Below are 55775 nucleotides of genomic sequence, written 5' to 3' on the forward strand. Positions count from 1 at the left end.
GAACGATCAGGTCGTTTCTCTCATGGATACTCCCGTCCGGAAAGGATACCGGCCAAGAGCTCCAGACAGACAACCGCCGTCCACATTTCTCTTTCTTCTCAATCTTCAATTGTCAAAGAACACGCCATTCAAAACGATTGGCGGCGGGCCGGTCTGGACGTTTCGTCCGGAGAGACCCTGGAGCAAGCCCGTTCGGGCCGAACTCGTGATATGGTGACGAAGGCAGGCAACACAAGAGCGAAGCGAAGGGCTCGCCGGCGGCGCCTGCGCCGTCGATGAGTGGCTTATAGGGCCTGGCCGGAACCCAAGTCAACAGCCCTTTTTGGAAATCATGCAGCGGTGCCGATTTTCTGCTCGTGGCGCAAACCCCTGCGTGACAGGCTTCCCCGACGTCACCGTATCGTCATGCGGCGCCGCATTCCCGGTGCTGCAAGGCTTTTCGACCCCTCGATCGAGCTGCGTTGGAGGGCGCTCCGGCCGGGTCCGGCCGCCGCTGCCTGGGGGTCGACGACTTTCCTGCTCCGGCCTTCCCGCGTGTCGACGCGTGGGAATCTGCCGATTGCGCCGCTCGCCCGCACGGCGTATCCGGCGAAAAAGGGTGCACCGGTGCCCGCCTTTCGGCAGGATGGCAGCCATGGACGACAGTAACGGGCACGCAGCCGGCAATTACGAAGCGATTCTTCGCGAAGCCGGCGTGCGGATCACGCGGCCCCGCCGCACCATCCTGGCGATTCTCGCCGACGGCGAGGATCATCCGGGTGCATTGGAGATCTTCCGGCGCGCCGCCGCGATCGATCCGGCGATCTCCCTCTCCACCGTCTACCGTACGATGAAGCTGCTCGAGGAGAAGGGCGCCATCCAGCGCCACGTCTTCGAGGGCGGTCCGTCGCGATTCGAACAGGCCGTGGGCCGCCATCACGACCATCTGATCGACGTCGACACCGGCGATGTCGTCGAATTCCGCTCCGACCGGATCGAGCGGCTGCAGGAGGAGATCGCCCGCGAGCTCGGCTACGAGCTTGTGTCGCACCGGCTGGAGCTCTATGCCCGCCGCCGCAAGGCCGACTGAGTCGGGCTCTCGCAGCGGCGGATCTTCGTCAGGTCATTAGACCAGCTTGGCGTCGAGGCTGACCTTGATCGCGCCGAGTGCCTTGGAGACCGGGCAGCCTTCCTTGGCCTTGTTGGCAAGGCCCTCGAAGGTCGCCGAATCGACGCCGGGTACCTTCGCCTCGAGGCTGAGCGCGCTCTCGGTGATGTCGAACCCGGCCTCGCCCGGCTCGACCGACACCACGGCCTGGACCTTCAGCTCGTCCGCGGGCGTGCCGTTCTCGGCGAGAAAATGCGACAGCTGCATCGCAAAGCACCCGGCATGGGCCGCGGCGAGCAGTTCCTCCGGGTTGGTGCCCGAGCGGCCGCTCTCGTCCTCGAATCGCGCCTTGAACGAATAGCCGTGATCCTGGAGCGCGCCGGACTGCGTGGTGAGCGCCCCGGTGCCGTCCTTGAGGGCACCCTTCCAGATTGCTGTCGCATGACGTTTCATGGGATTTGTCCTTTCGACATGGCGCGTCGGCGCCTTTCATCGGCCGCCCGTCTGATTCGCAGGCGGCCGGGCAGTGGTCGGGCAACCGTTTCGGGCGTGCCACGGTTCCGCCGATACGCCGAGTTTACCGGGACGGCCTAGGCTGTCCATCGACGCCGCGACGAGCGGCGATTCGGGGAGGGACCAAGCCATGGCAGAAGCGGTGCTGGTGCACGCCACCGCAGAGGTGCTCGGCGAGAAGGCCGCCTGGCTGGCGCAGCTGTCGAACGAGCGCCACGCCAGCGCCCACACGCTCGACGCCTATGAGCGCGATCTGCGGCAGTTCCTGGTCTTCCTCACCGGCTACCATGCGCGTCCCGCGGCGATGGAAGACCTCGTCGATCTCGGCACCACCGAATTGCGCGCCTTCCTCGCATCGCGCCGTCGTGACGGCGCCGGCGCCAAGACGCTCGGGCGGGGCCTTGCGGGCGTGCGCTCCTTCGTTCGTCATCTGGAACGCAAGGGTCTGGCGTCGGCGGCCGGGGCCAAGGCGATGCGCGCGCCGAAGCAGCCGAAATCCCTGCCGCGTCCCCTGAGCGTCGCCGACGCGCTGTCGGTGACCGAGGAAGCCGGCGCCTATGCCGCCGAGCCGTGGATCGCCGCGCGTGATACCGCGGTGCTGACGCTGCTCTATGGCTGCGGCCTGCGCATCTCGGAGGCCCTGTCGCTGCCGGGCGATGCGCTAGGCGATCCGGCGGCCCGCTCGATGCCGGTCGCCGGCAAGGGCGGCAAGACCCGGCTGGTGCCGCTGCTGCCGGCTGTGCTGGTGGCGGCGGCCGAATATCGCCGGCTGTGCCCCCACCCGCTCCCTGCCAACGGGCCCCTCTTTCGGGGCGCGCGGGGCGGGCCGCTGAGGCCGCAGATCGTCCAGCGGGCGATGGCGCTCTTGCGCGGCGCGCTGGGCCTGCCCGAATCGGCGACGCCGCATGCGCTGCGCCATTCCTTTGCGACGCATCTCCTTTCGGCGGGCGGCGATCTGCGCACCATCCAGGATCTGCTCGGCCACGCCAGCCTGTCGACGACGCAGAACTACACCGCCGTCGACGCCGCAAGGCTGCTGTCGGTCTATGACGACACCCACCCGCGGGCCCGCCGACGGCGCCCGGTACCGAGCCAAGCAGGGATTGCCTGATGACCGCGAGCCTCGCCCGTCCCCTCGCGGCATTGCGCCGTCTCCGCCATCTGTCGCCGGCTCTCGCCGCCGCAGGGCTGCTCTTCGTCACGCCCGCCGCCGCGACGGACTCAGAGAACGACTGCCGCGGCCGCAATCTCGTCGAGACGCTTCGCGCGGACGGCAGGCTCGCAGCGGTCGAGGCGGCAGCCGCGGCGACGCCCAACGGCGAGGGCAAGCTCTTCCGGATCGAGCGGGACGGGGTGGCCCCATCCTTCCTGTTCGGGACGATGCACCTCAGCGACCCCCGCGTCCTCGTCTTGCCACCGCCGGCCGAGGCGGCCTTCGCGGCGGCTGACCGGCTGGTGATCGAGACCATCGACATCGCCGATCCGGCCAAGGCCGCGGCGGCGTTCTTCGCGCATCCCGAATTCGTCAATCTGCCGCGCGGCGAGACGCTGGCAACGCTGCTCGATCCCGCGGATCTGGCGATGGTGGAGGCGGGTCTCACCGCCCGTGGCATCCCGCTGCAGTCGGTTCAGACCCTGCAGCCATGGTTCACCGCCGTCAGCCTGATGCTGCCGGCCTGCGAGACGGCGCGCAAGGATGAGGGCGAGGCCGTGCTCGACACCGCGCTTGCCGAGCGGGCGGCGGCGGCCGGCAAGCCGGTTGACGGCCTCGAGACCGCTGCCGAGCAGCTGGAGGCCCTCGCCTCGCTCTCCCTCGACCTGCAGCTGGAGAGCCTCGTCGCCACCGTCGCGCTGGCCGACCGGATGCCCGACATCCTGGAGACCATGCTGGCGCTCTACGTGGACGGGCGAATCGCGATGATCATGCCGGTGATCGAGGCGGCGGTGCCGAATGGCGGCCTGCTGGTCGGCGCCGGCGAGGGCTATGCGGAGTTCGAGCGCCGGGTCGTCACCGAACGCAACCAGCGGATGGTCGAACGCATGCAGCCGATGCTCGACGACGGCGGCGCCTTTGTCGCGGTCGGGGCGCTGCATCTGCCGGGCGACGCCGGACTGGTGGCGTTGCTGCGTCAAGAGGGATGGACTGTCACCCGAGCCGACGGGGATCGCTGAGATCCCCCGCTGCAACGCACCATAAAGTGAAGACACGGCGCCCCTTCAGCCTTTTCGACGGCGGCGAACGCCCATAGGCTACCCGGATCGCAACAGCCAAGGAGACATACCGCATGAAATCCTTTCTCGCTGTCACCCTGAGTGCAGGCCTTCTCGCCGCCGCGTCGAGCGGTGCCATGGCCGCCTGCGCCTCGCACGACACCACCGCCGAAGCCCCGGCCCCGGTCGTGACCGCCGATGCCGGCACGACGACCGCACCGATGACGCCGGTTCCCGACAAGAAGAGCTGACGGCACAAGCCTCCAGAGACCAAAGGCCCGGTCGCGCGAGCGGCCGGGCCTTTTCATTCGGGCTGACTCATGGGGGACGGCAGCGCTGCCGCGGTCCCGGGCTCAGATGTGGATCGGCTTGGCAAAGGCCGCGAAGGCCGCCTCGCGCATCACCTCGGACAGGGTCGGATGGGCGTGCGAAGTGCGCGCCAGATCTTCCGCCGAGCCACCGAACTCGATCAGCAGCGCGGCTTCCGCGATCAGGTCGCCGGCACCGGCGCCGAGAATATGGCAGCCGAGCACCTTGTCGGTGCGCGGATCGACCAGGAACTTCACGAAGCCGTCGGTCTTCAGCATCGCCCGGGCGCGGCCATTCGCCATGAACGGGAACTTGCCGACCTTGTACTCGATCCCGGCCTGCTTCAGCTCCTCCTCGGTGCGGCCGACGGAAGCCACTTCCGGCGAGGTGTAGACCACCGACGGAATCGCGTCGTAGTTCACGTGGCCCGCCTGGCCGGCGAGGATTTCGGCCAGCGCCACGCCCTCGTCCTCGGCCTTGTGGGCGAGCATCGCGCCCTTCACCACGTCGCCGATCGCATAGATCCCGTCGACACTGGTCTTGTAGTGGCCGTCGATCTCGATGCGGCCGCGATCGTCGAGCGCGACGCCGACCGCCTCCAGCCCGAGCCCGTCGGTGTAGGGCTTGCGCCCGGTGGCGACCAGCACGACGTCGGCGGCAAGCGTCTCCGCCTCGCCGCCCTTGGCCGGCTCGAACGTCACCGCAGCGCCGCCGCCCTCCTTGCGGGCGACGTCGGTCACCTTGGCGCCCAGCTTGAAGGTCAGGCCCTGCTTGACCAGGAGCTTCTGGAACGCCGCGGCGACCTCGCCGTCCATCCCGCCGAGGATCGTGCCCAGATATTCGACCACGGTGACTTTCGCCCCGAGCCGCGCCCAGACCGAGCCGAGCTCGAGCCCGATGACGCCGCCGCCGACGACGACCATCGTCTCCGGCACCTTCTGGAGCGCGATCGCGTCGTCGGAGGAGACGATCGTGTCGTGGTCGAACGCCACCTCGACGCCGGGAATGCCCGCAACGGACGAGCCGGTGGCAATGCAGATCGCCTTGGCGGACAGCGTCTCGGTGGCGCCGTCTTCCTTCGTGACCTCGACCTCGGACGCGGAAACGAGTTTCCCGGTGCCGATGATGCCGGTGATCTTGTTCTTCTTGAACAGGAAGGCGATGCCGTCGACATTCGACTTCACCGTCTTGTCCTTGTGCTCCAGCATCTTCGGCAGGTTCAGCCGCGGCTCGGCCTCGATGCCGAGTTCCCCGAAGGCATGGCCGGCCTCGGCGAACATCTCGGAGGCATGCAGCAGCGCCTTGGAGGGGATGCAGCCGACATTCAGGCAGGTGCCGCCATAGGTCTTGCGCTTCTCGACGACGGCGACCCTGAGGCCGAGCTGCGCCGCCTTGATGGCGCAGACATAGCCGCCGGGTCCCGATCCGATGACGACGAGGTCGAAGGGTTCAGCCATTTCCAGTCCTGTTCGAACAGTGCGGGCGCCAGCGGCCCGGATCAGGTGAGAAGATCGACGACCATCAGGACCAGCCCGACGATCGATGCGAGGAAGACGCCGGTCCGCAGCCACGGAATGCCGGCATAATAGAGCGGCGCATAGATCACCCGTGCGACGAGCCAGAGCTGCGCGCCGGCAAGGCCGAGACCGCCGGTCTGCCCCGACGCGACGAGGGCCAGCGTCAACCCGACGAACAGCGCGTAGGTCTCGGTGAAATTCGTCCACGCCCGCTTGGCGCGGCCCGCGAGGATGCCGGTCGGCTGCGGGTTGTCGTCGCGCGGCCTCACCGCCGTCGCGAGCCCCAGATCCGGCGTCGTGGTCAGGATGTGGATCACCAGCATGACGAGCGCCAGCACGACGGACCAGCCGAGCAGAACCAGTTCGGTCGGCATGGCCGTGACGGCCGCTGCGATTTCCGTTTCCATCTCGACGCTCCTTCTGGTGGCGGCATGGGCAAGCCGGCGGGTTGCCGTGCCGCTATGGCCAGATCGACCTTGCGCCCGATACGTCGAGAATGGCGCCGGTCGAATAGCTGGCCTCGTCGGAAGCGAGCCACAGGATCGCCTTCGCCACTTCCTCGGCCGTGCCCGCCCGCTTCATCGGCAGGCCGGGGCCGAGCTGGGCGACGCGGTCGGGCTGGCCGCCGGAGGCATGGATGTCGGTGTCGATGATGCCGGGCCGCACGGCAAAGACGCGGATGCCGTCGTCGATCACCTCCTTGGCGAGGCCGACCGTCAGCGTGTCGATCGCACCCTTCGAGGCGGCGTAGTCGAGATACTGGCCGGGCCCGCCGAGCTTGGCGGCGACCGAGGAGACGTTGACGATCGCCCCGCCATTGCCGCCGCGCCCGGTCGCCATGCGGCGGACCGCCTCGCGGGCGCAGAGGAAACTGCCGGTGATGTTGACGCGAAACATCCGCTCGAGCCGCTCCCCGCTCATCTCGGCGAGCGAAGCCGCTTCGTCGACGATGCCGGCATTGTTGATCAGCGCGCCGAGCGTGCCGAACCGGTCGGCGGCCCGGAACAGGTCGATGATGTCGGCCTCGCTGCCGACATCGGCCCGCACCGCCATCGCCCGACCGCCGGCCGTCTCGATCTCAGCGACGACGGCACCGGCGGCCGCTTCGTTGGTGGCGTAGTTGACGACGACCGCATAGCCCGCCCTGGCGCCGAGGCGGGCGGTCGCCGCGCCGATGCCGCGCGATCCGCCGGTCACGATCATCACCCGGTCAGTCATCGACGGTCTCCCGCGCTTCGTTTCCGTGCCGGCCGATGGCCTGCCTCGCCCTTAAAGGTCGAGGACCAGCCGCTCGGGATCCTCGAGACTGTCCTTTACGCGGACGAGGAAGGTCACCGCTTCCTTGCCGTCGACGATCCGGTGATCGTAGGAAAGCGCCAGGTACATCATCGGGCGGATCACCACCTGTCCGGCGATGGCCACCGGCCGGTCCTGGATCTTGTGCATGCCGAGAATGCCGGACTGCGGCGCATTGAGGATCGGCGTCGACATCAGCGAGCCGTAGACGCCGCCATTCGAGATGGTGAAGGTGCCGCCCTGCATGTCGGCCATGGCGAGCTTGCCGTCGCGCGCGGCGACGCCCAGCCGGCCGATCTCCTTCTCGATCTCGGCGATGGTCATCTGGTCGGCATCGCGCACCACCGGCACGACGAGGCCCTTGGGCGTGCCGACGGCGACGCCGATATGGGCATAGTTCTTGTAGATCAGGTCGGTGCCGTCGATCTCGGCGTTGACGGCCGGGATCTCCTTCAGCGCGTGGCAGACTGCCTTGGTGAAGAAGCCCATGAAGCCGAGCTTCACGCCGTGCTTCTTCTCGAACAGATCCTTGTACTTCTTGCGCAGCTCCATGACCGCCGTCATGTCCACCTCGTTGAAGGTGGTCAGCATGGCCGCCGTGTCCTGCGCCTCCTTGAGGCGCCGGGCGATGGTCTGGCGAAGCCGGGTCATCTTCACCCGCTCCTCGCGCGATTCCTCGTCCGGGCTGGAGGGCGCCCGCGCCGCCTTCGGCGTCTCCTGCGGCGAGGACGGGGCGCCGCGGCCGATGGCATCGAGCACGTCGCCCTTCAGCACCTGGCCGCGCCGGCCGGAGCCTTCCACGTCGCCGTCGGAAAGCCCCTTCTCGTCCATGATCTTCCTGGCCGAAGGCGCCGGGCTCATGCCGCCGCTCGCCGCCTCGTCGGACTTGCCGGCCGGTGCCGCGGCGTGACCGGCGGCCCCGCCGCCGTAATCGGCCTTGGTCTCCGGCGCCCTATCGGCCTTCGCCTCGGGGGCCTTCGGCTTCTCCGGCGCGGGGCTCGAGCCATCGCCGTCGCCGATCGAGCCGAGCACGGCGCCGACGCCGACCGTCTCGCCCGCCTGCACCGCCACGTCCTCGAGGATGCCGGCCGCCGGTGCCGGCACCTCGACCGTCACCTTGTCGGTCTCGAGCTCGGCGATCGTCTCGTCGAGTTCGACCCGGTCGCCGGGCTTCTTGAACCACTGGCCGATCGTGGCCTCGGTGACGGACTCGCCCAAAGTGGGGACTTTGATCTCGGTGCTCATGGGTGGGTCAGGTCTCTTCGGTCAGGTTTCGGTCGGACGCTCGACAGGCTCAGCCGAGGGCGTCTTCGAGGAAGGTTTCGAGCTGCTTCAGATGGGTGGACATCGTGCCCGCCGCCGGCGAGGCGGCGGCGAGGCGCCCGGTGTAGCGAACGCGCCGCTTCTCGGCGCCGATATGGTCGAGCACCCATTCCAGATACGGGTCGATGAAGGACCAGGCGCCCATGTTCTTGGGCTCCTCCTGGCACCAGACCATCTCCGCGCCCTTGAAGCGCGAGAGTTCGTTGATCAGTGCCTTGGCCGGGAACGGGTAGAGCTGTTCGAGCCGCAAGAGGTAGACGTCGTCGGTGCCGCGCTTCTCGCGCTCCTCCAGGAGGTCGTAATAGACCTTGCCGGTGCACATCACGACGCGCCGGATCTTGTCGTCCTTGACGAGCTTGATCGGCGAATCCTTCTGCATCTCCGCGTCGTCCCAGAGGAGACGGTGGAAGCTCGTGTCGCCCGACATCTCGGCAAGGGTCGAGGTCGCGCGCTTGTGGCGCAGCAGCGATTTCGGCGTCATCAGGATCAGCGGCTTGCGGAAGTCGCGCTTCATCTGCCGGCGCAGGATATGGAAATAGTTCGCCGGCGTCGTGACGTTGGCGACCTGCATGTTGTCCTCGGCGCACATCTGCAGGAAGCGCTCCAACCGGGCCGAGGAATGTTCCGGCCCCTGGCCCTCGTAGCCGTGCGGCAGGAGGCAGACGAGGCCGCTCATGCGCAGCCATTTGCGCTCGCCGGACGAGATGAACTGGTCGAACACCACCTGCGCGCCATTGGCGAAGTCACCGAACTGCGCTTCCCAGAGGGTGAGTGCGTTCGGCTCCGACAGCGAGTAGCCGTATTCGAAGCCGAGCACCGCCTCTTCCGAGAGCATCGAGTTGATGACCTCGTAGATCGCCTGGCCCTTGGCGACGTTCGCCAGCGGGATGAAGCGGTTCTCGTTCTCCTGATCGTAGAGGACCGAATGGCGCTGCGAGAAGGTGCCGCGCTCGGAATCCTGGCCCGACAGTCGGACAGGATGGCCGTCCGAGACCAGCGTGCCGAAGGCAAGCGCCTCGCCGGTCGCCCAGTCGAGGCCTTCGCCAGTCTCGATCATCTTGGCGCGGTTATCGAGGAAGCGCTGGATCGTCTTGTGGACGGTGAAGCCCTCCGGCACCTTGGTCAGCCGGTTGCCGATGTCCTTCAGCGTCTTCAGCGGCACGCCGGTAACGCCGCGCCGCGGCTCGTCGGCCTGCTCGGCCTTGCGCAGACCCGCCCAGGCGCCGTCCAGCCAGTCGGCCTTGTTCGGCAGATAGGCCTGGCCGGCCTCGAACTCTTCCTCGAGCGTCTTGCGCCATTCCGCCTTGCGGCTGTCGACCTCGTCGCTGGTGACGACGCCGGAATCGACCAGGCGCTGGGCGTAGAGCTCGAGCGTCGTCGGGTGGCTGCGAATGGTCCGGTACATGATCGGCTGGGTGAACGCCGGCTCATCGCCCTCGTTGTGCCCGAACCGCCGGTAGCAGAACATGTCGATGACCACCGGCTTGTGGAACTTCATCCGGAATTCGGTCGCCACCTTGGCGGCGTAGACCACCGCTTCCGGGTCATCGCCATTGACGTGGAAGATCGGTGCCTCGACCATCTTCGCAACGTCCGAGGGATAAGGCGAAGAGCGCGAGAAGCGCGGATTGGTGGTGAAGCCGATCTGGTTGTTGATGATGAAGTGGATCGAGCCGGCGACCCGGTGGCCGCGCAGGCTCGACAGGCCGAAGCATTCCGCGACGACGCCCTGGCCGGCGAAGGCCGCGTCGCCGTGGATCAGCAGCGGCAGGATCTTCGAGCGCGTTTCCAGCGGCACGATCTCGTTGCGGTTGCGCCCGGCCAGCGCGTCCTGCTTGGCGCGCGCCTTGCCCAGCACCACCGGGTTGACGATTTCCAGATGCGACGGATTGGCCGTCAGCGAAAGGTGGACGTTGTTCTGGTCGAACTCGCGATCCGACGAAGCGCCGAGATGGTACTTAACGTCACCCGACCCCTCGACATCCTCGGGCTTGAACGAACCGCCCTTGAACTCGTGGAAGATCGCCCGGTGCGGCTTGGCCATCACCTGGCTGAGCACGTTGAGCCGGCCGCGATGGGCCATGCCGAAGACGATCTCCTGCAGCCCCAGCTGGCCGCCGCGCTTGATGATCTGCTCCAGCGCCGGGATCAGCGCCTCGGCGCCGTCCAGGCCGAAGCGCTTGGTGCCCTTGTACTTGACGTCGATGAACTTCTCGAAGCCCTCGGCCTCGATGAGCTTGTTGAGGATGGCCTTCTTGCCCTGGTCGGTGAAGGCGATGCCCTTGTCGGGGCCCTCGATGCGCTCCTGCAGCCAGGCCTTTTCCTGCGGGTTGGAGATGTGCGTGAACTCGACGCCGATGGTCGAGCAGTAGGTGCGCTCCAGGACGTCGACGATCTGCCGGATCGTCGCGGTCTCGAGCCCAAGCACGTTGTAGATGAGGATCGGACGGTCGTAATCGGCTTCGGTGAAGCCGTAGGCCTCCGGCGACAGCTCGTTGTAGTCGTCGTCGGCCGCCTTGACGATGCCGAGCGGATCGAGCTTGGCATGGAGATGGCCGCGGACCCGGTAGGCGCGGATCAGCATCAGCGCCCGCACCGAGTCCTGCGTCGCCTGGCGGACCGCCGGACTGTCGAGATCGACGGTGCCGCTCTCCTGCGTCTTCGCCTTGACCTTGGTCTCGATCTGCTTCTCGACCGTCGCCCAGTCGCCATCGAGGGCGGAAATCAGGTCGCCATTGGCGGCGATCGGCCAGTTTGCGCGCTCCCAGGAGGGACCGCTGGCGCTCTTCAGCACCGCCGCCTTGTCGTCCTTCAGCTCCCTGAAGAAGTCGCGCCACTCGGCGGACACCGTATTCGGATCCTGCTCGTAGCTGGCGTACAGCTCCTCGATATAGCCGGCATTGCCGCCATAGAGGAAAGAGGTGAGTGCGAGGTTTTCGTTCGCCTGATTGCGTGCCATCGGTGCCGTCGCGGCGTCCGTTCGGAACGCCGTCTCCTTGTTTGCCTCTGCGAGGGTCGCAGCCCGGTTGGCCGCGACCTTCCTTCACCTCTAGTCCCTATTCCGGCAAAGCCATGGCGCCAGGGAGCAATTGCGCGTGTGATCCGCGGTAAAGGCGGATCTAGCCCTTCAGGACCTCGACGAGAGTCTTGCCAAGCTGCGCCGGCGACGGCGAGACACGGATGCCCGCGGCCTCCATCGCCGCGATCTTGTCCTCGGCGCCGCCCTTGCCGCCCGAGACGACGGCACCCGCATGGCCCATGGTGCGGCCGGCAGGCGCGGTGCGGCCGGCGATGAAGCCGACCATCGGCTTCTTGCGGCCCTTCTTCGCCTCGTCGGCGAGGAACTGCGCCGCCTCTTCCTCGGCCGAGCCGCCGATCTCGCCGATCATGATGATCGACTGCGTCGCGTCGTCGGCGAGGAACATCTCGAGAATGTCGATGAATTCGGTTCCCTTCACCGGGTCGCCGCCAATGCCGACGGCGGTCGTCTGGCCGAGGCCTTCGTTGGTGGTCTGGAAGACCGCCTCGTATGTAAGCGTTCCCGAGCGCGAAACGATCCCGACATTGCCCTTCTTGAAGATGTTGCCGGGCATGATGCCGATCTTGCATTCTTCCGGGGTCAGCACGCCGGGGCAGTTGGGCCCGAGCAGGCGCGACTTCGAGCGGTCGAGCCGCGCCTTGACCTTGACCATGTCCATCACCGGAATGCCCTCGGTGATGCAGACGATGAGGCCGATCTCCGCCTCGATCGCCTCGACGATCGCCGCGGCTGCGCCGGCCGGCGGCACGTAGATGACCGAGGCGTCGGCACCGGTGCTCTCACGCGCCTCGGCGACGGTGGCGAAGATCGGCAGCGACGTGCCGTCGGCACCCGATGTCCAGGTCTCGCCGCCCTTCTTGGGATGGACGCCGCCGACCATCTGCGTGCCGTAATAGCCCAGCGCCTGCTCGGTGTGGAACGTGCCGGTCTTGCCGGTCAGGCCCTGGACGATGACCTTGGTGTTCTTGTCGACGAGAATGGACATGGATCAGATGGCTCCGGGGCGCGGGAAGGCGCTGCTGGATGAAAGAGCCTCGACCGCGCTAGCGGGCGAGGAAGGGGTTGATGACGCGGACAACGCCGTAGAGCTGCCCGTGATTGAGGTCTTCGGTGTAGAGCGTCCCGGCTCCGAGACGGCCCGCCGCGACGATGAGTGCCGCGTCCCAGTAGGAAATCTGATAGCGCTGCGAGAGAGCAATTCCCTCAACGACGACGTCGGAGCCGACCTCGACGACCGGCATGAGGGCCAGCCGCCGGACCCATTCGAAAGCTTCCGAAGCCGGAAGCCCGTGCTTCTTCGTGGTGATGACGTAGAATTCCGCCAGCACCTGCCCGGATAGTCCGTTGCCGCCTGCGGCAAGGATGTCATGGGCGATCTCCCAATGACGGGGGTACTCATGTCTTCCCGTCGCTGCGTAGATCAGGACGTTCGTGTCGATGAAGAACTCGCTCTGCATAGGCGTCCTCCCGATCGAAACGATAGCCGGAACCAAGCCGCGCCGTAGTCGTCTCGCTCAGCGCGCGCAGCTCCCGCATGGCCTGATCGAGACGTTCCTCGTTCCGGCCCAGCTGCTCGAGATGCTGGCGCACCAAGGCATTGAGCGTCGTGCCACGCTTGGTCGCATAGGCGCGGGCTCGGTCCAGAGTGGCATCATCGATGGCGAGCGTGACGTTCTTCATGGCTCCATCTCCACATAATCACACAGGGCAATTTGTGTGATTATGTCTTTTGCTTCAACCGACCGCGGCGACGATCTTCTTGGCCGCGTCGTCGAGGTCGTCCGCTGCCGTGATGGCGAGGCCGCTCTCGTTGAGGATGGCCTTGCCCTTCTCGACATTGGTGCCCTCGAGGCGAACGACCAGCGGTACCTTGAGCCCGACTTCCTTCACCGCCGCGACGACGCCCTCGGCGATGATGTCGCATTTCATGATGCCGCCGAAGATGTTGACCAGGATGCCCTTCACCGCCGGATCGGCGGTGATGATCTTGAAGGCCGCCGTCACCTTCTCCTTGTTGGCGCCGCCGCCGACGTCGAGGAAGTTCGCCGGCTCCTTGCCGTAGAGCTTGATGATGTCCATCGTCGCCATGGCGAGGCCCGCGCCGTTGACCATGCAGCCGATGTCGCCGTCGAGCGCCACGTAGGCGAGGTCGTATTTCGACGCCTCGATCTCCTTGGCGTCCTCCTCGCTCTCGTCGCGCAGCGCCTTGACGTCGTCGTGGCGGAACAGCGCGTTGCCGTCGAACGACACCTTGGCGTCGAGGACGCGCAGGCGCCCGTCGGTCATGACGATCAGCGGGTTGATCTCGAGGAGGCTCATGTCCTTCTCGGTGAAGGCCTTGTAGAGGATCGGGAACAGCGTCTCGCCGTCGCTCGCCGCCTGGCCCGTGAGCTGCAGGGCCTCGTTCAGCTTGGCGACGTCGGCCGACGTGACGCCGGCCTCCGGATCGATGGCGACGTTGATGATCTTCTCCGGCGTCGCCTCGGCGACCGCCTCGATGTCCATGCCGCCCTCGGTGGAGACGACGAAGGCGACCCGCCCGACCGCCCGGTCGACGAGCAGCGACAGGTAGAGCTCGCGGTCGATGTCGGCGCCGTCCTCGATATAGAGGCGGTTGACCTGCTTGCCGGCGTCGCCGGTCTGCTTGGTCACCAGCGTGTTGCCGAGCATGTCGCGGACATTGGCGACGACCTCGTCGATCGTCTTGGCCAGCCGCACGCCGCCCTTGGCGTCCGGCCCGAGTTCGGTGAACTTGCCCTTGCCGCGGCCGCCGGCGTGGATCTGGCTCTTGACCACGTAGAGCGGGCCGGGCAGCTGCCGCGCCGCGGCCTCGGCCTGCGACACCTCGGTGATCGCCACGCCTTCGGCGACCGGGGCGCCAAAGCCCTTGAGCAGTTCCTTGGCCTGATATTCGTGGATGTTCATCTGGGTCTCCCGGCCTCTGGGCGGAGCATAAGGAAAAGGGGCCGGGATCAGCCGGCCCCTCGGGGATTATTTCAGGTTCGGCGCGATCGCCTGGCAGGCTTCCATCAGGCCGCGCACGGAGCCGACCGATTTCTCGAACTGCGCCTTCTCGTCGCCCTCGAGGTCGATCTCGATGATCCGCTCGACGCCGTCGGCGCCGATGACGCAGGGCACGCCGACATACATGTCGCGCTGGCCGTACTGGCCGGAAAGGTTCGCCGCGCAGGGCAGGACGCGCTTCTTGTCCTTCAGGTAGCTCTCGGCCATCTCGATCGCGGAGGCCGCCGGGGCGTAATAGGCCGAGCCGGTCTTCAGGAGGCCGACGATCTCGGCGCCGCCGTCGCGGGTGCGCTGGACGATCTCGTCGAGTCGCTCCTGAGAGCACCAGCCCATCTTGACGAGGTCGGTGAGCGGGATGCCGGCGACCGTCGAATAGCGCGTCAGCGGCACCATCGTGTCGCCGTGGCCGCCGAGCACGAAGGCGGTGACGTCCTCGACCGAGACCTTGAACTCGTCGGCGAGGAAGGTCCGGAAGCGGCCGGAGTCGAGCACGCCGGCCATGCCGACGACCTTCGCCTTGGGCAGGCCAGAGAATTTCTGCAGCGCCCAGACCATCGCGTCGAGCGGGTTGGTGATGCAGATCACGAAGGCGTCGGGGGCATATTTGGCGATGCCGGCGCCGACCTGTTCCATGACCTTCAGATTGATGCCGAGCAGATCGTCGCGGCTCATGCCGGGCTTGCGTGGCACACCGGCGGTGACGATGCAGACATCCGCGCCCTCGATGCCGGCATAGTCGTTGACGCCGGACAGATGTGCGTCGAAGCCCTCGACCGGGCCGGACTGGGCGATGTCGAGCGCCTTGCCCTGCGGCGTGCCCTCGGCGATGTCGAACAGGACGATGTCGCCCAGTTCCTTGAGGCTCGCCAGATGGGCGAGCGTGCCGCCGATCATGCCGGAACCGATGAGTGCGATCTTGTTACGTGCCAACGCCATTCCCTCCTGCTGCGCGCGATGGATGGCCGGCGCGCCGATGACTCCCGACGACGCGCTCGAAGCGTCGTCCCATGACGGTCTCGCGCCGATGGGTCCGTCTCTCGCGCGTCGAGCGCGGGATGAAGGAAAGCCGCAACGGTGCCGCCGTTGGGATCGAGGCAATAGACCGACTGGCGGGTTCGTGCAACTGCTGAAAGCAAGGCCAGCAATTTCAACCGGTTGTATTACTCGGGACTTACGTAAGAGTAAGTCGGAACTGGCATTTGTTTCAATGCGCAGCTCCGTCGCGCGGGTCAGACGGTTCCCGTGGCACCCGTCCGAGAGGCCAGATCGACCGCCGGTCCGGCGTTCGATCGCCCCAGGTAATCGTCCGAGCGCATCTCGATCAGCCGCGAGGCGGTGCGATCGAACTCGAAGGCCTCGGTGCCGTTGGCGCCGCGAAACAGCGCTTCGGCCGGCGCGTCGGCAGACATCACCAGACGCCGCCCGGCATCGTACAGCGCATCGACCAGCATGATGAAGCGCTTGGCCTCGTTGCGCTCGGCCTCGCCCATCACCGGCACGTCTTCGATCATCACCGTGTGGAAGCGCCGGGCGATGGCGAGGAAGTCCTGCGCACCGAGCGGGCGTCCGAGCAGATTGGCGTAGGTAAAGCGCGCCGCCCCGCCGCCGGCCCGCGGCACGGCGACCGTCCGGCCCTTCACCGAGAGCGACGCCGTGCCTTCCTTCGTGCCGGCGAGCAAAGCCGCCCAGGCGGCGTCCATCCGCGCCGCCGCCTCCGGCCCCAGCGGCGTGACGTAGCAGTCGTCGCTGCCGATCGCCGCGAGCCGATAATCCTCGGCGCCGGCCAGTTCGACGATGTCGGTGTTGGCCTTGAGCATGGCGACGAATGGCAGGAACAGCGGCCGGTTGAGCCCGTCCCGGTAAAGGTCGTCAGGGGCGACGTTGGAGGTGGCGACAAGGATGACGCCGGCCTCGAACAGCGCCTTGAACAGCCGCGACAGGATCATCGCGTCGGCAATGTCGGTGACGGAGAATTCGTCGAAGCAGAGCAGCCGCGCCGCGCGGGCGATGTCGGCCGCCACCGGCGGGATCGGGTCGTCGCCCTTGGCGGTCCCGGCCTTCACCGCCTCGCGATGCATGCCGATGCGGGCATGCACGTCGCCCATGAAATCGTGGAAATGCACCCGGCGCTTCGACGCCACCGAGCTCTGGCGGAAGAACATGTCCATCAGCATGGTCTTGCCGCGGCCGACATCGCCGTAGATGTAGAGCCCCTTGATCGGCTCCGTCGGCCGCGACTTGCCGAACAGCCAACCGAGTGCGCTCTGCTTGGAGGCGACGGTCGCGGCGGACAGGACTCGGTCGAGCCGATCCAAATGGTCGGCCAGCCGGCGCTGCGCCGGATCGGCCTCGATCTCGCCGGCGGCGATCAGGCGGTCGAGAGCGGAGCGGACAGGCCCGCGGGCCTGGGCCGGCTCACGCGTGACGGGGCTCGCCATCGAAACTCCAGATCACAACAGTAGGATAAATACGTCGGTCGCCCGCCATGCGGAAAGGCTCACCGGATCGGGGATCGCCACCATCGAACCGGCCGCGCCAGGCGCGGCCGGCTTCTGCCGCCTTAGCGGTAGAGGCTGATCTGCTGACCGCTGGTGGTGGTGCCCTCGTAGCGGGCGCCGCCGGCCGAGTTCAGATTGGCGACCGTCGTGCCGCCGGAATCCTTCAGGACGACCTGGCTGCCCGACACGTCCCAGGCGGAGACGTCGGCGACCGTGCCGGGGCAGCCGCGCGAAGCCGCGCGATAGCCGCCGGTCCACTGCGTCAGCGACAGGATGATCTGGCAGTTGCCCCCCGTCGTGGTGACGCGGTAGGCGCCGAGCACCTCGCCGCGCGTCAGCGGCTGGCCGCTACCGACCGAGGCGACCTGCGTGCCACCCGCGGGTGCGCCAGGCTGCTCGGCCGCTGCCGTGTCCGTCGGGGCATTCATGTCGCTCATGCTCGGCGGCGGCGGCGGCGGTGGCGGCGGCAGCTGGTTGCTGGCCACCTGGCCGGTCGGCGCCGGCGTCAGCGAGCTCGGCCCGCTCGGCATGCTGGTATCCATCGTCGGCATCGAGCGCGAGCAGCCCGCCGCCACGAGGAGCGCGGCCAGCGCCACTCCGGTCTTCATCGATCGCGTCATCGCACATTCCCCCGGGACATGGTCCGTCAATTGCGGGTCCGGGCTGCCTGCCCTGAACCGTTCCCGGCCATAAAGCGGGCGCCGGCCCCTCATCGCAAGGCTCAACTGTGCCAAAATGCGACGCAGGCCAGCGATTGTGACCGTCAATCCACGAAAAACCGGTGAGCCGGGCGGCAAAATCGCGGTGGGCGTGCTTGACAGGCCGGCCCAACCGTCTCGCGCAATTACTCGAGCGGCCGCATGAAATCGCCGGTCTCGGGATCCATCGCCCACAATTCGCCGCGGGCAATGTCGACCCAGGCGCCGTGCAGCGACAGCTTTCCCTCGCTCTCCAGCGCGACGATCGGCGGGAAGGTCCGCAGGTTGGCGATCGAATAGCGGATGGCGATGCGCTCCAGCGCGGCATGGCGCTCGAGATCGGTCATGTGGTCGTTCGAGCCGACGGCGCGCGCCACCGGATCGAGCAGGCTCATCCACTTGCCGATGAAGTCGCCGGGCGACAGCGGCTCGGCCGAGGGCGAGAGCGCCGCATGGATGCCGCCGCAGCCGCCATGGCCGAGCACGACGATGTGCTCGACCTTCAGCGCGTGTATGGCGAATTCCAGCGCTGCCGACGTCGCATGATACTCGCCGTCCGGCTCGTAGGGCGGCACCAGATTGGCGACATTGCGTACGACGAAGATCTCGCCGGGCGCGGTGTCGAAGATGATTTCCGGCGCCGTGCGGGAGTCGCAGCAGGCGATGACCATGGTCTTCGGCTGCTGGCCGGATTCGGCGAGCTGTCGCAGGCGCTGCCGTTCGGACGGCAGCCGCTTGTCGAGGAAGCTCTGGTAGCCGGTGAGAAGGTGCTCGGGAAGAAAGCGCGTCATGGCGAGACCAGTAGCGTTTTGCTGCGGCGCGATCAATCGGGATCAGCGCGGTCGGGCACCATGGCCGCGCCGGTCCTCAGGCCCGCCGGTTGCCGCCGGGAAAGGCGAGGCGGCGCATCTGCACCATCGCCATCGGATGGCGCAGGCTGTCGGCGTCGATCTCCACCGTCAGCTCGTCGGCACCGCGCTTGCGGGTCCGCGCCAGGATCTCGAACACCGTTGCAGTCGTCGTCTGCAGCGCCTTCTCCGAGCCGAGGCCGGAGAGGATGCGGGCGAGAAACACCGCCGCCGTCAGGTCGCCGAGACCATGCGGGGCATCCTCGATCGAGCGATGCTCGGCGAGCAGCGCGGTGAAGTCGTGGACGAGCAGGTTGCCGATGCCGCCGCGCAGCATCGGAAAGGCCGAGGTCACCAGCAGCTTCTCCGGCCCGAGCGCGCTCGCCGCCTCGGCGAGATGGGCGTTGTCGGCAAGCTCGAGGCCGCAGAGCAGCTCCAGCTCGAAGCGGTTCGGCGTCGCGATGTCGGCAAGCGGGATCAGCCGGTCGCGGATGGCCTCCAGGGTCGCCTGCGGCTGGTAGAGCCGGCCCTCGTCGCCGACCACCGGATCGCAGAGATAGATCGCCTTCGGATTGACGCGCTTGACCGCCTCGACCAGCCGAGCCGCCGGTTCCACCTGCGTGGCATCGCCGAAATAGCCGGTGATGATGGCGCCCACTTCGCCGAGCCAGGGCGAGCCGGCGAGGTCGTCGACCAGGGCGGCGAAATCGCCCGGCGGCGGCACGATCCGCGTCGCCTTGCCGTGGCCGGCATGCCAGGGCAGCGTCACCGTCGGCACCGACCAGACCGGGAAGCCGAGCGATTCCAGCGCGAAGACCACGGCGCGATTGCCCACCGTGCCGCGCGCCACGTGGCTGGAGATCGAGATCACCGCCGGGCGGTCGCCCTGATGCATGGGTTCGGCTGTCGACACGGGGCTCAGTCGCCGAAGAGCTGGGAAGCAAGCAGCAGGGAGAGGACGACGAACCCGACGACGCCGGCCAGCCGGCCGATCCGCGTCCCGATGACCTCGATCCGGTCGTTTTGGTCGGCGTCGCCGGCCATGAAATGTTCCCGCGTCCGCGTCAGCATCGCCTCGGTATGCGCCCCGACCTGCGGCTCCGTCTCCTGGCGGACCCGGTCGAGAATGGCCTTGGCCTCGCGCTGGCGTGCATCGTCGTCATGATGGCGTGTCATGACAGAAGCAGTGTCCGAAAAGCCCGCCGAGGGCAACTGCCCGCCGCGATGTTCGGCTTCTGGATCGTGAACCGATGGGCTAGAGTGCCGCGCAACGGGCCCCGCTGCCCCAGCCTACCGGAGACCACCATGCAGATTGCCGACCGCGCCCGACCGTCCGGCGCCCGGGCCCTCCTGACGGGCCTCGCCCTGATGCTCCTCGTGCCGCTGCTTTCGGCGTGCGGGATCAACGCCATCCCCACCTACCAGGAGCAGGCGCGGGCCGCGTGGGCACAGGTCGAGAACCAGTACCAGCGCCGCAGCGACCTGATCCCCAATCTCGTCGAGACGGTGAAGGGCTTTGCCGAGCAGGAGCGCGAGGTGCTGACCGCGGTGGTCGAGGCGCGTGCAAGAGCCACCCAGACGCAGATCAATGCCGACCAGTTGACCGACCCGGCCGCCGTGCAGCAGTTCCAGGCGGCGCAGGACGAGCTCTCCGGCGCGCTGTCGCGCCTGCTCGTCACCGTCGAGGCCTATCCGGAACTGCGGTCGAACCAGAACTTCCTCGCGCTGCAGAGCCAGCTGGAAGGCACCGAGAACCGCATCTCTGTGGCCCGCCGCGACTATATCGAGGCGGTGCGGGTCTACAACACCGAGCTGCGTACCATCCCGGGCCGCTGGATCGCCGCCATCTTCTATTCCGATGCCGAGCCGATGCAGCCCTTCACAGCCACTGCGGGATCCGAGACCCCGCCAACGGTCAATTTCGGCAACTGATGGCCGGGCGGATCGGGCGTACCGTGCGAGCGATGACGATAGCTGCGGCGGGCCGGATGGCGGTCGCTCGGCTGGCGACGCTCGCCCTTTTGGTGTTGCTGGCCCTTCCGGCCGGCGCGCAGGAGTTCCCGGCCCTTACCGGCCGGGTGGTCGACACCGCCGATCTGCTCGACCCGGCGGCCGAGGCGGCGCTGACCGAGCGGCTCGCCGCCTTCGAGACGACGTCCAGCGACCAGGTCGTGGTCGTCACCGTCCCGGATCTCCAGGGCTTCGAGATCGCCGACTACGCCAACCGGCTCGCCCGGCAATGGGCGATCGGCCAGGCGGGCGAGGACAACGGAGTCGTCTTCCTCGTCAGCCGCGACGACCGCGAAGTGCGGATCGAGGTCGGCTACGGGCTCGAAGGCACGCTCACCGATGCGCTGTCGAGCCTGATCATCCAGAACGACGTCCTGCCGGCCTTTCGCGCCGGCGATTACCCCGGCGGCATCACCGCCGGCGTCGACGGCATCCTGCAGGTCCTCTCCGGCGACGCCGCCGAGCTGGAGGCGCGGGCCGAGCGCAACCAGAACTGGAGCGAGGAGGACGTCGCCGAAGGGCTGTTCTCGCTGTTCTTCTTCGGCGTCTGGGTCTTCGTCATCGGCATGTTCCTGATGACGCGCCTGGCGCGGATGCGCGGCCGCAAGGTCGGCAAGAACCGCTATCGCTGGCTCGGCATGACCTGGGCGATGGGTGCCGGATCCGGCATGGGCGCCGGCGGCTTCGGTGGCGGCGGCTTTGGCGGCAGCGGTGGTGGCGGATTCTCCGGCGGCGGCGGCTCGTTCGGCGGCGGCGGATCCTCGGGGAGCTGGTAGATGGCGCAATTGACCTTCACGCCGGCCGACCACGCCCGCATCACCGACGCCATCCGCGCCGCCGAGGCGGGAACCACCGGCGAGATCTACGCCGTGTTCGCGCGGTCCAGCGACGCCTATGTCTTCGTCCCGGCGACGGTCGCGCTCGGCCTGTCGCTGCTGGCGGCGCTCGTCGCCGTCCTGCTGGCGCCGCTGGCAGGCTTCGCCATCTCCGCGCTGGCTCTCGTGCTGAGCCAGGTGGCGGCAACGGCGTTGCTGCTGGTGCTCTTCGCCGCGGTGCCGCGCCTGCGCCTCGCCTTCGTGCCGCAGAGCATCGCCGAGGAACGGGCGCACCGCACCGCGCTGGCGCAGTTCTTCGCCCACAACCTTCATTCGACCAAGGGGCGGACCGGGATCCTGATCTTCGTGTCGGAGGCCGAGCATTATGCCGAGGTTCTTGCCGATGCCGGGATCGCGGCGAAGGTGCCGCAGGAAGCTTGGGACACGATCGTGGCAAGGCTGATCGAGGCGGCGAAGGCCGATCGGCTGGCGGAAGGCTATATCGCGGCGATCACCGCCGCCGGCGCGATCCTCACCGAGCATTTCCCGGGCGACCACCGCAACCCGAACGAGATTCCCGATAGGCTGGTCGAGATCTGAAACTCGTCCAGTGCCGGCATCTGACGTCCAGCTACCGCGCCATCGAATGGTATTCGGCGTTCGGGCGCATGTCGGTGGCCGCGGCGACGCGGTTCGACATGGCGAAGAAGGCCGCCACCGACGCGATGTCGAAGATCGCCCGGTCGCTGTAGCCCGCGTCGCGCAGCGCCTGCCTGTCCGCCTCGACGATCGTGTCCGGCCGCTCGGTCAGCTTGACGACGAAGTCGAGCATCGCCGTGCGCTGCGCATCGAGCCCGGCGGCCCGCCAGTTCTGGGCGACCGCCTCGCCGAAGCCGGGATCGCCCGAGAGCTGGCGCACCGACGCGCCGTGCGCCGTCAGGCAGTAATGGCAGTGGTTGATCGCCGAGACGACCACCGCGATGATCTCGCGATCGAGCTTGGAGAGCTCGCCCGGCGCCAGCATCAGCTCGTTGTAGAAGGTCGAGAAGGCATCGAGCTTGGCTTCGTCGAACGCGTAGGCGCGGAGCACGTTCGGCACGAGGCCGAGCTTCTCGACGCATTTGGCGAAATATGTCTCCGTCCGCTCCGAGAGCGGCGCCTCCGGCATCAGCGCGAGCGCCGTCACCGGCCGTGGTTCCTGATCGTCCATCCTGCCTCCCCGGGCGCCGCGATCGTCATCCTGCCGTCGAACATTGGGCGCACTCCCCTATGATAGGTCGCGCAGGCTACGAGGGCGACCGGCAGGGGCTGACCATGAACCATCGCGATATCGGCAAGGCGGAGATTCTGACGGCGGTGGTGGCCGCGGCCGGGGAGGGCAGCCAAGCCGCGACACTCGCCCCCCTGCTGTTTGCGCGCCCGCCCGCCGACGATCTCGCGGCCTTTTCGCCGGAAGCCCTCGCGGCCGCCGCGGCCGCCGCCGCCGCCGCCCTCGATGCGCACCGCCCCGGCCGGACCATCGTGCGCATCGAGCGACCCCCCGGCTTTACCCGCGGCGACGACGCCCAGGACCTGATCACCGTGGTCAGCGACGACATGGTCTTCCTGTTCGATTCCGTCACCGCCGAAATCGTCGAGAAGTCGCCCGGCATCAACTACATCTCCCACCCGGTACTCGACGTCCGGCGCGGCTCGGACGGCGACCTGGAGAGCTTTTCCGTCACCCACCCGAGCGACCCCGGCTCCGGGTCGGCCTTGCGAACCAGCCTGATCCAGTTCGCCGTCGAGCCGCTCGGCGAGCGCGAGGCAGCGCCCGCGTTGAAGGCTTCGCTCGAAGGCATCCTGACCGAGGTGCGCCAGGCCAACACCGATTTCGGCGCGATGCGCGAGCGCGTCACCGTCGCTGTGGAAGCGCTGCGGCGTCGGGCCGAAAGCCTTCCCGATGACCGGGAGCGGACGCTCATCGCCGAATCGACGGCGCTGCTCGAATGGCTGCGCGACGACAATTTCATCTTCCTCGGCTGCCGCGAATACGACTATCTTGCCGAAGCGGGCGGCGAGGCGCTGGCCCGCCGCTCGGAAGACGGGCTCGGAATCCTCGCCGATCCAGACGTGCGCATTCTCGGCCGCGCCACCCGGCCGCTGACGACGACGCCGGAGATCCGCGCCTTCCTCGAGGCGCCGACGCCGCTGATCGTCACCAAGGCCAACGCCCGCTCGCGGGTGCACCGGCGGGCCTACATGGATTACGTCGGCATCAAGGAATACGACGAGGCAGGCCGCTTCGCCGGCGAGGTCCGTATCGTCGGCCTGTTCGCCTCCAGCGCCTATACGCAGTCGATCCTGACCATCCCGTATCTGCGCCTCAAGGCCGAGACGGTGATCGCCCGCTCCGGCTTCCGCCCCGGCTCGCATTCCGGCAAGGCGCTGCTCAACGCGCTGGAATCCTATCCGCGCGACGAGGTCTTCCAGATCGACGTGGAGCTGCTGGAAGAGTTCGCGGCCACCATCGTCGAGCTCGGCGAAAGGCCGCGGGTGCGGATCCTGCCGCGCGTCGACCGCTTCGACCGCTTCGTCTCGGTGATCGTCTTCGTGCCGCGCGACCGCTACGATTCGCGCCTGCGCGAGCGAATCGGGACGCTGCTCGCCGAGGCCTATGACGGGCATGTCTCGGCCTACTACCCGGCCTTCCCGGAAGGGCCGCTCGCCCGCGTCCACATCATCATCGGCCGCATCGACGGCAAGACGCCGGACGTCGATCCGGCGCGCCTCGAGGCCCGTATCGTCGAGATGGCGAAGAACTGGGACGATGCCTTCACGGCTGCCCTCGCCAGCGCCGGCCGGCCGGCCGATCTGGCGACCGTCGCGCCCGGCCTGCCGGACAGCTATCGCGACGTGATCGCGCCTGCCGAGGCGGTCGGCGATGCCGAGATCATCCAGAACCTGCAGCCGGGCCAGGCGCTGCAGATGGATTTCTACCGCCGCGACGGCGATCCGGCGGAACTGCTGCGCCTGAAGATCTATCACCTCGGACGGGCGGTCTCCCTGTCGACGCGGGTGCCGATCCTCGAGAACATGGGGTTCGGCGTCGTCTCCGAGCGGACCTTCCGGATCGTCCGCCCCGACGGCGAGATCGTCCATCTGCACGACATGGACCTCGTGCGCCGGCGTGGCGGCGCCATCGAGCTGGATGCTGCCGGACGCCCGCTGGAAGCGACCTTCGCCGCGGTCAGCGCCGGCCGGATCGAGAATGACGGCTTCAACGCGCTGGTGCTGGAGGCCGGGCTCGGCTTTCGCCAGGCCAACGTGCTGCGCGCCTATGCGCGATACCTGCGGCAGGCGGGGCTCTCCTACTCGCAGGATTATCTGGCCGAGGCGCTGCTGCGCCAGCCGGCCATCGCCCGGCTGCTCTGGCAGCTCTTCGAGACCGCCTTCGATCCGTCCCGCGAAGCGGCATCCGACACGGCGCCCGGCCCGGAGGACGACACGCTCGCCGAGCCGGAACGGCGCAGCGCCCGCAACGCCGAGGCGCGCGGCGCCGGCGATGTCCACGCCGCCATCATCGAGGCGCTGGACGACGTCGATTCGATCGACGACGACCGCATCGTGCGGCGCTTCCTCGGCGTGATCCTTGCAACGCTGCGGACCAATTTCTATGCCGTAGACGGCATCTCCGACGCCGGCGATTCCGAGCCCGGCCACGTCGATCCGGCCCTCGCCTTCAAGCTCGATTCCGCCGCCGTCGAAGGCTTGCCGGCACCGGTCCCGTTCCGCGAGATCTTCGTCTTCGACGCACGGGTGGAAGGGGTGCATCTGCGCTTCGGCAAGGTGGCGCGCGGTGGCCTGCGCTGGTCCGACCGGGCGCAGGACTACCGCACCGAAGTGCTCGGCCTCGTGAAGGCCCAGCAGGTCAAGAACGCCGTCATCGTCCCGGTCGGCGCCAAGGGCGGATTCTATCCCAAGAAGCTTCCCGACTCCTCCGATCGCGACGCCTGGTTCGCCGCCGGCCGGTCGGCCTATGTCGTCTTCATCGCCTCCCTGCTGTCGGTCACCGACAACATCGTCGGCGACGCTGTTTCGGCGCCGGCGATGATCAAGCGCTACGACGGCGACGATCCGTATTTCGTCGTCGCCGCCGACAAGGGCACCGCGACCTTTTCCGACACCGCCAACGCCATTGCCCAGTCTGTGGATTTCTGGCTCGACGATGCCTTCGCCTCCGGCGGCTCCGCTGGCTACGACCACAAGGCGATGGGCATCACCGCCCGCGGTGCCTGGGAAGCGGTGAAACGGCATTTTCGCGAACTCGGCCGCGACATCCAGGCGGAGCCCTTCACCGTCGTCGGCTGCGGCGACATGTCGGGCGACGTCTTCGGCAACGGCATGCTCCTGTCGCGCGAGACGAAGCTGATCGCCGCCTTCGACCATCGCGACATCTTCATCGACCCGGAACCCGACCCGGCGACATCCTTCGAGGAACGCCAGCGGTTGTTCGCGCTGCCCCGTTCCTCCTGGGCCGATTACGACCGGGCCAGGCTCTCGGCCGGCGGCGGCGTCTTCTCGCGGCGCGAGAAGCTGATCAGGCTCTCGGACGAGGCCGCCGCTGCGATCGGCTGGGACCGCCGCCAGGGCACGCCGGCCGAGGTCATCACCGCGATCCTCAAGGCACCGGCCGACCTCCTCTGGTTCGGCGGCATCGGCACCTATGTCCGCTCCTCGGCCGAGACCAACGCCGATGTCGGCGACCGCGCCAATGACGGCCTGCGCGTCACCGGGCTCGACCTGCGGGCGAAGGTCGTCGGCGAAGGGGCCAATCTCGGCGTCACCCAGAAGGGCCGCATCGAGTTCGCCCGCGCCGGCGGCCGGATCAATTCCGACGCCATCGACAATTCAGCCGGGGTGAATACCTCCGACGTTGAGGTCAACATCAAGGTCGCGCTGAAGGGCCCGATGTCGGAGGGACGGCTGTCGCGTCCCGATCGCGACACGCTGCTTTCCTCGATGACCGACGAGGTCGCCGAACTCGTGCTTGCCAACAATTACGAGCAGACGCTCGCGATCTCGCTGGAACAGCGGCTGGGCGTCTCGGCGCTGGCGCTGCAGGCGCGTTTCATGACCATCCTGGAAGCGGCGGGCGCGCTCGATCGCACCGTCGAGACGCTGCCAAACGACGCTGCGATCGCCGATCTCCGCGGCGCCGGCAGCGGCCTGTCGCGGCCGGAGATCGGCGTCCTGCTGGCCTACGCCAAGATCACGCTGTTCGACCAGCTGGTCGCCGGCTCGCTCCCGGACGATCCCTATCTCGAAGACCGGCTGATCGACTATTTCCCGGTGCCGATGCGCCGCGACTTCGCCCGCGACATCAAGGGCCACCGGCTGGCCCGCGAGATCGTCGCGACGGTGCTCGCCAACGAGATGGTCAACCGCACCGGACCGACCTTCGGCACGATGCTGCGGGAGGCGACCGGCGCCTCGCCGTCGGACGTGGTGCGGGCTTTCGTCGCCGCCAAGGACGGGCTCGACGTGCGCTCGCTCTACGAGCGGGTGGATGCGCTGGACGGCCGGCTGCATGGCGACGTCCAGAACGCGCTCTATGCCGAGATCCGGCGGTTCCTGATCCGCACCACGCGCTGGTTCGTCCGCAACGAGCGGTTCGAGGGCGGCCTCACCCCGGCCATCGTCGACAGCCGCGAGGCGCTCGCGCGGCTGCGCCCGGGGCTGCTCGATCTGGCCACCGACGCCGCGCGCCAGGAAGCCGGCCGCCGCGCAGCGCAATGGGTTGAAAAGGACGTGCCCGAGGCGCTTGCCGCCGACATTGCGGCGCTGCCGCTGGTCGCGCTGGTGCCGGACATCGCCGCTGTCTCACGTGAAACAGGAGCGCCGCTGGAGCGCACCATCGCCTGCTATTTCGCCCTCACCGACCTGTTCCAGATCGGCCGGCTCGAGGCAGCGATGTTCGGCATCGAGACCGCGGACTACTACGAGATGCTGGCCCTCGACCGGGCGGGCAGCGAGATCGCCAGCGCAAGGCGGCGCCTGACTGCCGACGCGCTCGGGTCGCATCGCGATGCCGACGACCCGGCGGCGGCCTGGGCCGCCAGCCGCAAGGACTCCGCCGATCGAATCAGCACGCAGATCGCCGCCCTGGCGGGGTCGGGCGAGACGTCCGTCGCACGGCTCACCGTCGCCGCAGGTCTGCTGGCGGATCTCGCCACCTAGAACGACGACAGGCGACATCAGCCCTCGGGCCGAAGTCGCCTGTTCCTGCGGGAATGCGGGGCCGCACCCCGGACTATTTCTTCTTGTCGTCGCTCTTTGCGGCGAACTTGCCCGGCACGGTCGACGGAACCGGTGCCACCTTCTTGTCCGCTTTGGGTTTGCGGACTTCCTTGTTGCTGCGCATCTGACCCTTGGCCATGGCGATATCCTCCAGATCATGATCGATCCAAGGCTCTCGATAGCATAGGGCCAGCCCGCCGTGCAGCCTCCGCCTTAAGCCTGACGACAAGCCGTGCTTGCTCATGGACGCGGCGGGACGTAGAGCCTGTCGCGGGCACCATCGGGTCCATGAATGACGCTCCCGTATTTTTCGGGGGCGAGGAGCGACACGAGCATGGCCGACGCAACGATCGACCGCGACGGGCCCCCTTACCGGACGCCGCTGCGGCGCCCTGGCGTCTGGGCCTGGATGACCTTCGACTTCGCAGCGCAACCGCTGTTCACCGTCATCATCACCTTCGTCTTCGGCCCCTATTTCGTCTCCCAGCTGGCACCCGATCCCGCCACCGGCCAGTTCTGGTGGAGTGCCGCCGCGACGGTCGCCGGCCTGTTCATCGCGCTGCTCTGCCCGCTGCTCGGCGCCGTCGCCGACCGGGCCGGTCCTCGCAAGCCCTGGATCGCCGCCTTTGGCGTCGTCCAGGTCACCGCGCTGGCGCTGTTGTGGTTCGCCGCGCCCGGCTCGCCGCTGGTGCTGGTGGCGCTGCTGATCGTTCTTGCGCAGATCTCGGCGGAATTCTCGATCGTCTTCAACGACGCGATGATCCCGCGCCTCATCCATGTCCGCTCGATCGGCCGCGTCTCGAACATCGCCTGGGGCCTCGGCTATGCCGGCGGCATCATCTTCTTGATGTTCACCCTCGCCTTCCTTGCCGGCTCGACCGAGACCGGCCTCACCCTGCTCGGCCTCCAGCCGCTGTTCGGGCTGGATCCGGCGCTCGGCGAAGGCGCCCGCGCCACCGGCCCGCTCGCGGCGCTGTGGTACCTCGTCTTCGTCCTGCCGATGTTCTTCCTCACCCCGGACCGCAAGCCGGAGCGGCCGATCGGCGCCGCCGCGCGCGACGGGATCAAGGACCTCAAGGCGACCTTCCGCGAGATTCGCTCGAGGCCGGATCTCTTCCGCTTTCTTTTGGCGCGGATGTTCTATCAGGACGGCGTCAACGGCCTGCTGATCCTCGGCGGCGCGTTCGCTGCCGGCATGTTCGGCTGGTCGCTGACCGAAAGCGGTCTCTTCGGCATCATCATCAACGTCGCGGCCATTGCCGGCTGCCTCCTCGCCAGCGTCCTCGACGCAAAGCTCGGCTCGAAGGGCGTCGTGGTCATGTCGATCGTCTGCCTGGTCGTCGCGACGATCTGCATCGCCTCGACCGCCCCCGGTTTCACCCTGTTCGGATTGCTGACCTTCGCCCCGGTTGCCGAAGGCGGCCTGTTCGCCAGCGGCGCCGAGCGGAGCTTCGTCGTCTACGGCATGCTGATCGGCCTCGCCTACGGGCCGGTGCAGGCGTCCTCGCGCTCCTGGCTGGCGCAGTCGGTCACCGCCGAGGAGGCCGGCCGGTATTTCGGCTTCTATGCGCTGATCGGCCGGGCGACGTCGTTCCTGGCGCCCGCCTCGGTCGCCGCGCTGACGGCGATCGCCGCGTCGCTCACCGACCCGGTGACGGCGTCGCGGATCGGCATGTCGGCGATCATCGTGTTCTTCGCCATCGGCCTTGCGGTGCTCTGGAACATCCGCGGACCGTTGCGGCAGGAAGGCTGACAGCAAGGGGAAGTGGGGCCGCCGGAACGGCGCGAGGCCGGGAAGGCGGGCGCTGGTGAGCGTCGCCTCCCGGGCCGGGCACTGGGGTCGGTGCCTCGGTCGAACACCTCCGGGGTAAAGGTGTTCGACGGCGAGGCCGCCAGTCCATCCGTGGTCGGCCTCACCGGAACAGGTCTTTGTCCCATCGCCGGTTTGCGCGAGGCTTTCGCCGGGCCCCGGGACGCTGGCGTCAGTGGCGGAAGTGCCGCATCCCGGTCATCACCATGGCGATACCGTTCTCGTCGGCAGCGCGGATGACCTCGTCGTCGCGCATCGAGCCGCCCGGCTGGATCACTGCCGTCGCGCCCGCCGCGACCGCCGAGAGCAGCCCGTCGGCGAACGGGAAGAACGCATCTGACGCCACCGCCGACCCGCGCGTCAGCGGCTCGGCCAGCCCTGCCGCCTCGGCGGCGTCCTCGGCCTTGCGGGCGGCGATCCGGGCCGAATCCACCCGGCTCATCTGGCCCGCGCCGATCCCGACGGTCGCGCCGTCGCGGACATAGACGATGGCGTTCGACTTGACGTGCTTGGCGACCCGGAAGGCGAATTTCAGGTCCTCGAGTTCGGTCGCGCTCGGCGCGCGCTTGGTCACCACCGTCAGGTCGAGATCGTCGACGACGCCGTTGTCGCGCGTCTGGACGAGCAGGCCGCCGGCAACCGACTTCACCGTCAGGCCGGGTGCACTGCGATCGGGCAGGCCGCCCGTGATGAGCAGGCGGAGGTTCTTCTTCGCCGCCACGACCGCGATCGCGTCGTCGTCCGCTTCCGGGGCGATGATGACCTCGGTGAACACTTCTACGATCGCCTCCGCCGCCTGCCGGTCGAGCCGGCGGTTCAGCGCGACGATGCCGCCGAAGGCCGAGACGGGATCGCAGGCGAGCGCCTTGCGGTAGGCCTCGACGAGGCTCGTCCCCTCGGCGACGCCGCAGGGATTGGCGTGCTTGATGATCGCGACGGCGGCGCTTTTGGCGGGATCGAACTCCGCCACCAGCTCGAAGGCGGCGTCGGTGTCGTTGATGTTGTTGTAGGACAGCGCCTTGCCCTGCAGCTGCCGCGCCGTCGCAACGCCTGGCCGCCTCTCGCCGGTCTTGTAGAAGCCGGCGCTCTGGTGCGGGTTCTCGCCGTAGCGCAAGGTCTCGGACAGCGTTCCGGTGAAGCTGCGGATGGCGGGCATGTCACCGATATCAGCGGCGAACCATTTGGCGACGGCAGCGTCATAGATCGCGGTGGCGCCGAAGGCTTGCATGGCAAGGCGCTTGCGCAGCGACAGTGTCGTGTGTCCGGCGTCCTGCCGCAGTTCCTCGAGCACCGAGCCGTAATCGGCCGGATCGACCAGAACGGTGACATAGCCGTGGTTCTTGGCCCCGGCGCGGATCATCGCCGGGCCGCCGATGTCGATATTCTCGACGATCGTCGCACGGTCGGCGCCGCCGGCCAGCGTTTCGGCGAACGGATAGAGATTGACCGCCAGGAGATCGATGCCCTCGATGCCGTGCGCCGCCATCGCCGCCGCATGGTCCGCATCGTCGCGGATCGCGAGCAGCCCGCCGTGCACGCTGGGGTGCAACGTCTTGACCCGACCGTCCATGATCTCCGGAAAGCCGGTCAGCTCGGCGACGTCCCGCACCTTCAGGCCCGCCGCGCTCAACGCGCGGAACGTGCCGCCGGTCGAGACCAGCTCGACGCCGAGCTCGGCGAGACCCGTGGCGAAGGGCACGAGGCCGGTCTTGTCGAAGACCGAGAGCAAAGCGCGGCGGACCGGGACGCGGTCTGGCAGGGGCGTGGCGTTGGCTTCGACGGACATGCGGCTTCCCGTGATCGTGGCTGAAGCCCGTCTGATAGTCGCCGCCCGGCCGCCGGGCAATGCCTCGACCTCGAAGCTTACGGCTTCTCCCGGACCGGCGGCGCGTCGCCGCGCATCGGCGCCGAGCGTTCACCGAGATCGTCCAGCGTGTTGGGCAGGACCCCGACGGCACGGTTCATGCCGCAGCCGGCGAGCAGCAGGGTGAGGGCGAGGACGGATAGGGTTCGGATCATGCCAGCTAGCTGGGGCGGTGCCCTGATCCTGTAAAGGCTTCGACCCGCTCTCGCGGGAACAGCCGCGATCATCGGCCGTTTCAGCGAAAGATCACTGCGCAAAGGAGGACGCCATGCCCCAGGGCGACAAGTCCAAATACACCGACAAGCAGGAGCGCAAGGCCGATCACATCGCCGAAGGCTACGAGAAGCGCGGCGTGCCGGAGGACGAGGCCGAGCGCCGCGCCTGGGCGACCGTCAATAAGGACGATGGCGGCGGCAACAAGTCCGGCTCCGGCCGCGGCAAGGAGACCGGCAATCCGGCCGCGCACAAGGGCGGCAAGAAGGGCGGCGAAGCCGCCGCCTCGCGATCCGCCGAGGAGCGCTCGCAGTCGGCGAAGAAGGCCGCCGCCACCCGAAAGCGCAACGCCGCCAGCTAGATCGTGAAGCGATGGGGCGGACGATTGATCGCCCACCCCACGCTGCGTTCGGGGCGCTATTCCTGGCGGTGGAACACCATGCCGCTATGGTACAGGACGCCGTCGCGGAACTCGCCGTCGGCGGTGAAGCCGGTGTCGTCCCAGTAGTCGATGTGATCGCCGCGGACCTCGTAGCGCCCCTGATAGGCGCTTTCGCGGGTTCCCCGCGCCTCGTCGTAGCGCCCGTTCGGCAGCAGTTCGTGGCGGACATGCCGGTCCTCCGTCACCCACATCCCGACATAGGGGTGGGTCTGCGTTGAGGCCGCGGGTGCATTCTGTCGTGTGGTCATCTCGGCCTGAGCCTCCGGTGCGACGAGTGATGCCGCGGCGATGGAAACGAGCGGCAAAGCGAGTAAGGACGACCGCCTCATCGGCTTGCGGTGGGTCGCACCACGATCTCGTTCACGTCGACATCGTCCGGCTGCTCGATGGCGTAGCGGACGGCGCGGGCGATCGCGTCCGGCTTGAGGGCGATGGTGCGATAGGCCTTCATCGCCTCGGCTGTCACGGGATCGGTGATCGTGTCGGCGAGTTCGCTCTCGACGACGCCCGGATGCACGCAGGTGACCCGGATCTGGTCGTTCTCCTGCCGCAGCCCCTCGGAGATCGCGCGCACCGCGTATTTCGTGGCGCAGTAGACGGCGGCCGTCGGCACCACCCGCAGCGCACCGATCGAGGCGATGTTGACGATATGGCCGGAGCCCCGCGTCGTCATTTCCGGAAGCACGGCGGCGATGCCGTAGAGCACGCCCTTGATGTTGACGTCGACCATCCGGTCCCACTCGTCGACCTTCAGTGCCGCCATCGGCGACAGCGGCATAACCCCGGCATTGTTGACGACCACGTCGACGCGGCCGAAGCGCTCCCGCGCCGCTTCCGCAAAGGCCGCGACATCGGCGCGATCGGTGACGTCGAGGCGGCGCACCAGGACCTCGCCGCCGATTTCTTCGGCAAGTGCCTCCAGACGATCGGTGCGGCGGGCGCCGAGGGCGAGCCGGGCGCCGGCCAGGCCGAGTTCCCTGGCGATGGCAGCGCCAATGCCGCTGGAGGCACCGGTGATCAGGATGGTCTTGTCGAGGGACATCGGGATTATCCTTTCGTGACGTCTTCGATGGTCAGAAGGATAGGCGCGTGGCATTGTCCCGATAAGCCGATGATTCCTAACCAGACTGAAAAGCCCTGCTAACCAATGCAGCTCGATCTTAATGCAATCTCGGTATTCGCCATCGTCGCGGAAGAGCGGAACTTCCGCGCCGCCGCCGATCGGCTGGGCGTCACCCGCTCGGCCGTCAGCCAGACGATCCGCCGCATCGAGGAGAGCCTCGGCGTGGCGCTGGTCCAGCGCACGACGCGCAGCGTCAGCCTGACCGAAGCCGGCCAGCGGCTCCACGCCGAGATCGCCCCGGCGGTCGCCGACATCCGTACGGCGCTCGAGGAAGCGACGCTCCAGACCGGGCGCCCGCGCGGCCGATTGCGCCTCGCCGTCTCGTCGATCGCCGAGCGTTTCCTGTCGGGGCCGTTTCTCGCGGACTTCGCCGCCGCCAATCCCGAGGTGGCACTCGACATCACCGTCACCGACGAGGAATTCGACATCGTCGCCGAAGGCTTCGATGCGGGCGTGCGTCTCGGCGAAGTGATCGAGCAGGACATGATCGCGGTCGCGGTGGCCGGGGACGAGCGGCAGCTGGCAGTGTGCGCGCCGTCCTATCGCGATCGTTTCGGCGTGCCGTCACATCCGGCCGAGCTCGCCTTGCATGACTGCATCGGCTGGCGGCCGTCTCCGAAGGCAGCCCCCTATCGGTGGGAGTTTGCCGAAGCGGGCAAGGAGTTCCGCGTGGCGGTTCCGCCGCGCTTCACCACCAATGACATGGCACTGATGATCAAGCTCGCGGTCGCCGGCGCCGGCATCACTTTCGGCATGGAGCAGAGCTTCCGCCCGATGATCGAGCGCGGCGACCTGATACCGATCCTCGAGCCGTACAGCCCATACTTTGCCGGCTTCTATCTCTATTATCCCAGCCGCCGGAACGTCGCGCCGAAGCTGCGCGCGTTGATCGACCATGTGCAGCGCGGGCGTTGATGCCCGGCCGCGCCTATCGTTCGCGGTCGAAGCGCCAGGCGACGCCGTCGGGCGACAGCGCGTCGAACGGCACGACGATCTGCAGGGTGCGGCGGGCCCCCGCGACATCGGCGAAGAAGATCGAATCCTCGATCTCGCAGTGCGAATCGCAGCGGAACAGCCAGGTCTGGTCCCGGACGCTGAGCCGGATCGCGGCGCCGGCGCTTTCCACCACCACCGACGGGTGGAGATGGAATCTCGCCGTCGCGTCGCGGGCGATCATCTGCGGGCGGTGTCCCCCGCCGCGCAGGAACCGGTCCGCGCCGAGCACGGTGCGGCCGTCGCGGGACACTTCGATGCGGCGGCTGTGCAGGAGGCCGAAGCCGCGATCGTAGCCGTCATGCGTCGCCTCGAAGCCGAGGCCGCTGTCGCCGGTCTCGGCGCAGTCGACATGGGTCGGGCCCGGCACCAGCGGCGTGCCGAGGAAGCGGTCGAGGCTTTCCGAGCGGGCAAAGCGCGAGGAGGACTGGTCGGCGATGGTCACCGTCGAATGCGCCGCGGTCGACCGGGACAGCCGGCGCCAGTCACCGTCCTCGCCGATCGGGCGGCCGCAATTGACGACGATGCGGCTTGCCTCGCTCGACAGCTCGAAGGACAGCGTGCCAGCATGGGCACCGCCGGAGAAGGCCGGCGGCGGGGGGCAGCCGGTATCGGCGACGACGACGGTCTGGCCGGCGGCGAGCCGGTGGTAGCCGGACTGGCGCGCATGGAACATCGGCTCGCCGAGCGTCTCGTCGAAACGCAGCAGCACCGACAGGAGATGGACGTCGCCGGCCCCGGCGCCGTTGAACAGCGCCAGCGACCCGTCCGAATGGCGGAAGAAGCGCAAAGCCGGCAGCATCCGGTCGATGGCGGTGTAGATGCCCTTCGGCACCGGCTGGCCCTGGCCGACGAAGGTCTGGCGCAGCGGGATCATGTCGGCGAGGATGCGCGCGACGGCGCAGGGATCGCGCGACACGTGCCCGCCATCGGGGAATATCTGCCGGTCGAGCTCGTCGGCGAGGTGCAGCGCTGCGATGCGGATGCGCGCATTCGGCGTCGGCAGGCAGAGCGCGGCCAGGGCCAGGGCAATCCGCACCGTCAGCCGGGGCATCCCGTCGGGCGCCTCCTGGGCGATCGAGCGCAAATAGCGGGCCTGGCCGGCCAGGCTCTTCATGAAGCGGCGGTAGAAGCCGAGTTCGGCGTCGGTCAGCAGCAGGTCGGCATGGGTCATCCAGCTGATCACCCGCCGCGCCGTCACCGCCGGCTCGAAGGCGGGGCCCGCGATCGTGCGGCCCTTGAAGCGGATCCAGTCGTCGACGAGGGTCCGCGCATTGGCGACAGCCAGCGCGTCGCCCGCCTCGGCGTGATGGCGCAGCCAGTCGAAGCCGTTGAGCTCGGCGGCATAGGCCGGGCTCGGCAGCGCCAGCTCGAAGATCGACGAGCGCCCTGGCTCCAAGAGCTGACCGGCGAAATGGAAGCGTCCGGCATAGATCGCCTCGGCGACGGCCGGATCGCCGTGACGAAGGTTCGGCGGTACCACCAGCAGCCGGTCGGGAACGCCGCCGGCGAAGCGCCAGCGATGGATCGGCCCGGTGCGCAGCCGCCGTCGAGCCCGCCGCCACGCTTCCCGCAGCGTCAGGACCGCCAGCAGCGGTCTATCCACGAGGCTCGTCGACACGTCCTTTTCCCAGCTCCGGACAGTGTCCGGTCCCGTGGCCCCAATCAGGCGTCACGGGTTCCTCGCCTTGCGGCGATGAAGCCGGGACGCCGGCTCTCTGGGGCCAAGTTTCTGCCAATATGGTAAAGGCTTTGCTAAGCCGCTGGCGAGTCCTGGAAAGTCCGCCTCAGATGCGACGCAGCCGCGCGGCAAAGAACCCGTCGAGTCCGCCGCCAGCCCCCTCGCCGCCGCCCATCATCTCGGGCGTCGTGCGCAGATCGCCGGCCTCCGTCACCGCGAAGCCGAAGCCCGGTAGTTCCTCCGGCTGCACAGGGTCGCGGACATAATCCGGCCGAGCCTTGAGGAACGCCTCGACGAGATCCTCGCCCTCCAGCGGGTCGAGCGAGCAATTGGAGAAGACGAGACGCCCCCCGACCGCCAGCATGTCGGCGGCAACAGTCAGGAGCCGCGCCTGCACGCCGGCGAGCTTCTCGATCTCGGCCAGGTCCTTGGTATAGGCGACGTCGGGATGGCGGCGGATTGTACCGGTGGACGAGCAGGGCGCATCGAGCAGGATCGCGTCGAACGGTGTCTCCGGCGCATGGGCGGCAACGTCGCCGACGATCGTCTCGGCTTCCAGCGACAGACGCTCGAGATTGGCCTTCAGCCGCTTCATCCGGTTGGCGTTGATGTCGAAGGCGGTGACCTTGCCGCCGGCGAGGATCAGCTGGGCGGTCTTGCCGCCGGGCGCGGCGCAGAGATCGGCGACGCGCTGGCCCGTCAGATCGCCGAACAGCTGCGCCGGCAGGGCGGCAGCGGCGTCCTGTACCCACCAGTCGCCTTCCGCAAAGCCCGCAAGCCCGGTCACCGCGCCGTCGAATTCGCCGAGGCGCACGGTCGAGCGCCCAAGGTGGGTGCCGCCGAGGCGTTCGGCCCAGCCGGCCGCATCGGCCTTGACGGTGAGGTCGAGCGGCGCGGGCGTCATGTGCGCCAGCGCGATCGCCTGCGCGCGTTCCGGACCATAGGTCGCGACCAGCCGGCGCATCAGCCATTCCGGCACATTGTCGGACGGCTGGCCGATGCCCGCCAGCGCCTCCTTCTCGCGCGAGAGGCGGCGCAGCACGGCGTTGATCATGCCGGCAAAACGCTGGCTGCGGGAATCGATGTTGGCGGCGGCAACGGCGAGATCGACTGCGGCCGAATCGGGGACATTGAGATAGAGGATCTGCGCCGCGCCGACATGCAGAATATGCTTCAGCGACGCCGCGTTGGGTGGCAGCGGCCGGTCGAGACAGGCGTCCAGCGCCCGGTCGATCTTGCCGCGGAAGCGCAGCGCCGTCAGGATGATCGCCTTGACCAGGCCCTGGTCGCGCGGCTCCAGCGCGCGCAGGCCCGGATGGCCGCCGGTCGGATCGAGCAGGCCGTCGGCCGAGGTCTTGGCGTCGACGATCGCCGACAGGAGCTTGGCAGTGACCAGGCGCGCGCCGAGGCCGGGCCGGTCGCCGGCCGAGTAGCCGTCCGGCACGAAGCCGTCGGGACCGGCGGGAATGCGGGCGTGGTTACCGCCGCGATCCTGTGATGGCTTGCCCGGCAGCGGGCGCTTGCGCGGTGCCGAGCGGGAGGCGTCGAAATTGCCGCCGCGGCGGGACTTCTTGCCGTCCGTCCCGGCGCTCAACCCCAGGGTCCCCGGCGCGTACCACTGGCGGATGCCGCCGGCGGCGCGACGCGCTGGTTGCCGGCCCGCCCGATGCCGATGCCCATCTCCGACGCCATCGCCTCGAGCGCCGCGATGCGGTTGGCCGGGTTGGGATGGGTCGAGAACAGCCCGTCCATGCGCTGGCCGGACAGCGGGTTGATGATGAACATGTGGGCGCTCGCCGGATTGCGCTCGGCATCCTGGTTGACGATGCGGCCGGCGCTCTTGGCGATCTTGTCGAGCGCCGTCGCGAGCCAGAGCGGATTGCCGCAGATCTCGGCGCCGCGCCGGTCGGCGGAATATTCCCGCGTCCGGCTGATCGCCATCTGGACGAGCATCGCCGCAAACGGCGCGACGAGCATGCCGACCAGCAGCCCGACCATGCCGAGCGGGTTGTTGCGATTGCCGCCGAAGAAGAAGGCGAAATTGCCGAGCATGGAGATCGCGCCAGCGAGCGTCGCAGTGATCGTCATGATCAGCGTGTCGCGGTTCTGCACATGCGCCAGTTCGTGCGCCATCACGGCGGCAACTTCCTCGGGGGTCAGCCGCTCGAGCAGCCCCGTCGTCGCCGCGACGGCAGCATTCTCCGGATTGCGGCCAGTTGCAAAGGCGTTCGGCTGCGGGTTCTGGATCACGTAGACCTTGGGCATCGGCAGGTCGGCATTGGCCGAAAGGCCCTCGACGATGCGGTAGAGCTCCGGCGCGGTGCGGGCGTCGACCTCGCGGGCATTGTGCATCCGCAGCACCATCTTGTCCGAGTTCCAGTAGGAAAACAGGTTCATGCCGGCGGCGACCACGAACGCGATCATCAAGCCGGCGCGTCCGCCGATCAGGAATCCCACCCCCATGAAAAGGGCGGTCATGAAGGCAATCAGCATCGCCGTCTTGATCATGTTCATGCGAGGGTCGTCCTCCGGTCCGTGCCGCGCGTCAAAATCGCGCCGTGTCGGCAGGAAATCTGGGGATCGCGGCGGGCTTCTTCAATGCTGGGAGCGCATGACCAAGGGCGCTCGGCTTGTTCGAGAATGCCTCTGATGACACGCGGGTGGTCGCAAACGATCCCGCACCGGCATAGGGGGCTTCACCCAACGGCCGCAATGCTTATCTGAATCGCGAGGCACATGACGATGCCGGCTTGCGGCGCACGCGTGGCGGACCGGCCATCGTCAGCCGCGCACGGATGAGGACGACGATGATAGAAACGCCCGATAGCGTTCAGCCGGAATTGCCGCCGACGGCGCGAGCCGACCTGCCGGATGCGGCCCGCCGGGCGTTGGCGGAAGCCGCCGAACGGCGCCGCCTGCAGGAAGCCGCTGCCGGCGCGACCGAGCGCCCGACCGAGGTGAACGGCCCGAAGGGACCAGAGCCCGTCCGTTATGGCGACTGGGAGAAGAACGGCATCACCTCCGACTTCTGAGGGCCAGCGACGGACGGAATCTCGCCCGCTGATTGTGGGCCTCGTATCCTAGATCGAACGCCACCGGCGGCGGCACATGCCTCTAGGTCAGATACTCCGGCAGCCGCAACCCGATTGCGCAGGAAGCAGTATAGGAATATTATCCGGCATCGTCATTGATTCGCCGGCAGTGCTCATTGCTTCCTTCGCGCTCCACTCTTTCCGGTTGCATCATCGCGTCGGTGCTCGCGTCATCGATCTGGTCACCGGCGGCGGCTGACGACCGCTATCCGCGGAAGATCGCCGGTCCCGTCGAAGCGCGGGTCATCAAGGTCCGCGACGGCGACACGGTCGAGGTCGAGGCGTTCGTCTGGCCGATGCAGGCCGTGCAGGTCGCGGTGCGGCTGCAGGGCATCGACGCGCCCGAGCATCGCGGCAAGTGCGATGCCGAGAAGGCCGCCGCGGCCAGAGCCACCGATCGGTTGTCGGCCCTCGTGGGCGATCAGCCCGTCACACTGGCCGATATCTCCGGCGACAAGTATTTTGGCCGCGTGCTGGCGACGCTGTCGACCGCCGACCATCCCGATCTCGCCAGGATCCTGCTCCGCGAAGGCCTTGTCGCCCCCTATGGCGGCGGCAAGCGCCGCGACTGGTGCACCGGCGCCGACGGCCAGGATCTGAGCGCGGTCGAAGCAGGCACACTCAGCCCCGGCTGATCCTGATCGGCTAGGCGACGTGTCGCCTGGCGCCCAAACCGCACCTGACGATTGCCGTTGCGCCCCTGCCGCGATATGCGCAGAGCAGTGGCTTGCGAGCAGTTTCACGTGAAACGGGAATGGGCGATGGCGACGGGCGAAGCGAAACTCGAGGCCATCGTGCGCGAGGCCGTCGCGGCCTTCCAGCCGAAGATCGCCGTGCGGCTATGGACCGGCGAGCGCATCGGTCTGGCGGATGGGCCTGTCCTCGCCCTCAACGATCCTGCGGCGCTGGCGCGGTTGGCCCTCAGCCCGCGCATCGCCACGGCCGTCGAGCTCTGGATGTCCCGTGCCGTCGACATCGAGGGCGGGACGATCTTCGACATCGCCGGCGCGCGTTCCGGCGTCAAGACGCGCGATGCCCTGAAGCAGCTCGACAAGATCAAGATCGCGGCTGCCCTGCCGGCGCTCTACGGCCTCTCGCGGCAGGGCAAGCGACAGGCGGCGGCGCAGGCCGGCGATGGCGCCGGCGCCAGCGGCTCGTCGATGGCGGCGATCCAGTTCCACTACGACATTTCGAACGATTTCTACCGGCTCTTCCTCGACGAGCGCATGCTCTATTCCTGCGCCTATTTCGACGGCTGGCACGACGATATCGACAGGGCGCAGCACGACAAGCTCGACATGATCTGCCGCAAGCTGCGGCTCGGGCCAGGCGAGCGCTTCCTCGACATCGGCTGCGGCTGGGGCGCCCTCCTGATCCACGCCGCCGAGCATTACGGCGTCACCGGCCACGGCGTGACGCTGAGCCAGGCGCAATACGATCTCGCCCGCGAACGCATCGCCGCCAAGGGCCTGTCGGACAAGGTGACTATCGAGCTGAAGCCATTCCAGGACCTCACCGGCACGTTCGACAAGATCGCCTCGATCGGTATGTTCGAGCATGTCGGCTGGGACAATCACGATGCCTATTTCAAGGCCGTGCGGGGCCTGCTGCGGCCGAACGGCCTCTATCTCCACCACGCCATCACGCGGCCGGCCAAGGCGACGGATGCGAAATTTCGCAAGGGCACGAAGGAATATGCGGCGATCATCCGCTACATCTTCCCCGGCGCCGAACTCGACCATGTCGGCCATTCGACGCAGATGCTCGAGAAGCACCGCTTCGAGGTCCACGACGTCGAAAACTGGCGGGAGCATTATGCCCGCACCTGCCGCCTCTGGCATGACCGGCTGGCCGCCCGCATGGACGAGGCGTCGGCGATCGCCGGCGAGGAACGGGCGCGGCTGTGGCTGCTTTATCTGGCCGGCGTCTCGCTCGGCTTCGAGCGGGGCGGCCTCCTGATCTACCAGACGCTGGCCTCGAAGCGCTCCAAGGGGCCCAGCGGCCTGCCGCCGACACGGCGCGACCTCTACGCCTGAGATCACCGTCAGCCGGCGAACGGCGTTTGACCGCGGAGCGCCCCCGCGGCCGAGGCAGCAATCGTTCGGCACCTTCTTCGCCGACGTTTCTTGATTGTGGCGAAGAAACGGCGCCCGCCCGCCTACAATGCGTCGTTCGCCGGTCTTGACGATTCTTGTCGATTTTGGCGGGAACCAGTACGGGCGGCATACATTCTTTCTCCACGATCAACTGTTGGAGAACCGAACCATGCGCAAGACCCTTCTCCCCGTCCTTCTCGCCGGCGTCGTCATGCCGTTCGCTGCCTTCGCACAGGGCACGACCGCCCCGGCCACCACCGAAACCCCGTCGATGTCCGACGAATCGGCACCGGCCCAGTCGATGGAGCCAGCGGCTTCCCCGGATGCCGGCGGCGCCACGATGGACTCCACCACGACGGCAACCGACACGGTTACGCCGCCGGCCGAGGCCGAGTCTGACACGGCTGAAACTCCTGACATGGACATGGATACTGACACGGCGTCGACCCCGGCCGTGAGCACTGGCACCGACATGGCGTCTGCTGGCGAAGGTCCGTTCGTCACCGTCCCGCCGACCGGCGCATGGCGCGCGTCCGACCTCGAAGGCAAGGATGTCTACGGGGCTGACGGCGAAAGCATCGGCTCCATCAGCGACGTCCTGCTGTCCGAGCAGGGTGAAGTGATGGCCGTCCTCGTTGGTGTCGGCGGCTTCCTCGGCATTGGCGAGAAGGATGTCGCCGTGTCCATGGACGCGCTCGAGTTCGGCCCGGGCAAGACCGAAGGCCTGCCGACCGAGGCTGAAGCCGAAGCGACCGAAGAAGCTGCAGCACCCGCCGCTGGCGGTATGGCAGCCGATCCCGCCGCTCCGGCCGGTGGTGCCGACATGACCGCTTCGACGACGGAGACCGTGACCCCGGTCGTCGGCGAGGACAACCTGCCGGACCGGATCGTGCTCAACGTGACGCGTGAAGAGCTCGAGAACGCGCCGGCCTACGGCGAAGTGGCGACCGACATGGATGACGACGCGGCTGCCACCGGCGCTGCGCCGACGACGCCGGCAACCGGCACCGGCATGGCGCCGACCAGCGACGCGCCGGCTCAGTAAGCAATCTGTGCGGTGGCGGGCTCCGGTCCGCCGCCCCTGACACGACGAAGGCCCGTGCCACCCTTGGTGGCGCGGGCCTTTTTCGTATCGGCAGGTCTCTGGTCGGTCGAAGCGGGCACCGCACAATCAAAAGGCCGCTCCCTGTTTCCAGGAAGCGGCCCCGTGATGTCTCAATTACCGGAGGTCGTCAGACCGAAATCCGGATCTGCATATCTTTATACGAAGCGAGGAGGCTGCTCCGCCGCGTTGCCAAGATACTGAGACCCAACCGGTACCTGGAAATCACTCGACATTGGATCACCTCCTTTCGCTTCGTTGAACACGAAGCAAGTATGGGAAGAAAAATGCGGCAGTGCAAGAGCCTGGCGCATTTTGCGCCAGTTTCACGCAAGGTCTTGGCGGTGCAGGCGGAATGGGAGGCTCAACGGCAACGCCGTTAAGGGTTTGTTGGCGGCTCAGACGATTTGGAATGGGTCCCCGGGTCGAGCCCGGGGATGACGCCGAGAGGGTCGGTGTGCCAAGCCACTGGCGGTAGGGTGATGAGGGCTAGCCCCCCGTCGCGCCCGGCGACAAAGGCTGGCGCAGCCTTACCCCTTGCGGTTCTGCCGGTGCTCGACGAGGTCCTCCACCACGCCGGGATCGGCCAATGTCGAGGTGTCGCCCAGCGCGCCGAAATCGTCTTCGGCGATCTTTCTGAGGATCCGGCGCATGATCTTGCCCGAGCGGGTCTTCGGCAGGCCCGGCGCGAACTGGATCTTGTCGGGCGAGGCGATCGGGCCGATCTCGTTGCGGACATGCGCGACAAGTTCCTTGCGCAGTTCCTCCGTCTCGTTCTCGCCCTCCATCAGCGTCACGTAGCAATAGATGCCCTGGCCCTTGAGGTCGTGCGGATAGCCGACCACGGCGGCTTCCGAGACCTTGGGATGAGAGACGAGCGCGGATTCCACCTCGGCTGTGCCCATGCGGTGGCCCGAGACGTTGAGCACGTCGTCCACCCGGCCGGTGATCCACCAGTAGCCGTCGGCGTCGCGGCGGGCGCCGTCGCCGGTGAAGTACTTGTCCCGATAAGTCGAAAAATAGGTCTGCTCGAAGCGCTCGTGGTCGCCATAGACGGTGCGCATCTGGCCCGGCCAGGAATCGGTGATGCACAGATTGCCGGCGCCCTCGCCCTCGATGACGGCGCCCTCGTTGTCGACCAGCTGCGGCTGGACGCCAAAGAACGGCAGCGTCGCCGAACCCGGCTTGAGGGCGATGGCGCCGGGCAGCGGCGTGATCAGGATGCCGCCGGTCTCGGTCTGCCACCAGGTGTCGACCACCGGGCAGCGCTCCTCGCCGACCACCCGGTAGTACCAGGTCCAGGCTTCCGGGTTGATCGGCTCGCCGACCGAGCCGAGCACGCGAAGGCTGGCGCGAGAGGTCGACAGCACCTTGTCGTCGCCGGCGCCCATCAGCGCGCGGATCGCCGTCGGCGCAGTGTAGAAGATGTTGACCTTGTGCTTGTCGACGACCTGCCAGAAGCGCGACGCGTCCGGGTAGTTCGGCACGCCCTCGAACATCAGCGTCGTCGCGCCGTTGGCGAGCGGGCCGTAGACGATGTAGCTGTGGCCGGTCACCCACCCGACATCGGCCGTGCACCAGTAGATGTCGCCCTCGTGGTAATCGAAGACATATTCGTGGGTCATCGAGGCGTAGACGAGATAGCCGCCGGAGGTGTGCAACACGCCCTTCGGCTTGCCCGTGGAACCCGACGTATAGAGGATGAACAGCGGGTCCTCGGCGCCCATCTCGGCAGGCGGGCAGTCGGCAGAGACTTCCTCGCGCGCCTCGTGCCACCAGACGTCGCGCCCGTCCTGCCAGGCCACTTCGCCGCCGGTGCGCCGGACCACCAGCACGGTCCTGACGTCCTGGCCGGCCGCGGCGGCGATCTCGCAGGCGCGGTCGGCATTCTTCTTCAGCGGCACCTTGCGGCCACCGCGCAGTCCCTCATCGGCGGTGATCAGCACCGAGGACTGCGCGCCCTCGAGCCGTCCCGCCAGCGCGTCGGGCGAGAACCCGCCGAACACTACCGAATGCACCGCGCCGATGCGCGCCGACGCGAGCATCGCGACCGCCGCCTCCGGGATCATCGGCATGTAGATGGTGACGCGATCGCCCTTCCTGACGCCGTTGGCCAGCAGGACATTGGCCATCCGGCAGACCTCGCCGTGCAGCTCGCGATAGCTGATCGCGCGGCTGTCGGCCGGATCGTCGCCTTCCCACAGGATCGCCGTCTGGTTGCCGCGCATCGCCAGATGACGGTCGATGCAGTTGGCCGAAACGTTCAGCGTGCCATCCTCGAACCAGCGAATGTCGACATTGCCGGGCGCGAAGGAAGTGTTCTTCACCTTGGTATAGGGCTTGATCCAGTCGACGCGCTTGCCGTGCTCGCCCCAGAAGCCGTCCGGGTCCTCGACGCTGATGCGGTACCAGTCACGATACTCATCCTCGGTCAGCTTGGCATCGGCCTTCCACTCGTCCTTGACCTGGATCGTCGTCATGCTCGTTCCTCCCGTCGCGCCGGTATGACGCCGGCATTTGGCGGGCAACTTAGTTTGAAACGTCGTCGAGGGTCCAGTTCGCGGGGGTTAGACTTTCGCGGGACACGAGCCCTGTCTGGATCAAGTTGCCCCACCACGTTGCCGATGCGGGATTCCTGCTGACACAGACAATTCCCGCATCTAGACTGCAGAAATGGCCGGAGGCGGCCAGCAGCCCGCGCCCCGAAGGGGCATGGCGAACGCCTCCACTTCTCCTTCCTGACCGTCTCAACCGTCGGGCGAAGGCGTTGGCAATGCGGGCGCCGACGGACACTTCGCCGGACGAGGGAGCGGACATGCGCGATCATCGCGATGCCAAGGCCATGGCTAAGGAGCTGCGGACGGCGCTTGCCGAACGCAAACTAACAATCACCCACAGTGAAGCGCTGGAAATCGTGGCGCGCCAGTTCGGACTGGCGAACTGGAACATCCTCGCAGCGAATCGAGGGGGCGCCGCCGAGCCCGACATGGCCGGGATGGCCTTCGAGCAGGCGGTGCCGATCGTGCGGATCTTCGACGTGGGCAAGGCGAGGGAGTTCTATCTCGGCTTTCTCGGCTTTACAGTGGACTGGGAGCATCGCTACGGCGACAATTTCCCGCTCTACATGCAGGTTTCGCGCGCCGGGCTCCGGTTGCACCTCTCCGAACACGCCGGCGACGCGACGCCGGGCGGCAACATGTGCGTCTACATGATCGGCATTCGCGCGCTTCACCGGGAATTGGCGGCGCAGGACTACCGCTACATGAAGCCGGGATTGCAGGATGAGGGCTCGCGGCTGGAGCTGCAGGTCACCGACCCGTTCAACAACCGCATCCGATTCATGGAGCTCAAGCCCGGCTGATTACGCACCCGCTTGTGGAGTCTGTTACCCAAAAAGGCCGATCACCACGCTCATGATGACGATGACGCCGAACCAGTGCGCAGCGTTGAGATAGGTCAGCTTGCGGGACCGTGCCTCGTAGGAATGATCGACGACGATCGTCGTCAGGACGAAGCCGGCCCAGATCAAGACGCCGGTGATCAGAGCGTTGCCGATGGTGACTGCGCCGATATGGCCGACGATGCCGGCCAGCGCCGCGGCCATCACCAGTTCGGCGAGAAAGACGATCGCCAGTGGCCCGAATTTCAGCGCCGGGCGGCCGCCATAGCCGCTGGCTGTCATCCACGACTTCTCCACCGCGCGATGCCAGCCGAAGCCGAAAGCGAAGGCGAGGAGGGCGGCGACAATGACGCCGAGCGGGCTGAAACCGGTGAAACTCATGGGAAAGGCCTTTCGACGGACAGGATGCGAAGGAACGGTCGAACAGCGCTGAGGTTCACTGTGCAGCGATCGCAGCGTCGGCTTCCGCAGTCTCGGCCTCCTTGTCGTAGGGGCCCCCGAGCGTATCCTTGATATAGAGTTCCTCGACGATGGTCTTCAGCACCGCGACGACCGGGACGGCGAGGATCACCCCGACGAGGCCGAACAATACGCCAAAGATCAACTGGGCACCCAGGGTGAGGGCTGGGGGAAGCGCGCTCGTCCAGCGCTGCGCCACCGGCTGCGTCACGTTGCTCTCGATGCCCTGGATCAGGATGTAGGCACCAAGACCGTACAGCGCCATCTCCGTGCTGACCGCAAACCCGGACAGGACGATCACGGCACCGGCGACGAAGGGACCTATTGTCGGGACGAAGGCGAATAGGCCTGCCTGCAGGGAGAGCAGGAACGCATTCGGCATGCCGATCGCGTAGAGGGCCCCGAGCGTCACGAGGAAGATCGTCGCCATCGAGATGGCCTGCCCGGCAAGCCACAGCACCAGCGTATGGCTGCTCTTGACCAACGTCTCGTCGATGCGGCGGCGCTTCGACTGGGCGAAGAGACTGGCCACGCCGCGCCGGTAGAGACCGGGCTGCCAGGAAATGAACACCGCGATGAAGAAGGCGATGAAGACGTTGCCGATGCCGCCTGCGATCGTGACGGCGGACGAGAAGATCCGGCCCGGATCGGGCAGGAGGTTCCGCATGCCGTCCTCGGCCTCCTCCTCGCCGACCGGAATATCCATCTCGTCCAACAGTCCGGGTACCCGGTTGAGTTGCTCCTCGACGAGGGTGGTAAGGTCGCTGAACTGCTGGACGATGGTAAATCCGCCCCAGGCAAAACCCCCTGCGATCAGCCCCAGCAGCAAGAGGATCACCGCGACCAGTCCTGCCTTCTTCGGCAGTCCGGTCTTGTGGAGAAGCGATGCAAGCCCGGAAAATACCGCGGCAAGCAGCAGGCCGGCGAATACGAGGAAGATGGCTTCCGATGCCATCCAGACGAGCGCGGTCCCGGCCGCGAGCGCGATGACGATGCCGGCAGCGATCAATGTTCGCCGGGCATATTCGGCATCGCGTTGTGGAACCTGCATGGAAAAATCCCTTTAGAAGGGGCCTGTCCCCCTTGGGAGAAGCAACGAGCGCTGAGCCCGGTTCCGCGCAATCGCCAACACCGGGTCATTTCTGCCGCAGGGTGAGCCATTCAAGGAACAGGAAGATGACGAAACGCTCATCCGTAGTCGCGCGCTCCGAAGATCGCCGAGCCGACCCGCACCGAGGTTGCGCCGAAGCCGATAGCGGTCTCGTAGTCGCCGGACATGCCCATCGACAGTTTCGACAGCCCTGCTTCCTTCGCCAGCTTCTCGAGCAGGGCGAAATGCGGGCCCGGGTTCTCCTCGGCCGGCGGGATGCACATCAGCCCCTCGATCGCGAGCCCGTATTCGCTGCGGCAGCGCGCGACGAAGGCGACCGCCTCGCCGGGCGCGATGCCGGCCTTCTGGGCCTCCTCGCCGGTATTGACCTGGACGTAGAGGCGCGGGTGGCGGTCCTGCTTGGCCATCTCCTTGCCGATCTCGCGGGCGATCTTCTCGCGGTCGACACTCTCGATGACGTCGAACAGTGCCACCGCCTCGCCCGCCTTGTTGGACTGCAGCGGGCCGATCAGCCGCAATTCGATGTCCGGGAACTCTTCGCGCAGCGCCGGCCACTTGGCTTTCGCCTCCTGTACCTTGTTCTCGCCGAAGACGCGCTGCCCCGCCTCGATGACCGGGCGGATCGCGTCTGCGTCATGGGTCTTCGACACAGCGACGAGGGTCACCGCGTCGGCGGCCCGGCCGGCGGCCTCGGCGGCGGCGCGGATCGATCCGCAGACCTGCTGGTAACGTTCGAGAATGGCGTCGCTCATGTTGCCTCGTTGCCCGAATGGCCGGTTTTGCCGCCTGCGGCAGAGAATCAACGGACGCCGATGTTGAACGCGGCGCCGACATAAGGGTAAGTCAGCGTCGACTTATCACGTCGGCTTCCGACGAACAGGGCCCCCCAACGCCGCATGACCACCGAACGCTACAATCCGCGCGCCGCCGAACCACGCTGGCAGACATCCTGGGACGAGGCGAAGCTCTTCGAGACGCGCACCGAGGACCCCGGCGAGAAATACTACGTCCTCGAGATGTTCCCCTATCCGTCGGGGCGCATCCACATGGGCCACGTGCGCAATTACGCGATGGGCGACGTCGTGGCGCGCTATCGGCGGGCCAAGGGCTTCAACGTCCTGCACCCGATGGGCTGGGACGCCTTCGGCATGCCGGCCGAGAACGCCGCGATGCAGAACAAGGTGCATCCGCGCGAGTGGACCTACCAGAACATCGCGACGATGCGCGGCCAGCTGAAGTCGATGGGCCTGTCGCTCGACTGGTCGCGCGAGTTCGCCACCTGCGACGTCGAGTACTACCACCGCCAGCAGATGCTCTTCCTCGACCTGCTGGAAAAGGGCCTCGCCTATCGGAAGAAGTCGAAGGTCAACTGGGACCCGGTGGACATGACCGTGCTCGCCAACGAGCAGGTGATCGACGGCAAGGGCTGGCGCTCCGGTGCCGAGGTCGAGCAGCGCGAGCTGACCCAGTGGTTCTTCCGCATCACCGACTATGCCGAGGACCTCCTGTCGGCGCTCGACGACCTGCCGGGCTGGCCGGAAAAGGTCCGGGTCATGCAGAAGAACTGGATCGGCAAGTCCGAGGGCCTGCGCTTCTCCTTCGGCCTCGTCGGCGCGCCGGACGGCTTCGACACGCTCCCGGTCTTCACCACCCGGCCCGACACGATGTTCGGCCCGACCTTCGCGGCCATCGCCGCCGACCATCCGCTGGCCGCGGCGCTGGCGGCCGAACGGCCGGCTGTCGCTGCCTTCGTGGAGACGTGCCGCAAGCTCGGCACCACCCAGGCGGAAATCGACACGGCCGAGAAGCTCGGCTTCGACACCGGCATCAAGGTGGCGCATCCGGCCGACCCGAACTGGCTGATGCCGCTCTACATCGCCAATTTCGTGCTGATGGATTACGGCACCGGCGCGATCATCGGCTGCCCCGCCCATGACCAGCGCGATCTCGACTTCGCCCGCAAATACGGCCTGCCGGTGCTGGACGTCTTCGTCCCGCTGGAGAGCGAGGAGACCGTTGGCGACACCGCCTTCGTGCCGCCGAAGACCGCGACGGTGAAATATGTCCGCTGGGTCGGGGAGGCCGGCACGGTCCTCACCTGCCAGGAGGCGATGGACCAGACGCTGGCGATCTTCGAACGCGAGGGCTGGGGCAGCCGCGAGACCAATTTCCGCCTGCGCGACTGGGGCATCTCGCGCCAGCGCTATTGGGGCTGTCCGATCCCGGTGCTGCATTGCGATGCCTGCGGCGTCGTGCCCGAGGCGCGCGACAACCTGCCGGTGGTACTGCCCGACGACATCGACTTCGAAAAGCCCGGCAACCCGCTGGATCGCCACCCGACCTGGCGCGACACGACCTGCCCGCAATGCGGCGGCCCGGCCCGGCGCGAAACCGACACGATGGACACGTTCGTCGACTCCTCGTGGTATTTCGCGCGGTTCACCGCGCCACGTGCCGATGAGCCGACCGACCCGCAGGCCGCCAATGCCTGGCTGCCGGTCGACCAGTATATCGGCGGCATCGAGCACGCGATCCTGCATCTGCTCTATTCGCGCTTCTTCGTCCGGGCGATGCGGGCCTGCGGCCATCTCGATCTCGACGAGCCCTTCAAGGGCTTGTTCACGCAGGGCATGGTGGTCCACGAGACCTATCGTGAGGGCGAGCGCGACTGGGTCGCCCCGGCCGACGTGGTGATTACCGAGACCGACGCGGGCCGGGTCGCGAAGCGCCTGTCGAACGGCGCGGCGCTCGAGATCGGCGGCATCGAGAAGATGTCGAAGTCGAAGAAGAACGTCGTCGACCCGGACGACATCATCGCTTCCTACGGCGCCGATACGGCCCGCTGGTTCATGCTGTCGGATTCGCCGCCCGAGCGCGACGTGATCTGGACCGAGGCCGGCGTCGAGGGCGCGCATCGCTTCGTGCAGCGGCTCTGGCGGCTGGTCAACGAGGCTGCCCCGCACGTTATGGGCGCCGATCCGGCCGGGGCAGGCGGCGGCGAGGCGGCGCTGGCCGTCCGGCGCGCCGCCCATCGGGCCGCTGCGGGCGTTGCCGACGACATCGAGCGCCTCGCCTTCAACAAGGCCGTCGCGCGCATCTACGAGCTGGTCAACACGCTGTCGGTTTCCTTCGGCGGGCTGGCCTCGGCGAACGATCGCGCCCTGACGGCGGCGGCCGCCGAAGCGCTGTCGATCCTCGTGCGGCTGATCGCGCCGATGATGCCGCATCTCGCCGAGGAATGCTGGCGGGTGCTCGGCCATGACGGCTTCGCCGCCGCCGCGGTCTGGCCTGACGTGGATCCGGCCCTGCTGAAGGACGACACGGTCCTCATGCCGGTCCAGATCAACGGCAAGAAGCGCGCCGACTTGACCATTGCCGCAACCGCCGGCAAACCTGAGATTGAAAAGGCCGCGCTGGAGCTGGAGGTCGTCCGCTCCGCTCTTGCCGGCCAGGTACCCAAGCGCGTCGTGGTCGTCCCCGGGAGAATCGTCAATGTCGTCCTCTGATCGGGTTCGACCCCGCGCTGTCCTCGCCGCGCTGGCCATAGCCCTGGCCGTGTTGCCCGCCTGCACGGCGCGGCCGCTCTACGGCACGGATTCCGCCACGGTCTCCGCCCTGGCACCGGACGGGCGGCTCGAGTCGCTGCGGGGCAGGATCGCCATTACCGAAAGCAACACGCGCACCGCTCAGGTGGTGCGCAACGCGCTTCTGTTCCGCCTGAACCAGGGCGCGCGGGTTGCCCAGCCCCTTTACGAAGTTCGGCTGATCGTCAGCGGTGGAGAGACCGGCCTTGCCATCGAGGCGGGCGGCGTGCTCACTTCCTCGCTTTACCGGATGAACGGCACCTACCGACTGGTGCGTCTGTCCGACGGTCAGGTGATCGACACCGCAACCCGCAACTCGACCGTACCGTTCGATCGCACCAACCAGCTCTACCAGAGCCAGCGCGCGCTTCTCGACGCGCGTCAGCAGGCGGCCGAGGACCTCGCGGCCAAGCTGGAGATCCCGATCGTGCGGGCGCTGCAGGAAGCCGGCGGCTGACCACCGCGCGGAAGGTGGTACCAAGGCGGGTGAAAACCCCTTGCCCGCATCGGAACGGATAACGGGCCATGGCGCAGAAAAAGGCTGGCGAGGTCGAGGCCTTCCTGTCGCGGCCGGATTTCTCCTTTCCGGTCATCCTCCTCTACGGTCCCGATCCGGGTCTCGTTTCCGAACGCTCCGACAAGATCGCTGCGCAGTCCGGAGTAGACCCGGACGACCCGTTCGCGGCGGTGCGTTTGTCGGCGGACGATCTCGAGAAGGATGTCGGCCGTCTTTACGACGAGGCCCGGACGATGTCGCTGTTCGGCGGCAAACGGCTGATCCGCGTGCGCGGGGCAGGGGCCGGCAAGGCGCTCGCCGAAGCCGTTGCGACGCTGGCGGAGGAAAAGCTCGAAGGCGCGGTGCTGATCGTCGAGGCCGGCGACCTGAAGAAGAGCGCGGCGCTGCGCACCAGCGTCGAACGCTCCCGCTTCGCCATGGCGCTGCCCTGCTACCAGGACGAGGGCCGGGCCCTCGACCAGATGATCGACGAGGAGTTTACCGCAAGCGGCCTGACGATCGACCGGTCGGCGCGCGACGAGCTGCGCTCCCGCCTCGGCGCCAACCGCCTCGCTTCGCGCGGCGAAATCCGCAAGCTCTGTCTCTACGCGCTGGGCGCAACCGGCGTCGTCGAGGAGGACGTGCGGGCGGTCGTCGGAGACGTCTCGGCCGACACGCTGGAAGAGACGATCGACGCCACCGCCAGCGGCGAGGTACGGCGCCTGCCGCATCTCGTCGACCGGCTGGTGACGGCGGGCACCGCGACCTTCCAGCTGCACCAGGCGCTGCTGCGCTATTTCCAGCAGCTGCAGGCAATGCGCGAGATGGTCGAACGGGGCGGCGAACCGATCGGCCGGGTCGTCGAGCGGCGGCGCCCGCATTTCCGCCGGCGCCATGCCATGGAAGTGGCACTGGCCGCCTGGCCGCTGGAACGGATCGGCGCGACATTGCGCCGGATCGAGGCCGATATCCTGGCCAGCCGCAAGGAAAGTAGCCTGGCGCTGACGATCACGCGCCGCACGCTGCTCGACGTCGCCGTCGAGGCGGCGCGGCTGAAGGCCCGCCGCAGCTAAAGCGCGGCGCGCTGTTTCACGTGGAACAGGCGAAAATCGGCAGAGTTCAAAGCGAGCGCAGGCGGGGCTCGCCACCCTGCAGGCGACTGCGGGCATGTGCCTGCAGCAGGCCGCACAGCGCGTCGAGCTGTTCGAGATCGGCATAGGCGATGCGGACCGAGCCGCCCTCGCCGTCGACCTCGATCTCCACCGCCATGCCGAGCGTCTCGGACAGCAGCCGCTCCAGCGCCTGCGCATCCTCGTCCTTCTCGGTCTTCACCGGAACGGAAGCATTGCGGCGGGGCTTCGCCGGCTTGGCGAGAGGTTCCGCCGAAGGCCCGCGTGCGAGATCCTCGGCTTCCCGAACGCTGAGCCCGCGGGACACGATCTCGCGGGCCACGGCGAGCGGATCCTCGGCGGTCACCACCGTGCGCGCGGCGCCAGCGGAGAGCGTGCCGGAAACCACCATCTCCCGGACCTCGTCCGGCAGCTTCAGGAGCCGCAGCGTGTTGGCAACGTGGCTGCGGCTCTTGCCGAGCACGTCCGCGAGGTCGGACTGGGTATAGCCGTGCTCGCTGATCAGCTGCTCGTAGGCCAGCGCCTCTTCGACCGCGTTGAGGTCGGAGCGCTGGACGTTCTCAATGATGGCGATCTCGAGCGACTGCCGGTCGCCGATGTCGCGCAGGACCACCGGCACTTCGACGAGACCCGCGAGCCGCGCCGCACGCCAGCGCCGCTCGCCGGCGACGATCTCGAACCGGTCGCTCTCGCCGGGGCTGGGGCGTACCAGCAGCGGCTGCACCACGCCGTGGTTGCGGATCGACGCCGCCAGGTCCTGCAGCTCGCCGTCGTCGAAGCGCCGGCGCGGATTGTTCGGATTGGCCGTGAGCTTGTCGATCCCGATATGGCGCTCGGCCGGGATCGCCGGCTCGGCTGCCGGAAAGCCCGGCACCGCGCGGGAGGGTGCGGCGGCGCCGGTGCCGATCAGCGAGGCGAGGCCCCGCCCGAGCCGCTGCCGCGATCTGTCTTCGGTCATGCCCGTTTCCCCCTGCTCATGCGGCCTGCCGGCGCCCCCGATTGTCTCGCCACGCTCATGCCGCCACCAGCTTGCGTTCGCGCTGGATGATCTCGGAGGCAAGCCGGATATAGGCCTGACTGCCGGAGCACTTCATGTCGTAGAGGATCGCCGGCTTGCCGAAGGATGGCGCCTCCGACACCCGGACATTGCGCGGAATGATCGTGTCATAGACATGTTCGCCCATGTAGGCGCGCACGTCCCGCACCACCTGCGCCGCCAGATTGTTGCGGCCGTCATACATCGTCAGCACGATGCCGTGCAGGTCGAGCGTCGGGTTCAGCGAATCCCGCACCTGCTCGACCGTCTGCAGCAACTGGCTGAGCCCTTCCAGCGCGAAGAACTCGCACTGCAGGGGCACGAGGATCGAATCCGCCGCGGCCATGGCGTTGATCGTCAGAAGGTTCAGTGACGGCGGGCAGTCGACCAGGACGAAATCGAACAGCGGCGCTTCCACCTGATGGAAATGCAGCGCATCGCGCAGCCGATAGGCGCGGCCGGTGGCGCCGGCGATTTCCATCTCGAGGCCGAGAAGATCCAGCGTCGAGGCGACGACCGATAGGTTGGGCACCGCCGTCGGCATCGCAGCCTCGGTGATCGAGGCGGTTTCCATCAGCACGTCGTAGGAGGAGACTTCGCGGTCATCCTTCTCGATGCCGAGGCCGGTCGAGGCGTTGCCCTGCGGATCGAGATCGACCAGCAGCGTCCGCTTGCCGATCGCGGCAAGGGCCGTGGCGAGGTTGATCGCCGTCGTCGTCTTGCCGACGCCGCCCTTCTGGTTCGCTATGGTGATGATCCGCATCGACCGCCCGGCTACCATGTCCATCGGCCCGTTTCCGCCTCGCGCGTGTTCGAACGGTTCTGCAGGCCGCCATCTCGCTCGATCCGCATGACGCTCGTCCTTGCCGAGGCCCGCTCAACGCGGCGCAATGTCACCGATCTCGAGCACGACCGAACCATCCTCGAGCTCCGATTCATGCTTTACCATGCTGAATCGCCAAAGGGCAGTCGCGGCGTTAATTTCCTGTTCATGACTTCGCCCCTTGGCGAAGAAGCAGCGCGTCGTCGGTGCGATATGCGGCGCGACGAGCCCCAGCAACTGGTCCAGCGACGCCAGGGCACGCGCGGTCACGATATCCGCGGATGCCAGCGCCGCGCAGCAATCCTCGATCCGCGCGGCATGGACGGCGCCGCCAAGATCGACGTCGCGCTGGACGGTCCGCAGGAACGCCGCCTTTTTCGCATTGCTCTCAATGAGATCGACAGTCGCCCCATTGCGGACCGATGCGATCACCAATCCCGGAAAGCCGGCGCCGGATCCGAGGTCGACGGCGCGCTGGAACGGCGGCAGACGCCGCTCGAGCGACAGCGAATCCGCCACGTGTCGCGTCCAGACCTCGCCGATCGTCGATGCCGCGATGAGGTTCACGCGGGCTTGCCAGGTGACGAGCAGCTCGACGTATCGATCCAGACGCGCCAGCGTTTCACGTGAAACAGTGAACTGTTCGAGAACCCGCGCCCGATCCTCGGCGAGGAGAGCCGCCACATCCTGGCTGGAAAGCCGCTTCGTCCGTTGCTTCTGGGGCGGTGCCGGGTTAGGCCGCATCGGCCAGCTCCCGGCGCCGAATGGCCACGAGAATGATCGCCAGTGCCGCCGGCGTCATCCCGTCGATCCGCTCGGCCTCGGCAATCGACCCGGGCCGACGTTCCGACAGCTTCTGGCGCAGCTCGTTCGACAGTCCGGCAAGCGCGTTGAAGTCCAGCGTTGGCGGGATCGTCCGTTTCTCGTCGCGCCGCAGCCGCTCCTGATCGCGGCGCTGGCGCGCCAGATAGACGTCATAGCCCGCCTCGATCTCGATCCGCTCGCGCAGCGGCCCCGCGATCGCGCCGAATTCCGGCCAGATCTGCGTAAGCCGGTCAAGGCCGATCTCGGGCTGCGACAGCAGCTGCCACGCCGAACGGCGGCGCCCATCCTGGTTCAGCGCCAGACCGTGCCGCGCCGCCTCCGGCGGGGTCAGGGTCGCTGCCTCGAGCTGGGCGCGTGCCTGTAACAGGGCCGCCTCGCTCGCCTCGAAGACCGCGCGGCGCTCGGCATCGATGATCCCCAGCGAAAGCCCAAGCGGAGTGAGGCGCCGATCGGCGTTGTCGGCCCGCAGCGACAGGCGGAACTCGGCCCGCGAGGTGAACATGCGATAGGGCTCGGTGATCCCGGTCCGGGTCAGGTCGTCGATCATCACGCCGACATAAGCGTCGGCCCGACCGATCGAAACCGGCTCGCACCCGCCGGCGAGCCGCGCCGCATTGAGGCCGGCAACGAGGCCCTGCGCCGCGGCCTCCTCGTAGCCGGTCGTGCCGTTGATCTGGCCCGCGAGGTAGAGCCCCTCGGCGCAGCGTACCGCCAGGTGACGGTCCAGCTCCCGCGGATCGACATGGTCGTACTCGATCGCATAGCCGGGCTTCAGCACGGTGACGCGCTCGAGCCCCGGGATCGACCGCAGGAAGGCTTCCTGGACATCCTCTGGCAGGGACGTCGAGAGACCGTTTGGGTAGATCGTCTCGTCGTCCAGGCCCTCCGGCTCGAGGAAGATCTGGTGACCGTCCCGCTCGCCGAACTTGACGATCTTGTCCTCGATGGACGGGCAATAGCGCGGTCCGGCTCCCTCGATCTGGCCGGAGTAAAGCGCCGAGCGGGCTAGGTTCTCGCGGATGATCCG

Annotated in this window: 52 protein-coding genes (1 of these 52 running past the window's edge); 19 read left to right on the plus strand and 33 right to left on the minus strand. The window is 67.7% G+C overall.

All coding sequences use genetic code 11. The features are described 5' to 3' along the window. The first annotated feature begins 634 nt into the window (after nt 1–634). Entirely contained in the window at nt 635–1069 is a 435-nt protein-coding gene (locus tag GTW51_RS16645; RefSeq protein WP_163045168.1) for a Fur family transcriptional regulator, read from the plus strand. A gap of 36 nt (nt 1070–1105) precedes the next feature. Here GTW51_RS16645 and GTW51_RS16650 read toward each other — a convergent pair whose 3' ends face one another. Continuing rightward, on the minus strand, nt 1106–1540 hold the full coding sequence (locus GTW51_RS16650) for an OsmC family protein (RefSeq protein ID WP_163045169.1): 435 nt from the start codon (nt 1538–1540) through the stop codon (nt 1106–1108). A gap of 190 nt (nt 1541–1730) precedes the next feature. On the opposite strand from GTW51_RS16650, the gene GTW51_RS16655 reads away from it, so the two are divergent. The 3 genes from GTW51_RS16655 to GTW51_RS16665 all read left to right on the plus strand — a co-directional run bounded on the left by GTW51_RS16655 (nt 1731) and on the right by GTW51_RS16665 (nt 4062). Beyond that, a complete protein-coding gene (locus GTW51_RS16655) occupies nt 1731–2711 on the plus strand; it encodes a tyrosine recombinase XerC (RefSeq protein WP_163045170.1) in 981 nt (326 codons plus the stop codon). Continuing rightward, entirely contained in the window at nt 2711–3772 is a 1062-nt protein-coding gene (locus GTW51_RS16660) for a TraB/GumN family protein (protein WP_163045171.1), read from the plus strand. The genes GTW51_RS16655 and GTW51_RS16660 overlap by 1 nt, the downstream gene beginning before the upstream one ends. A gap of 113 nt (nt 3773–3885) precedes the next feature. Continuing rightward, entirely contained in the window at nt 3886–4062 is a 177-nt protein-coding gene (locus GTW51_RS16665) for a hypothetical protein (RefSeq protein ID WP_163045172.1), read from the plus strand. Between the two features lie 102 nt (nt 4063–4164). Here GTW51_RS16665 and lpdA read toward each other — a convergent pair whose 3' ends face one another. From lpdA to GTW51_RS16740, 15 genes are all read right to left on the minus strand, one after another. After that, nucleotides 4165–5577 carry a dihydrolipoyl dehydrogenase gene (lpdA, locus tag GTW51_RS16670; protein ID WP_163045173.1) on the minus strand — a complete coding sequence of 471 codons (1413 nt, stop codon included), beginning with the start codon at nt 5575–5577 and terminating at the stop codon, nt 4165–4167. A gap of 41 nt (nt 5578–5618) precedes the next feature. After that, nucleotides 5619–6044, minus strand: coding sequence for an MAPEG family protein (locus GTW51_RS16675; RefSeq protein WP_163045174.1), 426 nt, complete (start codon nt 6042–6044; stop codon nt 5619–5621). A 52-nt stretch (nt 6045–6096) separates the two neighbouring features. After that, complete coding sequence (locus GTW51_RS16680) at nt 6097–6855, minus strand: SDR family oxidoreductase (protein ID WP_163045175.1); 759 nt, start codon at nt 6853–6855, stop codon at nt 6097–6099. A 51-nt stretch (nt 6856–6906) separates the two neighbouring features. Continuing rightward, entirely contained in the window at nt 6907–8178 is a 1272-nt protein-coding gene (gene odhB / locus GTW51_RS16685) for a 2-oxoglutarate dehydrogenase complex dihydrolipoyllysine-residue succinyltransferase (RefSeq protein ID WP_163045176.1), read from the minus strand. Between the two features lie 49 nt (nt 8179–8227). Then, on the minus strand, nt 8228–11215 hold the full coding sequence (locus tag GTW51_RS16690) for a 2-oxoglutarate dehydrogenase E1 component (protein ID WP_163045177.1): 2988 nt from the start codon (nt 11213–11215) through the stop codon (nt 8228–8230). A 160-nt stretch (nt 11216–11375) separates the two neighbouring features. Beyond that, nucleotides 11376–12281 carry a succinate--CoA ligase subunit alpha gene (sucD, locus tag GTW51_RS16695; protein WP_163045178.1) on the minus strand — a complete coding sequence of 302 codons (906 nt, stop codon included), beginning with the start codon at nt 12279–12281 and terminating at the stop codon, nt 11376–11378. 58 nt (nt 12282–12339) lie between these two features. Then, on the minus strand, nt 12340–12753 hold the full coding sequence (locus GTW51_RS16700; protein ID WP_163045179.1) for a PIN domain-containing protein: 414 nt from the start codon (nt 12751–12753) through the stop codon (nt 12340–12342). Next, entirely contained in the window at nt 12692–12976 is a 285-nt protein-coding gene (locus GTW51_RS16705; RefSeq protein ID WP_163045180.1) for a DUF6364 family protein, read from the minus strand. Before GTW51_RS16705 ends, GTW51_RS16700 begins: the two co-directional genes overlap by 62 nt. Before the next feature lie 54 nt (nt 12977–13030). Continuing rightward, nucleotides 13031–14221, minus strand: coding sequence for an ADP-forming succinate--CoA ligase subunit beta (sucC, locus tag GTW51_RS16710; RefSeq protein WP_163045181.1), 1191 nt, complete (start codon nt 14219–14221; stop codon nt 13031–13033). Nucleotides 14222–14287: 66 nt separating this feature from the next. Continuing rightward, nucleotides 14288–15250, minus strand: a complete 963-nt coding sequence (gene mdh, locus GTW51_RS16715; RefSeq protein ID WP_163045182.1) for a malate dehydrogenase — start codon at nt 15248–15250, stop codon at nt 14288–14290. Nucleotides 15251–15549: 299 nt separating this feature from the next. Continuing rightward, nucleotides 15550–16758: a cell division protein ZapE gene (gene zapE / locus GTW51_RS16720; protein ID WP_163045183.1), complete on the minus strand. Its 1209-nt coding sequence runs from the start codon at nt 16756–16758 to the stop codon at nt 15550–15552. A gap of 122 nt (nt 16759–16880) precedes the next feature. Next, entirely contained in the window at nt 16881–17438 is a 558-nt protein-coding gene (locus GTW51_RS16725) for a protease inhibitor Inh/omp19 family protein (RefSeq protein ID WP_163045184.1), read from the minus strand. 224 nt (nt 17439–17662) lie between these two features. Continuing rightward, a complete protein-coding gene (locus GTW51_RS16730) occupies nt 17663–18307 on the minus strand; it encodes a carbonic anhydrase (RefSeq protein WP_163045185.1) in 645 nt (214 codons plus the stop codon). Nucleotides 18308–18383: 76 nt separating this feature from the next. Continuing rightward, complete coding sequence (pdxY, locus tag GTW51_RS16735) at nt 18384–19259, minus strand: pyridoxal kinase PdxY (protein ID WP_163045259.1); 876 nt, start codon at nt 19257–19259, stop codon at nt 18384–18386. 23 nt (nt 19260–19282) lie between these two features. Beyond that, nucleotides 19283–19540: a hypothetical protein gene (locus GTW51_RS16740; RefSeq protein WP_163045186.1), complete on the minus strand. Its 258-nt coding sequence runs from the start codon at nt 19538–19540 to the stop codon at nt 19283–19285. Between the two features lie 129 nt (nt 19541–19669). On the opposite strand from GTW51_RS16740, the gene GTW51_RS16745 reads away from it, so the two are divergent. Genes GTW51_RS16745 through GTW51_RS16755 form a run of 3 tightly spaced genes read left to right on the plus strand, consistent with a single transcriptional unit; the run spans nt 19670 to nt 21789 of the window. Next, nucleotides 19670–20296, plus strand: coding sequence for a LemA family protein (locus GTW51_RS16745; RefSeq protein ID WP_163045187.1), 627 nt, complete (start codon nt 19670–19672; stop codon nt 20294–20296). Nucleotides 20297–20352: 56 nt separating this feature from the next. Further along, nucleotides 20353–21150 carry a TPM domain-containing protein gene (locus GTW51_RS16750; RefSeq protein ID WP_163045260.1) on the plus strand — a complete coding sequence of 266 codons (798 nt, stop codon included), beginning with the start codon at nt 20353–20355 and terminating at the stop codon, nt 21148–21150. Next, complete coding sequence (locus GTW51_RS16755; protein ID WP_163045188.1) at nt 21151–21789, plus strand: TPM domain-containing protein; 639 nt, start codon at nt 21151–21153, stop codon at nt 21787–21789. It begins immediately after the preceding gene. Nucleotides 21790–21820: 31 nt separating this feature from the next. Here the strand turns inward: GTW51_RS16755 and GTW51_RS16760 are convergent, their stop codons facing one another. Further along, the gene (locus tag GTW51_RS16760) at nt 21821–22399 is read right to left on the minus strand and encodes a peroxidase-related enzyme (protein ID WP_203566142.1); all 579 of its coding nucleotides are present in this window, start codon (nt 22397–22399) and stop codon (nt 21821–21823) included. A gap of 59 nt (nt 22400–22458) precedes the next feature. Between GTW51_RS16760 and GTW51_RS16765 the strand changes: the two genes are divergently transcribed. Next, on the plus strand, nt 22459–27408 hold the full coding sequence (locus GTW51_RS16765; RefSeq protein ID WP_246233231.1) for an NAD-glutamate dehydrogenase: 4950 nt from the start codon (nt 22459–22461) through the stop codon (nt 27406–27408). 73 nt (nt 27409–27481) lie between these two features. Here GTW51_RS16765 and GTW51_RS24365 read toward each other — a convergent pair whose 3' ends face one another. Further along, nucleotides 27482–27607 (minus strand): hypothetical protein, encoded by a 126-nt coding sequence (locus GTW51_RS24365; RefSeq protein WP_281354625.1) that lies wholly within the window; start codon nt 27605–27607, stop codon nt 27482–27484. Nucleotides 27608–27802: 195 nt separating this feature from the next. Between GTW51_RS24365 and GTW51_RS16770 the strand changes: the two genes are divergently transcribed. Further along, the gene (locus GTW51_RS16770) at nt 27803–29221 is read left to right on the plus strand and encodes an MFS transporter (RefSeq protein WP_163045190.1); all 1419 of its coding nucleotides are present in this window, start codon (nt 27803–27805) and stop codon (nt 29219–29221) included. Between the two features lie 229 nt (nt 29222–29450). Here the strand turns inward: GTW51_RS16770 and purH are convergent, their stop codons facing one another. Both purH and GTW51_RS16780 read right to left on the minus strand, forming a co-directional pair. Continuing rightward, nucleotides 29451–31064: a bifunctional phosphoribosylaminoimidazolecarboxamide formyltransferase/IMP cyclohydrolase gene (purH, locus tag GTW51_RS16775; RefSeq protein WP_163045191.1), complete on the minus strand. Its 1614-nt coding sequence runs from the start codon at nt 31062–31064 to the stop codon at nt 29451–29453. 77 nt (nt 31065–31141) lie between these two features. Next, complete coding sequence (locus GTW51_RS16780; RefSeq protein ID WP_163045192.1) at nt 31142–31297, minus strand: hypothetical protein; 156 nt, start codon at nt 31295–31297, stop codon at nt 31142–31144. Between the two features lie 113 nt (nt 31298–31410). On the opposite strand from GTW51_RS16780, the gene GTW51_RS16785 reads away from it, so the two are divergent. Further along, nucleotides 31411–31716 carry a type II toxin-antitoxin system RelE/ParE family toxin gene (locus tag GTW51_RS16785; protein WP_163045193.1) on the plus strand — a complete coding sequence of 102 codons (306 nt, stop codon included), beginning with the start codon at nt 31411–31413 and terminating at the stop codon, nt 31714–31716. Nucleotides 31717–31772: 56 nt separating this feature from the next. Here GTW51_RS16785 and GTW51_RS16790 read toward each other — a convergent pair whose 3' ends face one another. Beyond that, nucleotides 31773–32045, minus strand: coding sequence for an Atu4866 domain-containing protein (locus GTW51_RS16790; protein ID WP_425483272.1), 273 nt, complete (start codon nt 32043–32045; stop codon nt 31773–31775). 77 nt (nt 32046–32122) lie between these two features. Further along, nucleotides 32123–32839, minus strand: coding sequence for an SDR family oxidoreductase (locus GTW51_RS16795; protein WP_163045195.1), 717 nt, complete (start codon nt 32837–32839; stop codon nt 32123–32125). 105 nt (nt 32840–32944) lie between these two features. Here GTW51_RS16795 and GTW51_RS16800 point away from each other — a divergent pair, with 105 nt between their 5' ends. Continuing rightward, on the plus strand, nt 32945–33835 hold the full coding sequence (locus GTW51_RS16800; protein ID WP_163045196.1) for a LysR family transcriptional regulator: 891 nt from the start codon (nt 32945–32947) through the stop codon (nt 33833–33835). A gap of 13 nt (nt 33836–33848) precedes the next feature. Here GTW51_RS16800 and GTW51_RS24540 read toward each other — a convergent pair whose 3' ends face one another. From GTW51_RS24540 to htpX, 3 genes are all read right to left on the minus strand, one after another. Further along, nucleotides 33849–35534, minus strand: a complete 1686-nt coding sequence (locus GTW51_RS24540; protein ID WP_163045197.1) for a heparinase II/III domain-containing protein — start codon at nt 35532–35534, stop codon at nt 33849–33851. Between the two features lie 166 nt (nt 35535–35700). Next, nucleotides 35701–37107: an RsmB/NOP family class I SAM-dependent RNA methyltransferase gene (locus GTW51_RS16810; RefSeq protein WP_163045262.1), complete on the minus strand. Its 1407-nt coding sequence runs from the start codon at nt 37105–37107 to the stop codon at nt 35701–35703. Between the two features lie 77 nt (nt 37108–37184). Then, a complete protein-coding gene (gene htpX, locus GTW51_RS16815) occupies nt 37185–38108 on the minus strand; it encodes a zinc metalloprotease HtpX (RefSeq protein WP_163045198.1) in 924 nt (307 codons plus the stop codon). Nucleotides 38109–38401: 293 nt separating this feature from the next. Here htpX and GTW51_RS16820 point away from each other — a divergent pair, with 293 nt between their 5' ends. The 4 genes from GTW51_RS16820 (at nt 38402) to GTW51_RS16835 (ending at nt 41827) form a co-directional block, all read left to right on the plus strand. Next, complete coding sequence (locus GTW51_RS16820; protein WP_163045199.1) at nt 38402–38626, plus strand: DUF1674 domain-containing protein; 225 nt, start codon at nt 38402–38404, stop codon at nt 38624–38626. Nucleotides 38627–38847: 221 nt separating this feature from the next. Then, on the plus strand, nt 38848–39321 hold the full coding sequence (locus tag GTW51_RS16825) for a thermonuclease family protein (protein WP_343034042.1): 474 nt from the start codon (nt 38848–38850) through the stop codon (nt 39319–39321). A gap of 126 nt (nt 39322–39447) precedes the next feature. Next, entirely contained in the window at nt 39448–40722 is a 1275-nt protein-coding gene (locus GTW51_RS16830; protein ID WP_163045201.1) for an SAM-dependent methyltransferase, read from the plus strand. A 229-nt stretch (nt 40723–40951) separates the two neighbouring features. After that, nucleotides 40952–41827: a PRC-barrel domain-containing protein gene (locus GTW51_RS16835; RefSeq protein ID WP_246233232.1), complete on the plus strand. Its 876-nt coding sequence runs from the start codon at nt 40952–40954 to the stop codon at nt 41825–41827. 587 nt (nt 41828–42414) lie between these two features. On the opposite strand, the gene acs is transcribed toward GTW51_RS16835, so the two are convergent. Beyond that, a complete protein-coding gene (gene acs, locus GTW51_RS16840; protein ID WP_163045203.1) occupies nt 42415–44364 on the minus strand; it encodes an acetate--CoA ligase in 1950 nt (649 codons plus the stop codon). Nucleotides 44365–44699: 335 nt separating this feature from the next. On the opposite strand from acs, the gene GTW51_RS16845 reads away from it, so the two are divergent. Beyond that, a complete protein-coding gene (locus GTW51_RS16845) occupies nt 44700–45245 on the plus strand; it encodes a glyoxalase superfamily protein (protein WP_163045204.1) in 546 nt (181 codons plus the stop codon). A 24-nt stretch (nt 45246–45269) separates the two neighbouring features. Here the strand turns inward: GTW51_RS16845 and GTW51_RS16850 are convergent, their stop codons facing one another. The 3 genes from GTW51_RS16850 to GTW51_RS16860 all read right to left on the minus strand — a co-directional run bounded on the left by GTW51_RS16850 (nt 45270) and on the right by GTW51_RS16860 (nt 47606). After that, entirely contained in the window at nt 45270–45665 is a 396-nt protein-coding gene (locus GTW51_RS16850) for a DUF1761 domain-containing protein (protein WP_163045205.1), read from the minus strand. A 55-nt stretch (nt 45666–45720) separates the two neighbouring features. Next, nucleotides 45721–46794, minus strand: coding sequence for an AI-2E family transporter (locus tag GTW51_RS16855; protein ID WP_163045206.1), 1074 nt, complete (start codon nt 46792–46794; stop codon nt 45721–45723). 137 nt (nt 46795–46931) lie between these two features. Then, nucleotides 46932–47606, minus strand: a complete 675-nt coding sequence (locus GTW51_RS16860) for a YggS family pyridoxal phosphate-dependent enzyme (protein WP_163045207.1) — start codon at nt 47604–47606, stop codon at nt 46932–46934. A gap of 144 nt (nt 47607–47750) precedes the next feature. On the opposite strand from GTW51_RS16860, the gene leuS reads away from it, so the two are divergent. The 3 genes from leuS (at nt 47751) to holA (ending at nt 52007) form a co-directional block, all read left to right on the plus strand. Next, nucleotides 47751–50360, plus strand: a complete 2610-nt coding sequence (leuS, locus tag GTW51_RS16865) for a leucine--tRNA ligase (protein ID WP_163045208.1) — start codon at nt 47751–47753, stop codon at nt 50358–50360. After that, on the plus strand, nt 50347–50895 hold the full coding sequence (locus GTW51_RS16870) for a hypothetical protein (protein WP_163045209.1): 549 nt from the start codon (nt 50347–50349) through the stop codon (nt 50893–50895). The genes leuS and GTW51_RS16870 overlap by 14 nt, the downstream gene beginning before the upstream one ends. A 68-nt stretch (nt 50896–50963) precedes the next feature. Continuing rightward, a complete protein-coding gene (gene holA / locus GTW51_RS16875) occupies nt 50964–52007 on the plus strand; it encodes a DNA polymerase III subunit delta (protein ID WP_163045210.1) in 1044 nt (347 codons plus the stop codon). 46 nt (nt 52008–52053) lie between these two features. On the opposite strand, the gene GTW51_RS16880 is transcribed toward holA, so the two are convergent. The 4 genes from GTW51_RS16880 to mnmG all read right to left on the minus strand — a co-directional run. Further along, the gene (locus GTW51_RS16880; protein WP_163045211.1) at nt 52054–53022 is read right to left on the minus strand and encodes a ParB/RepB/Spo0J family partition protein; all 969 of its coding nucleotides are present in this window, start codon (nt 53020–53022) and stop codon (nt 52054–52056) included. Between the two features lie 55 nt (nt 53023–53077). Next, a complete protein-coding gene (locus tag GTW51_RS16885) occupies nt 53078–53863 on the minus strand; it encodes a ParA family protein (protein ID WP_163045263.1) in 786 nt (261 codons plus the stop codon). A 114-nt stretch (nt 53864–53977) separates the two neighbouring features. Further along, a complete protein-coding gene (gene rsmG, locus GTW51_RS16890) occupies nt 53978–54667 on the minus strand; it encodes a 16S rRNA (guanine(527)-N(7))-methyltransferase RsmG (RefSeq protein WP_163045212.1) in 690 nt (229 codons plus the stop codon). Continuing rightward, nucleotides 54657–55775 carry the 3' portion of a tRNA uridine-5-carboxymethylaminomethyl(34) synthesis enzyme MnmG gene (gene mnmG, locus GTW51_RS16895; RefSeq protein ID WP_163045213.1) on the minus strand. Its footprint extends 774 nt past the window's final position, so the window shows 1119 of its 1893 coding nt (coding positions 775–1893); its start codon lies off the right edge, out of view; the stop codon is at nt 54657–54659. The genes rsmG and mnmG overlap by 11 nt, the downstream gene beginning before the upstream one ends.

It is taken from the genome of Aurantimonas aggregata (assembly GCF_010500835.1).
In the GTDB taxonomy this organism is placed as follows: Bacteria; Pseudomonadota; Alphaproteobacteria; order Rhizobiales; family Rhizobiaceae; genus Aurantimonas; species Aurantimonas aggregata.

Excerpts from the sequence above, each read along its gene's own strand:
- GTW51_RS16645 (WP_163045168.1), top strand. The coding sequence starts at position 635 with ATGGACGACAGTAACGGGCACGCAGCCGGCAATTACGAAGCGATTCTT.
- GTW51_RS16650 (WP_163045169.1), bottom strand. The coding sequence starts at position 1,540 with ATGAAACGTCATGCGACAGCAATCTGGAAGGGTGCCCTCAAGGACGGC.
- GTW51_RS16655 (WP_163045170.1), top strand. The coding sequence starts at position 1,731 with ATGGCAGAAGCGGTGCTGGTGCACGCCACCGCAGAGGTGCTCGGCGAG.
- GTW51_RS16660 (WP_163045171.1), top strand. The coding sequence starts at position 2,711 with ATGACCGCGAGCCTCGCCCGTCCCCTCGCGGCATTGCGCCGTCTCCGC.
- GTW51_RS16665 (WP_163045172.1), top strand. The coding sequence starts at position 3,886 with ATGAAATCCTTTCTCGCTGTCACCCTGAGTGCAGGCCTTCTCGCCGCC.
- lpdA (WP_163045173.1), bottom strand. The coding sequence starts at position 5,577 with ATGGCTGAACCCTTCGACCTCGTCGTCATCGGATCGGGACCCGGCGGC.
- GTW51_RS16675 (WP_163045174.1), bottom strand. The coding sequence starts at position 6,044 with ATGGAAACGGAAATCGCAGCGGCCGTCACGGCCATGCCGACCGAACTG.
- GTW51_RS16680 (WP_163045175.1), bottom strand. The coding sequence starts at position 6,855 with ATGACTGACCGGGTGATGATCGTGACCGGCGGATCGCGCGGCATCGGC.
- odhB (WP_163045176.1), bottom strand. The coding sequence starts at position 8,178 with ATGAGCACCGAGATCAAAGTCCCCACTTTGGGCGAGTCCGTCACCGAG.
- GTW51_RS16690 (WP_163045177.1), bottom strand. The coding sequence starts at position 11,215 with ATGGCACGCAATCAGGCGAACGAAAACCTCGCACTCACCTCTTTCCTC.
- sucD (WP_163045178.1), bottom strand. The coding sequence starts at position 12,281 with ATGTCCATTCTCGTCGACAAGAACACCAAGGTCATCGTCCAGGGCCTG.
- GTW51_RS16700 (WP_163045179.1), bottom strand. The coding sequence starts at position 12,753 with ATGCAGAGCGAGTTCTTCATCGACACGAACGTCCTGATCTACGCAGCG.
- GTW51_RS16705 (WP_163045180.1), bottom strand. The coding sequence starts at position 12,976 with ATGAAGAACGTCACGCTCGCCATCGATGATGCCACTCTGGACCGAGCC.
- sucC (WP_163045181.1), bottom strand. The coding sequence starts at position 14,221 with ATGAACATCCACGAATATCAGGCCAAGGAACTGCTCAAGGGCTTTGGC.
- zapE (WP_163045183.1), bottom strand. The coding sequence starts at position 16,758 with ATGGCGAGCCCCGTCACGCGTGAGCCGGCCCAGGCCCGCGGGCCTGTC.
- GTW51_RS16725 (WP_163045184.1), bottom strand. The coding sequence starts at position 17,438 with ATGACGCGATCGATGAAGACCGGAGTGGCGCTGGCCGCGCTCCTCGTG.
- GTW51_RS16730 (WP_163045185.1), bottom strand. The coding sequence starts at position 18,307 with ATGACGCGCTTTCTTCCCGAGCACCTTCTCACCGGCTACCAGAGCTTC.
- pdxY (WP_163045259.1), bottom strand. The coding sequence starts at position 19,259 with ATGCATCAGGGCGACCGCCCGGCGGTGATCTCGATCTCCAGCCACGTG.
- GTW51_RS16740 (WP_163045186.1), bottom strand. The coding sequence starts at position 19,540 with ATGACACGCCATCATGACGACGATGCACGCCAGCGCGAGGCCAAGGCC.
- GTW51_RS16745 (WP_163045187.1), top strand. The coding sequence starts at position 19,670 with ATGCAGATTGCCGACCGCGCCCGACCGTCCGGCGCCCGGGCCCTCCTG.
- GTW51_RS16750 (WP_163045260.1), top strand. The coding sequence starts at position 20,353 with ATGGCGGTCGCTCGGCTGGCGACGCTCGCCCTTTTGGTGTTGCTGGCC.
- GTW51_RS16755 (WP_163045188.1), top strand. The coding sequence starts at position 21,151 with ATGGCGCAATTGACCTTCACGCCGGCCGACCACGCCCGCATCACCGAC.
- GTW51_RS16760 (WP_203566142.1), bottom strand. The coding sequence starts at position 22,399 with ATGGACGATCAGGAACCACGGCCGGTGACGGCGCTCGCGCTGATGCCG.
- GTW51_RS16765 (WP_246233231.1), top strand. The coding sequence starts at position 22,459 with ATGATAGGTCGCGCAGGCTACGAGGGCGACCGGCAGGGGCTGACCATG.
- GTW51_RS24365 (WP_281354625.1), bottom strand. The coding sequence starts at position 27,607 with ATGGCCAAGGGTCAGATGCGCAGCAACAAGGAAGTCCGCAAACCCAAA.
- GTW51_RS16770 (WP_163045190.1), top strand. The coding sequence starts at position 27,803 with ATGGCCGACGCAACGATCGACCGCGACGGGCCCCCTTACCGGACGCCG.
- purH (WP_163045191.1), bottom strand. The coding sequence starts at position 31,064 with ATGTCCGTCGAAGCCAACGCCACGCCCCTGCCAGACCGCGTCCCGGTC.
- GTW51_RS16780 (WP_163045192.1), bottom strand. The coding sequence starts at position 31,297 with ATGATCCGAACCCTATCCGTCCTCGCCCTCACCCTGCTGCTCGCCGGC.
- GTW51_RS16785 (WP_163045193.1), top strand. The coding sequence starts at position 31,411 with ATGCCCCAGGGCGACAAGTCCAAATACACCGACAAGCAGGAGCGCAAG.
- GTW51_RS16790 (WP_425483272.1), bottom strand. The coding sequence starts at position 32,045 with ATGACCACACGACAGAATGCACCCGCGGCCTCAACGCAGACCCACCCC.
- GTW51_RS16795 (WP_163045195.1), bottom strand. The coding sequence starts at position 32,839 with ATGTCCCTCGACAAGACCATCCTGATCACCGGTGCCTCCAGCGGCATT.
- GTW51_RS16800 (WP_163045196.1), top strand. The coding sequence starts at position 32,945 with ATGCAGCTCGATCTTAATGCAATCTCGGTATTCGCCATCGTCGCGGAA.
- htpX (WP_163045198.1), bottom strand. The coding sequence starts at position 38,108 with ATGAACATGATCAAGACGGCGATGCTGATTGCCTTCATGACCGCCCTT.
- GTW51_RS16820 (WP_163045199.1), top strand. The coding sequence starts at position 38,402 with ATGATAGAAACGCCCGATAGCGTTCAGCCGGAATTGCCGCCGACGGCG.
- GTW51_RS16830 (WP_163045201.1), top strand. The coding sequence starts at position 39,448 with ATGGCGACGGGCGAAGCGAAACTCGAGGCCATCGTGCGCGAGGCCGTC.
- GTW51_RS16835 (WP_246233232.1), top strand. The coding sequence starts at position 40,952 with ATGCGCAAGACCCTTCTCCCCGTCCTTCTCGCCGGCGTCGTCATGCCG.
- acs (WP_163045203.1), bottom strand. The coding sequence starts at position 44,364 with ATGACGACGATCCAGGTCAAGGACGAGTGGAAGGCCGATGCCAAGCTG.
- GTW51_RS16845 (WP_163045204.1), top strand. The coding sequence starts at position 44,700 with ATGCGCGATCATCGCGATGCCAAGGCCATGGCTAAGGAGCTGCGGACG.
- GTW51_RS16850 (WP_163045205.1), bottom strand. The coding sequence starts at position 45,665 with ATGAGTTTCACCGGTTTCAGCCCGCTCGGCGTCATTGTCGCCGCCCTC.
- GTW51_RS16855 (WP_163045206.1), bottom strand. The coding sequence starts at position 46,794 with ATGCAGGTTCCACAACGCGATGCCGAATATGCCCGGCGAACATTGATC.
- GTW51_RS16860 (WP_163045207.1), bottom strand. The coding sequence starts at position 47,606 with ATGAGCGACGCCATTCTCGAACGTTACCAGCAGGTCTGCGGATCGATC.
- leuS (WP_163045208.1), top strand. The coding sequence starts at position 47,751 with ATGACCACCGAACGCTACAATCCGCGCGCCGCCGAACCACGCTGGCAG.
- GTW51_RS16870 (WP_163045209.1), top strand. The coding sequence starts at position 50,347 with ATGTCGTCCTCTGATCGGGTTCGACCCCGCGCTGTCCTCGCCGCGCTG.
- holA (WP_163045210.1), top strand. The coding sequence starts at position 50,964 with ATGGCGCAGAAAAAGGCTGGCGAGGTCGAGGCCTTCCTGTCGCGGCCG.
- GTW51_RS16880 (WP_163045211.1), bottom strand. The coding sequence starts at position 53,022 with ATGACCGAAGACAGATCGCGGCAGCGGCTCGGGCGGGGCCTCGCCTCG.
- GTW51_RS16885 (WP_163045263.1), bottom strand. The coding sequence starts at position 53,863 with ATGCGGATCATCACCATAGCGAACCAGAAGGGCGGCGTCGGCAAGACG.
- rsmG (WP_163045212.1), bottom strand. The coding sequence starts at position 54,667 with ATGCGGCCTAACCCGGCACCGCCCCAGAAGCAACGGACGAAGCGGCTT.